Origin of the sequence: Neoroseomonas terrae (assembly GCF_018129025.1) — a bacterium.
Lineage (GTDB): Bacteria > Pseudomonadota > Alphaproteobacteria > Acetobacterales > Acetobacteraceae > Neoroseomonas > Neoroseomonas terrae.
This window is the reverse complement of record NZ_JAAEDI010000006.1, coordinates 53,819-108,496: the sequence shown is the minus strand read 5'-3', so window position 1 is coordinate 108,496 and position 54,678 is coordinate 53,819. Positions and strand designations below refer to the sequence as shown.

Here is a 54,678-nt window from a genome sequence, read left to right as displayed (position 1 = left end):
ATGTCTTCGACCGCTGGAACGGTCGCAGCCTGGGCGGGTTGACCTATCACGTCGCGCATCCCGGCGGGCGCAACTACGACCGCTATCCGGTCAATGCCAATGAGGCAGAGGCGCGCCGCCGCGCCCGCTTCTTTCCCTTCGGCCATACGCCGGGGCCGATGGTGCCGCCGGAGCCGGCGCCGGGCCTCGAACTGCCCTTCACCCTAGATTTGAGACGTTATGGCTGAATTCGACGCAGTCACGCCCATCGACGAGATGGTCGATGGGCGCGGCGGGGTGCGTGCCCATTGGCGGCCGCTGCTCGGCATCATGGGCGGCATGGGGGAAGGGGCACTGGCCGAGCGGGCCCGCCGGCTGGACCGCGCCTTCGAGGATGAGAGCATCGCCGGCTTGCTGCCTGGGTCGAAGCGCGGCGTCGCCTGGCGCTGTGACCCGCTGCCCGTGGTGCTGCCGGCGACGGAGTTCGCGGCCCTCGAAGCCGGCATTGTCCAGCGCGCGCGGTTGCTGGAGGCGATCCTCGCCGATCTATACGGACCGCAGGCGCTGCTGGCGGAACGGCTGGTCCCGCCCGCGCTGGTCTTCGCCAACCCGGGCTTCCTCCGCGCCTGCCACAGTCGCGGGGCGATGCCGCCACGACCGTTGCTGCATCTCTACGCGGTCGACCTGCTGCGCGGGCCGGACGGGCGGTGGCGTGTGCTGGCCGACCGCACCAGCGCACCGGCCGGGCCCGGCATGGCGCGGGAGAACCGCCGCCTGCTCGGCCGCGTGATGCCGGAGGCCTTCCGCGGCATACAGATCCGCTCGCTCCGGCCCTTCTTCGATCTCTGGCAGGATGCGTTGCAGCGCCTGGCGCCGCCGGAGCGCGGCGACCCGGCCGTGGCGCTGCTGACGCGGGGCACCCACGCACCGCGCTGGTTCGAGGACATGCTGCTGTCGCGCGAATTGTCCTGCGCGCTCGTCGAATGCGGTGATCTCACGGTACGGGGCGGCGCGCTTTACCTGAAGACCCTGCAAGGGCTGCAGCGTGTGGATGTGCTGCTGTCTCGGGTCGAGGGCGCCGGCCTCGATCCGCTGGAATCCTCCGAGGCCGGCACGGGCGGCGTGCCGGGGCTGCTGGACGCGGCGCGGAACGGCGCGGTGCGCATCCTGAACGCGCCGGGCGCGGCGCTAGCGGAAGCGCCGGCGCTGGCCGCCTTTCTCCCGGCACTGACGGAGCGCCTGCTGGGCGAGACGCTGGCGCTGCCGTCGGTCGATACGGTCTGGCTCGGCGACGATGGCGGTCTGGCGCGCATGGGCGGCGAGGCCGGCTGGCAGCTCCGCAACGTGGCGGGTGAGGCGCTGCCCGGACCTGACGCTGGTGCCGCTGCGGCGGCGACGCGGCCGCCGCCGCCTTCCCTCGTTCCCTGCGTCACGCCTGCCGGGCTCGAACCCCGCTCGCTCGTGCTGCGCATGTTCGCCATCTTCGACGGCGCCGGATGGCGCGTGATGCCCGGTGGGCTGGCACGGATCGCGGAGTCCGGCGCGCTCGGCGGCGCCCTGCCGGCCCAGGGGCTTTCGAAGGACGTCTGGGTCCTGGCGGATGAGGGGGCCGACATCATCGGCCCCGCGCCGGCCCTGCTGCCGCCGCTGCCGATCCGCCGCACCCACGGGGCGCTGCCGTCCCGCGTCGCCGACAACCTGTTCTGGCTCGGCCGCTACACGGAACGGCTGGAACGCGCCGCGCGGCTGGTACGGGCGACGCAGGCGCGGATCACCCGCGGGGTGGTGCTGCCGCGCGAGGCGGCCGAGGTCGCGGCGCTCGCCCGCTGCCTGGCCCATGCCGGCTTTGCGGGTGCCGAGGAGGTCACGGGCTCCTCCGCCGCACAGGGGCTGCCGAGCGTCATCGCCGCCGCGCTGCGCGAGGACGGCGCGATGACGCATGTCGCCGACCGCATCGCCGCGCTGACCGCGATGGTGCGCGACCGGCTGACCGCGGACATGTACGCGACCTTCACGCTGACGCTGCGCACCGCGCGGGCGGAAATGCAGCAGGCCGGAAACAACCTGGAAGCGATCGGCCGCGCCATGATCGCAGTGCTGCGCTTCGCCACCGCGGTCGCCGGCGTCGCCGCCGAGAGCATGGTGCGCGGCGGCGCCTGGCTGTTCCTCGATCTCGGCCGCCGCGTGGAACGCGCCCAGGCGATCGCGTCAGAAGTTGGCTTCGCGCTGGACGAACCGCCGACACGCATCGAAGGAGGGCTGCGCCTCATCCTGGAGCTGTGCGACAGCGTGATCACCTATCGCAGCCGCTATCTGACCGTGTTGCAGCCGGCGCCGGCGCTTGACCTGGTACTGGCGGACGCTTCCAACCCGCGGGCGCTCGCCTTCCAGCTCGAGGCGATCAGCCGCAACCTCTCGGAAGTCGCGGCGGCCGAGGACAGTGCCCTGCCGGATGAAGCCGCGTCGTTGCTGGCTGAAGCGGAGGCGATGGTCGCCGAACTCGTCGCCGCGCCGGACCAGGCGATGGCGGCGGCGAACCTGCCGCCCCGGCTGGAGGCCATGGCGGCCCGCATCGCCGCGCTGTCCGATGCCGTCACCCGCCGCTACTTCGCCCTGCTGCCGGTGACGCAGACAGTCGGCCGGGAAGGCGGGACGCCGGCGTTGCGGGGGGCCGCGTGATCTACCGCCTTCGTCATGTGACGACCTATGTCTATGCGCATGCGGTGGACCTCGCGGCGCATCTGCTGCTGCTGGCGCCGCGGGGCCTGCCGCATCAACGGCTGGTGCGCAATACGCTGACCATCACGCCGACGCCGTCCTACGCGACGGAAGCGGCTGACCATTTCGGCAACCAGGCGATGCGCGTCTTCATCGACATGCCGCATGAACGTTTCGAGGTCGTCGCCGAGGCTCTGGTCGAGGTCCGCTTCCCGGACCTGCCGCCTGCCGCCCGCACGCCGCCCTGGGAACAGGTCGCCGCGACGGCGCTGCAGGGGGAGGCCGCCGAGTTCGTCTTCCCCAGCCGGCTCGCGCCCGTCGTCGCCGCTGCGACAGGCTATGCCGCGGCTTCCTTTCGCACCGGCCGACCGGTGCTGGCCGGGCTGCTCGAACTGATGGGCCGCATCCGCAGCGACTTCACCTATCGCGCCGGCGTCACCGGCAACAACACGCAGGTTTCCGAGGTGCTGGCCACCCGCACCGGCGTCTGCCAGGACTTCGCGCATGTGATGATCTCGGCGCTGCGCGGGCTCGGCCTGCCGGCGCGCTATGTCTCGGGCTATGTGCGCACGCGCCCACCGCCGGGCGGCACGGCTCGGCGCGGCGCCGACCAGTCGCATGCCTGGGTCGAGGCATGGCTCGGCGACGAGTTGGGCTGGGTCGGCCTGGACCCAACCAACGATACCGCCGTGCGGGACGAGCATGTGATCCTGGCCTGGGGCCGCGACTTCGGCGACGTAAGCCCATTGAGCGGCGTGATTCTCGGCGGCGGTGACCACGGCCTATGGGTGGCCGTGGATCTCGAGGAAGCCGAGCGGCCGGTCCTGGCCTGAAACCGTGCCCTGAAGGGCAGCAGCGCTGCCCGGTCCGGGCGCAGTTGCGTCGCAGCAAGGCCGATCGGGGCCGGAGGGCCGGTTGACGTGCTGGCCGGGCAAGATGACGATCCGGCAATCCGCTCCGGAGGCCAGCCAATGAACGTTGTCAGCCCGCCTGCCGCCCTGCGCGGCGTCACCGAGGAAGAGTGGCGGATCCGCTGCGACCTTGCTGCGCTGTACCGGCTGGTGGCGCATTTCCGGATGACGGACTTCATCTACACCCACATCAGCGCGCGGGTGCCCGGGCCGGAACACCACTTCCTCATCAACAGGTACGGCGTGCTGTTTCATGAGATGCGCGCCTCCGATCTCGTGAAGATCGACCTCGACGGCAATGTCGTGGAGGAAGGCGCTGAATCGAAGCCGGTCAACGCCGCGGGTTTCACGATCCACTCGGCGATCCACATGGCGCGCGAGGATGCGCAGGTGGTGGTCCATACTCACACTGAGGCCGGCATCGCCGTGTCAGCGCAGCGCAAGGGCCTGCTGCCGATCAGCCAGCACGCGCTGAAGTTCTACGGCCACGTTGCCTATCACGATTACGAGGGCATCGCGCTCGAACTCGATGAGCGGGAGCGGCTGGTGAAGGATCTCGGCACGCACAACGCGATGATCCTGCGCAACCACGGCCTGCTGGTCTACGGCCAGCACACGGCGGAGGCCTTCCTCAACATCTATTACCTGGAACGCGCCTGCCAGGCGCAGATCTCCGCCATGGCCGGCGGCGCGGAGCTTGTCCTGCCGCCCGAAAGCGTCCGCCAGCATACCGCGGCGCAGTTCAACCGGCCGAACAGGGGACAGGACGGCTTCGCCATGGCCTGGGGCGCCGCGCTGCGGCTGATCGAGGATGGCAAGCCGGACTACCGCTCGTGAGCGCCGACCTGTTGATCGCGGGCGGCCGCGTGTTTCGCGGCCTCGCCGGCGGCTTCACCGAAGCGGTGGCGGTGAAGGACGGGCGCGTCATGGCGCTGGGGGACGATGCGCTGGCGGCGGCCGGGGCGGGGACGACGCGCATCGACCTCGGCGGGCGCGTTGCGATGCCGGCGCTGAACGAAGCGCATGTGCACCTGCTGCCTTATGGGCTCGGCCTCGACCGCGTGAATTTGCGCGCCGAGGAAGTGCGCACGATGGATGAGCTGTTGCGCCGCATCCGCACGGCTGCGCAGGACACGCCGAGGGGCGGCTGGGTGCTCGGCCGCGGCTATGACCATGGCGAACTCGACGTGCAGCGGCAACCGACCGCGTCGGAACTCGATGCCGCCGCGCCGGACCACCCGGTGTTCATCGTGCGCACTTGCGGCCATGTCGCCATCGCGAACACCGCGGCGATGAAGCTGGCGGGCGTGGGCCACAACACGCCGAACCCGGAGGGCGGCGTCATCGTGCGCAAGAACGGGCAGCTGACCGGCGAGTTCCAGGAACGCGCCATGCGGCTGGTGCGCGATGTCATGCCGAAGCCTGACCAGGCGCAGATGGTCCGCGCGATCGGCGCGGCCTGCGACCACCTCGCCTCGCTCGGCTTCGCCTCGGCTTCCGACATGAATATCGGCATGTCGGCCGGGATGGAGGAGGTCGCCGCCTATGACGCAGCGCGCGCCGCCGGGCGGCTGCCGCTGCGCATGTGGCAGGTGCTGGCCGGCAACCCGGAAGGCATTGCGCAGCAGGCCTGGGAAGCCGGGATGCGCCCCATGCAGGGTGATGACGGGCTGCGCTGGGGGGCGGTGAAGGTCTTCGCCGATGGTTCGGCCGGTGGCCTGACCGCGGCCTTCTTCGACCCGTATCTCGACAGCGTCGGCGGCGGCACAGGCGTCTTCACCTTCCCCGACGACAAGATCCACGCGCTGCTGAAGCTGTATCATGAGCAGGGCTGGCAGCTCGATATCCACGCGATCGGCGATGCGGCGATCGAGCAGGTGCTGCTCGGCATGGAAGCCGCGGACAGCGAGGCGCATCCCTTCAGCGGCCGGCGCCACCGCATCGAGCATTGCGGCTTCGTCACGCGCGACCAGCGGCGGCGGATGAAGGCTCGCGGCATCCTGCCCGTGCCCCAGCCGACCTTCATGTACGAGTTCGGCGATCTCTACGTGAAGAACCTCGGCCACGAACGGTCCGACCACGCCTATCCGATGAAGACCTGGCTGGATGAGGGAGCGCATCCCGCCGCGTCCTCCGACTGTCCGGTCTGCACGGTCGATCCCTTCATCAACCTCTACACCATGATCACGCGTGCCACGAACAAGGGCACCGTGCTGGGACCGGAGGAGAAGCTCACGCCGGAAGAGGCCGTGCATTGCTATTCCTGGTGCGGCGCCTTCACCCAATTCGCCGAGGACCGCAAGGGCACGCTGGAGGTCGGGATGCTGGCCGACATCGCCGTGCTTTCGAGGGACATCTTCAGCATCGACCCGGCCGAGATCCTGACGACGCAGGCGGACCTGACCTTCCGCGACGGCGCAGCGATCTTCGATCGCCATGGCGAGGCGGCAGGCGCGGCGGCGGCGCAATAACGTGCTTCGTCATGCCATTCATCGGCTGATCCTGGCCATCCCGGTCATGTTCGGCGTCGTGCTGATCGGCTTCCTGCTGATGCAGGTGGTACCAACCGACCCGGCGACAGTGCGCGCCGGGCCTACCGCGACGCCGGACGTGATCGAGGCGATCCGTTCCGACCTCGGGCTCGATCAGCCGCTCTACGTGCAGTTCGGCCTGTATGTCTGGCGGCTGCTGCATGGTGATCTCGGCAGTTCGATCATCAACAACGTGCCGGTGGTGCAGGAACTCGGCGCGACGATTCCCGCGACCGTCGAACTGATGGTGGCCAGCCTGTTCTGGTCGATCCCGCTTGGCATCCTGCTCGGCACGCTGGCGGCGTATTGGCGCGGATCGCTGCTCGACCGCGCCATCATGGCGATCTCGGTGGCCGGCGTGTCGGTGCCGGTGTTCTTCCTGGGCCTGGTGCTGATCTGGTTCGTCGGGTTCCAGTGGCAGCTGCTGCCCTTCACCGGCCGCGCCGGGCCATTCTACACGCCGGAAGGCGCGATGTCGCTGATCCTCCCGGCGATCACGCTCGGCGGCGTGTTCATCGGGCCCGTCGCGCGCATGACGCGCACCGCGGTGCTGGATGTGCTGACTGCGGACCATGTGCGGACGGCGCGTGCGAAGGGCCTGCCGGAACGCCTGGTCGTGTTGCGCCACGCGCTGCGCAACGCGCTGGTGCCGGTGGTGACCCTCGTCGGGCTGCAGATCGGCTTCCTGCTCGGCGGCGCGGTGGTGACGGAGACGGTGTTCTCCTGGCCCGGCGTCGGCCGCCTTGCGGTCGGTGCCATCCTGTCTTCCGATTTCCCCATGGCGCAGGGATGCATCATCGTGCTGTCGCTCGGCTTCATCCTGGTCAACCTCGCCGTCGACGTTCTCTACGCGGCGCTTGACCCGCGGGTGCGCGCAGCATGAGCGCGGCCGTGGAAACCGAGGACACCCCGGTCGCCCCGCCACGCCCCGGCGTGCTGTCGCGCCTGCTGCGGGATCCGGGCGCGGCGATCAGCCTGATGCTGGTCATCCTGCTGATCGGTGCCGCGGTCTTCGCGCCGCTGCTGGCGCCGACCGATCCGTATGACAACGACCTGACCAAGGCGATGCAGCCGCCGGGCAGCGAAGGATTGCCGCTCGGCGCGGATGCGCAGGGGCGCGACCTCATCACGCGGCTGCTGTTCGGCCTGCGCGTCTCGCTGCTGATGGGGTTCGCGTCGGTGCTGGCGGGTGGCAGCATCGGTGCGCTGCTCGGTTTCCTCGCGGCGTTCTACCAGCGCTGGCTGGACGGGCCGATCATGCGGGTGATGGACATGCTGCTGTCCTTCCCCGCGATCCTCGTCGGCCTCGCGATCGCGGCGATCTTCGGGCCGGGCATCCTGTCGGTGGTGATCGCGTTGTCGGTCGCGACAGTGCCGCTGATGGCGCGCATCGTGCGTGGCTCGGCGCTGGTGGTGATGCGGCTGGACTACATCGAGGCGGCGCGGGCGACGGGCATGACTGATGCGCGGCTGATCTTCCGCCATCTCGCACCGAACTGCCTGTCTGCGATCTTCGTCTTCGTCACGCTGCGTTTCGGGCAGGTGATCCTGCTGGGCTCCGCGCTGTCCTTCCTCGGGCTGGGAGCACAGCCGCCGATCCCGGAACTGGGCGCGATGGCCTCCGAGGGGCGCAACTTCCTGTTCTTCGCGCCGCATATCGCGGTGATCCCCTGTGTGGTGATCTTCACGATCGTGCTGGCCTTCAACGTGCTGGGGGACGCGCTCCGGGACGCGCTCGACCCGCGGCTTCGCTTCTGACGCAACGACAATGAATGGGGGACTCACGATGATCAGGAAGACGATGGGCGCGGCGGCGCTGGCGCTCGCCGCCCTGCTGCCGGCGCAGCAGGCATCGGCGCAGGCCAATCCGCGCAACACGCTGCAGATCCTGCGGGCGCTCGATTCCGACAATTACGACCCGCCGCGCTCGACCGCGCGCGCCGCCAGCGAAGTGCTCTACATGATGAGCGACACGCTGGTTTCGCTCGACTTCGACATGGCGACGATCCGCCCGGGCCTCGCGGAGCGCTGGTCGGTCAGCGAGGACGGCAAGACCTACACCTTCCACCTGCGCCGCGACGTGACCTTCTGCGACGGCAAGCCGTTCACCGCGCGCGACGTCGTCTACACGATCAACCGCTGGCTGGACCCCGCGACGCGGTCCCCGGTGCGCTGGCGCGCCGGCCCGGTGAGGGAAGTCCGCGCCGTCGACGACCACACCGTCGAGTACGAGCTGACCGCGCCCTATGGCGAGTTGCTGTACCAGCTGACGCTGTCTTTCGCCTCCATCGTCGATCAGGCGACCGTGGAACGGCTCGGCCAGAATTTCGGCGTGCAGGGCTTCAACGGCACCGGCCCCTATTGCTGGGTGTCCTGGACGCCGCGGCAGGACATGGTGCTGCAGCGCCACCCCCGGTACAATTGGGGGCCGCCCATCTACCAGAACACGGCGCCGCAGGTGGACCGCATCGTGTGGCGGCTGATCCCGGAGAGCCAGACGCGGCTTGCCGCGCTGCAGACGGGGCAGGGGGACATCACCCAGTACATTCCCCATATCGCCGTGCAGCAGCTCCGCCGCATGCCGAACATCCGCATGTCGACGCCGGAAAGCTACTTCTGGGATTATTTCATCGGCTTCAAGGTCGACAAGCCGGTGGTGAGCGACCCGGTGATCCGCCGCGCCATCAATCTCGGCGTGAACCGGCCGGCGCTGGTCCAGGCGACCTTCTTCGGCGCGGCGACGCCGATGCGCGGCTACCTCAACCCGAATGTCTCGGGTTTCGATGCGACGGCCGCCGGGCTGGTGCCGCAGTTCAACGCGGATGAGGCACGGCGCGTGCTCGATGCCGGCGGCTGGGCGATGGGGCCGGACGGCGTCCGGGTGAAGGACGGCCAGCGCGCGACCTTCGTCGTCTATGGCAGCCAGGGCGAGGCCAATCGCCAGATGCTGGAATCGATGCAGGCGGATCTGCGCCGCATCGGCATCGACATGCGCATCCAGCTCTGGGATGGCACCGTCGTCTGGGGTCGGCTGGCGACGCAGGAATTCGACGCCTTCATCATGTCCTACCCCTATGTGACCGCGTCGGATGCCTTCTCGCTGTACTTCGCTTCGGCCAACCGTCCGACGCCGAACCGCATGAATTGGGTGGATGCGACGACGGACGAGGCGCTGGTGCAGTCCCGCCAGGCGGTGGACCCGCAGGTGCGTGCCAACGCCATCGCGCAGGCGCAGCGCATCATCGCCGAGAACAATGTCTGGCTGCCGCTGGCGCATGAGCAGCTCTGGGTCGCCTCGGCCCAGCGCGTCGAGGGCGTTCGCGCCCACGGCATCTATGGCGCGGCGCTCTACAAGGGCCTCGACATCCGGCTGACGCGCTGACGCACCGGCGGGGCCCGTCGCCGGGCCCCGCCATCCACGATCGAGGAAGGCACGCCATGACCACCACGTTGATCAAAGCCGCTGATCTCATCGTCGCCTGGGACGCTTCGGCGAAGGCGCACACCTATCTGCCCGATGCCGACATGGCCTTCACCGACGGGACGCTTTCCTTCGTCGGCCGCGGCTATGAAGGCGCCGCCGATACGGTGATCGATGGCAAGGGCCTGATGGTCATGCCGGGCCTCGTGAACATCCATTCCCATCCGTCCAGCGAGCCGCTGAACAAGGGCTTCCTCGACGAGATCGGCTCGCCCGGCCTCTACAATTCGTCGCTCTACGAATACATGCCGATCTTCCGCGCCGATGCGGAAGCGGTGCCGAGCTGCGTGCGCGTCGCGCTGTCGGAACTGCTGCTGTCGGGCGTCACGACCCTCGCCGATCTGTCCATGGCGCATCCGGGTTGGCTCGACCTGCTGGCCGAGGCCGGCATGCGCGTCTGCATCGCGCCGATGTTCCGCTCCGCCCGCTGGTTCACGAAGAACGGCCATGTCGTCGAATACGAATGGGACGAGAAGGCCGGCGAGAAGGCGATGGAGGAGGCGCTGCGCCTCGTCGAACGTGCCGAGCAGCATGAATCCGGCCGCCTTTTCGGCATGGTGGTGCCGGCGCAGATCGACACCTGCTCGGCGGGCCTGCTGAAGGAGAGCAACCAGGAAGCCAAGGCGCGCGGCCTGTCCTGGCAGATCCACGCGGCCCAATCCGTGGTGGAGTTCCACGAGATCACGCGCCGCCACGGCGTGACGCCGATCGCCTGGCTGGATTCCATGGGGCTGCTTGGCGAGCGCTCCATCATCGGGCATGGCATCTTCCTCGACGACCACCCCTCGACGCCCTGGCACACCAAGACCGATCTTGCGCGCCTCGCCGAGACCGGCACCACGGTCGCGCATTGCCCGACTGTCTTCGCTCGGCGGGGCATCGCAATGAAGGATGTCGGCCGCTACATCCGCCGTGGCGTGAATATCGGCATCGGCACCGATACCTATCCGCACAATATGCTGGATGAGATGCGGCTGGCCGCCCACATCGCCCGTACCCAGGCCGGCGACCCGCGCACCATGACGACGACCGACCTGTTCAACGCCGCGACGATCGGCGGCGCGCAGGCGCTCGGCCGCGACGACATCGGCCGGCTGGCCGCAGGATGCCGCGCGGATTTCTCCCTGGTGGATGTGACGCATCCGATGATCCGCCCGGCCTACGATCCGGTCCGCAGCCTGATCTATGCGGCCGGCGACCGCGCCCTGAAGGCGGTGTTCGTGGATGGCAACAAGGTGGTGGAGAACGGCGAGGTCCTGACCATGGACTATCGCGCGGCCGCCGAGCACCTGAACGAATCGCAGAAGCGTGTCGCGGCCGGCGTGCCGCAGCGCGACTGGGCGCATCGCAGTGCGGAGAAGATCGCACCGCCGACCTTCTACTGGTCGTGATGCGCATCGCATGACGGACGACCTTCTTCGCATCGACGGCCTTCGCACCGTCTTCCGTACCCATGGCGGCGAGATCGCTGCCGTGGATGGCGTCGATCTTTCCGTCCCGCGCGGCCGCACGCTTGGCATCGTCGGTGAATCCGGCTGCGGCAAATCCGTGCTGTCGCTCTCGGTGATGCGCCTCGTCGCGCATCCCGGGCGCGTCGCGGCCGGGCATGTCGCGCTCGATGGGCGCGACCTGCTGTCGCTGTCGAACGCCGAGATGCGCGATGTGCGCGGCAGCCAGGTCGCGATGATCTTTCAGGAGCCGATGACCAGCCTGAACCCGGTCCATACCGTCGGCTTCCAGATCACCGAGGCGATGCGCGCGCACGATGCCCGCGCCTCCAAGGCCGATCTGCGCGACCGCGCCATCGACGCCCTGAAGCGCGTCCGCATTCCCGCGCCGGAACGCCGCTTCGACGAGTACCCGCACCAGCTTTCGGGTGGCATGCGCCAGCGCGTGATGATTGCCATGGCACTCGCCTGCAAGCCGAAGCTGCTGATCGCGGATGAGCCGACGACCGCACTCGACGTGACAGTGCAGGCCCAGATCCTCGACCTGCTGCGCGACCTGCAGCAGGAGACGGGGATGTCCATCATCCTGATCACGCATGATCTCGGCGTGGTCGCGGAGATGGCCGATGAGGTCGCGGTCATGTATGCCGGCCGCGTGGTCGAACGCGCGCCCGCCGGCGCGCTGTTCGGCGACCCGATGCATCCCTACACGCTCGGCCTGCTGGGGTCGGTGCCACGGCTGGACGAGGAGCGTGAGAACCTGCTCGCCATCGAGGGCAGCGTGCCGCCGCCCTTCGCCCTGCCGAAGGGCTGCCGCTTCCACCCGCGCTGCCCCTTCGCGGTGCCGGAATGCCGATCCGAGCAGCCGCCGCTGCGCCCGATCGCGGAGGGCCATCAGGCCGCCTGCCTGCGCGCGCCTGTCGAGGCCTTCGCAGCATGAGCGAGCCCCTTCTGGACGTCACTGGCCTTGCCAAGCACTACCCGGTACGGGAAGGGCTGATCCTGGCGAAGCAGGTTGGAACGGTGCGCGCCGTGGATGGCGTCTCCTTCAGCGTGAAGCGTGGCGAGACGCTTGCGCTCGTCGGTGAATCCGGCTGCGGCAAGTCCACCACGGCACGTCTGGTGCTGCGGCTGATCGAACCCTCGGCCGGCACCATCCGCTTTGAGGGCGCCGACGTCACCCGCATCACGGGCGCCGCGCAGCGGGCGATGCGCCGGCGCATGCAGATCGTCTTCCAGGACCCCTATGCCAGCCTCAACCCGCGGCTGACCGTCGCCGACACCATCGCGGAGCCGATGGCGGTGCACGGCATCGGCGACGCGGCCTCGCGCCGCAAGCGGGTCGAGGAGCTGCTCTCCCTGGTCGGGCTGCGCAGCTTCCATGCGCAGCGCTACCCGCATGAATTCTCGGGCGGCCAGCGGCAGCGCATCGGCATCGCGCGCGCGCTGTCCGTGCAGCCGGACCTCGTCGTCTGTGACGAGCCGGTCAGCGCGCTCGACGTCTCGATCCAGGCGCAGGTGGTGAACCTGCTGAAGGACCTGCAGCGGCGCTTCGGCCTCGCCTATCTGTTCATCGCCCACGACCTCGCCGTGGTGAAGCACGTCGCGGACCGGGTCGCGGTCATGTATCTCGGCCAGATCGTCGAGATCGGGAACAAGGCCGACCTTTTCGCCAATCCGCGCCACCCCTACACGCGCGCCCTGCTCGCCGCGATCCCGCATCCGGACCCGCAGCGGCGCGGCCAGGTGAAGCCGCTGGGCGGCGATGTGCCGAGCCCGATGAACCCGCCCCCCGGCTGCCGCTTCCACACCCGCTGCCCCTTCGCCCAGGACCGCTGCCGGTCCGAGGCCCCGGCGCTGCGCCCGATGGCGGACGGGCATGAGGCCGCTTGCCACTTCGCGGAAACGCTGCCGCCCGCCGGGCTCGATTTCGCCGGCGGGCTGTCGGAGGCTGCGGCGAGGCGCCTCGCTCTCTACGCCAGGGCCCGCGCGGCGTGATGGACTGACGCGGTGCGTGCGGGCACAGTCCGCACCGCAGCAGGGAAGTCGCGCATGTCGGATGTCCTCGTCGTCGGAGCCGGCCCGGTCGGGCTGACCATGGCCTGCGAACTGGCGCGCCACGGCATCGTCTGCCGCATCGTCGACAAGGCGGCGGAGCCCTTGCGCTTCTGTCGCGCCATCGGCGTCACCCCCCGCACCCTTGAAGTGTGGGAGGATATGGGCATCGCGCAGGAGATGATCGACGCCGGCCTCTGGATCACGGGCCAGCGCCTCATCATCCCGGGCCGCCCGCCAGTGGATACGACACGCGACCTCAGCGACCTGCCCTTCGCCACCCTCGGCCTGCCGCAGTATGAGACGGAACGGCTGCTGACCCGGCATCTCGCCCGGCACGGCATCGCCATCGAGCGGGGCGTCGCGCTCGAGACCCTGGAGCAGGACCCCGATGGCGTGACCGTCCGCCTGTCCGGTGCCGCCGCGCCCGAACGCTTCCGATATGTCATCGGATGCGATGGCGCGCATAGCGCGGTGCGCCGCGCCCTCGGCATCGCGTTCGAGGGGGAGGCGATGCCGATGACCTTCATGCTCGGCGACATCCATATGGCGACCGATCTGCCCTATGGCATGGCGCTCATGGCGATCCGGCCGCATGAGGATGCGGCGCCTGACCTTTTCGTCGCCATCCCCTTGCCGGAACCCGGACGTTTCCGGGTCTCGATGCTCGCGCCGGACGGGATCGGCGAGGGCACCGGCCACGGTCTCCAATCCGAGATGGCGGGGCCGGACCTTGCCGCATTGCAAGCGGTGGCGGACGACCTGCTGCCCGATCGGCCGGTGCTGTCGGAGCTGCGCTGGTCCTCGATGTTCCGCATCAGCATGCGCCTTGCCGCGAAGTATCGCGAAGGCCGCGTCTTCATCGCCGGCGATGCCGCGCATATCCATCCGCCGACCGGCGGGCAGGGGATGAACACCGGCATCCAGGATGCCTACAACCTCGCCTGGAAGCTCGCCGCGGTCACGGCCGGGCGCGCGCCGCCGGCGCTGCTCGACAGCTACGAGGCCGAGCGGCGACCGGTTGGCGAGGACGTCGTGGCGCGCACCCTGGCGGCCTCGATGAACCTTGGCCGTGGCGGCCCGAAGCCTGACCGGCTCGAGGACACGCAGCTTCTCGTCAATTATCGCGGCAGCGCCTGGGTGCGCGACGATGGCGGTGCGGATGGTCCGCCGGCCGGCGATCGCGCGCCCGACGCCGGCGGGCTGCGGCGCCATGGCGTGGGCTTTCCGCTGCGCGTCTTCGAGATGCTCCGCGGTACGGAACCGGTGCTGCTCCTGCATCGCCCCGCCGATTCCGATGCCCTGCCGCGCGTCGCCGGGCTGCGCGTCGTCGCCGTCACGGAGGCGCCCGAGGCGGACCGGTACGGCGTCACGCTGCTGCAGGATGCGACGGGCGACTTCGCCGCGGTGTACGGCGCGGCGGCGGGTGCCTGGCTGGTGCGGCCGGATGGCTATGTCGCCTGGCGCGGGCCTTCGGCGGATCATGCCGGGCTGCACGATGTGCTCGCCCGCGTCTTCGGCATCGGTGGTTTGACAAGCGGGCAAGGCGCTACCGACACTAGGGACAACTGATCCCCGGGAGGGACCCTTGTCCGACGCATCCACCGTTGCCCTTCGCCGTCGCGCGTTGCTTAGCGCCGCAACCGCGCTTCTCGCCGCACCTGCGCTTGCGCAGGCGTCCTGGCCGAACCGGCCGATCCGGCTGATGGTCGGCTTTCCGGCGGGCGGCACGACCGACATCCTTGGCCGCATCGCCGCGCAGATACTCCAGGAATCGCTGGGCCAGCCGGTGGTCGTGGAGAACCGGCCAGGTGCCGGGTCCAACATCGCCGCCCAGGCGGTGCTCCGCAGCCCGGCCGATGGCTATACGCTGCTGCTCGGCTCGCCGGGCACCAATGCGATCAACCCGCATCTCTACAGCAATGCCGGGTACGATCCGCTGAAGGACTTCCTGCCGATCAGCCAGATCGCGGAGGTGCCGAACCTGATCGCCGCGCATCCGGGCCTCGGCGTGCGCGATGCCGGCGCGCTGATCGCGATGGCGAAGAGCCGCACCATGTCCTACGGCGAGACGAGCATCGGCGGATCAACCCATCTTGCCGCCGAGCTGTTCCGCCTGATGGGCGGGTTCGAGGCGACGCACGTCTCCTATCGCGGCAGTTCCCCGATGATGGTCGACCTGCTGCCGGGCCGCATCGATTTCGGCACGGACAACCTGCCCTCCATCCTGCCGCATATCCGCTCCAACGCCCTGGTCGCGATCGGCGTGACATCCGCCGAGCGCTGGCCGGCGAACCCCGACATTCCCGCGATTGCGGAGACGCTGCCGGGCTACGAGGTCACGGCGTGGTTCGGCCTGGTCGCGCCGCGGGGCACGCCGCCGGAGATCATCGAGCGTCTCAATACAGCGCTGCGCGCCGGCCTCGAAAAGCCGGAGACCGCCGCACGCATGGCCGAGCTCGGCGCCCGGCCGCTGCCGGGCACGCCGGAGGTCTACCAGGCACGCAACGAACGCGAATTCGTCCGCCTCGGCGACCTGATCCGCCGCGTCGGCATTCGCGCGGAGTAGGGGAGGGCAGCATGGCGCGCATCGGCTTCGTCGGGCTCGGCAGGATGGGGGCGCCGATGGCGCGCAACCTGCTCAGGGCCGGGCATCAGGTGGTGGTGTTCGACATCGTGCAACCCGCGGTGGATGCGGTGGTCGAGGCGGGTGCTACGGCCGGTTTCTCGGCAGCGGCGGCGGCGGCGGAGGCGGATTTCGTCATCACCATGCTGCCGGCGGGCGAGCATGTGCGCGATGCCTGGCTGGGGCAGGGAGGCCTCGCCAAGGCCGCACGACAGGGCGCGCTGCTGATGGATTGTTCGACCATCGACGTGGCGACGGCGCGTGATGTCGCGGCCAAGGCGGGGCAGCCCTTCATCGATGCGCCGGTCTCGGGCGGCGTGATGGGGGCGGAGGCCGGGACGCTCACCTTCATGGTCGGCGGGTCGGACGACGCGGTCGCGCGCGCGAGGCCCATCCTGGAGGCGATGGGCAAGACCATCGTCCATTGCGGAGAAGCCGGCGCCGGCCAGGTCGCCAAGCTGTGCAACAACATGATGCTTGCCGCGACGATGGCGGTGACGTCGGAAGCCTTCGTGATGGCGGAGAAGCTCGGGCTGTCGGCCCAGGCGCTGTACGATGTCTGCTCGAAATCGACCGCGCAGTCCTGGGCGCTGAACACCTACTGCCCGGTACCCGGTCCCGCGCCGGGCAGCCCGGCGAACAGGGACTACGCGCCGGGCTTCACGGCGGCGCTGATGCGCAAGGATCTCGGTCTCGCGCAGCAGGCCGCCAAGGATGCGGGGGTGGAGACACCGGTTGGCGCGCTCGCGCTGGCGCTGTTCGACCGCTTCGTCGATGGCGGCGGCGGGGGGAAGGATTTCTCCGGGATCATCGCGATGATCCGCGAAGGGAAGGGATGATGACGACGAGTTTCGTATCGCCGCGCCTGCTGATGATCGGCGGCGGCGCCTGCGCGAAGGTTGCCGAGGTGCTCGGCCAGTTCGGCCTGTCGAAGCCGCTGGTGGTGACGGATCCGTGGATGGTGTCCTCCGGCACGGTCGAGAAGGTGCTGGCGCCGCTGCGCGCCGCCGGCCTCGCGCCCGGCGTGTTCAGCGACACGGTGCCCGACCCGACCGACACGGTGATTGAGGCCGGCGTCGTCGCGATGAAGGCCGGTGACTATGACTGCCTGGTCGGATTCGGTGGCGGCTCGCCGATGGATACGGCGAAGGCGATGGCAATCCTCGGCGCGGCCGCGCCGGGTGCGAAGATGCGCGACTTCAAGGTGCCGGCGCAGGCGAACCGCGCGGCGCTACCCGTGGTGTGCGTGCCGACCACGGCCGGCACGGGGAGCGAGGCGACGCGCTTCACCGTCATCACCGACAGCGAGCGCGACGAGAAGATGCTGATCGCGGGGCTCGGCGCGCTGCCGCTGGCCGCGGTGGTGGACTACGAACTGACCTTCTCCGTGCCGCCACGCACGACGGCCGATACCGGCATCGACAGCCTGACGCATGCGCTGGAGGCCTTCGTCTCGAAGCGAGCGAATGACGAAGCGGATGAGTATGCGCTGCGGGCCATGCGGCTGATCGCACCCAATCTGCGCACCGTGTATCGCGAACCGTCCAATGCCGAAGCGCGCGCCGCGATGATGAAGGGCGCGACGCTGGCGGGTATCGCCTTCAGCAATTCGTCGGTGGCGCTGGTGCATGGGATGTCGCGGCCGATCGGGGCGCATTTCCACGTGCCGCATGGCCTGTCGAACGCGATGCTGCTGCCCGCCGTGACCGAGTACGGCCTGAACGCCGCGCTGCCGCGCTATGCCGAGGCTGCACGGGCCATGGGCGTCGCGACGGCCGCTGAAGGGGATCAATCAGCCGCGGCGAAGCTGCTCGAGGAATTGCGGGCGCTCAACCGCGACCTGGCCGTGCCGACGCCCGCGGCCTTCGGCATCGATGCCGCGGCCTGGGAAGGCCTGCTGCCGACCATGGCGGAACAGGCGCTCGCCTCCGGCAGCCCGGCGAACAACCCCGCCGTGCCCGATGCCGGGATGATCGTTGCCTTGTACAAACGGGCGTGGGCCGACTGATTCGCCCGACAGCCAGGGAGGGAACGATAATGGAGGGAATCCATCGCCGCACTCCTCCTGGATCCCGACCATCGCCGAGGGCGGCGTGGCGGATTTCGATGTCAGCACCTGGTCGACGATCCTCGCCCCCGCCGCGACGCCGCGGGACATCGTGATGCGCGCCGCGACCGAGGCATCGAAGATCCTCCGCGATCCCGCCATGACGTCACGGCTTGCCGATATCGGACTGCTGGTGGATGGCCGCAGCCCCGGGGGCACCGCGACCTTCCTGCGCACTGAGGTGGAAGGCTGGGCGGGGTGATCCGGAAGGGCGACATCTGGGTCGAATGACATCGGCGGCACGGCCCCCAGCGGGGCCGCGCCTGAATGGCCGGGAAGCGCCGCGCTTATGCCTTGGCGGGCGTCGTGCCGGCCGGCGGCTCATCCCGCCGCAGCGTCCGCCGCCCGGTGAACAGCACGATCGGCGCGGCGATGAAGGTGGAGGACGAGGTCCCCACCACGATGCCGGCGACCATCAGCCAGCCGAAGCCGGACAGCGTATCCCCCCCGAACAGCGCGAGCGGCACGGCGGCGAGCAGCAGCGTCACCGAGGTGCCGAGGGTGCGGTTCATCGTCTCGTTGATCGAGAGGTCGACGAGGTTGTCGAGCGGCATCGTCTTGTACTTGCGCAGGTTCTCCCGCATGCGGTCGAAGACCACGACCTTGTCGTTCGCGTTGAAGCCGATGATCGTCAGAATCGCCGCCACGGTCGTCAGGTTGAACTCGATTCCGGTGACCACCATGATGCCGATAACCTTCGTGGTATCGAGCATCAGGGTGGTGACGCCGGCGATGGCGAACTGCCATTCGAAGCGGAACCAGATGTAGGCGAGCATCGCGGCGAAGGAGAGGGCCAGCGCGATCAGCCCGCCAAGGAACAGCTCGTCCGAGATGCGGTTGCCGACCGCCTCGACCCGCAGGATGCGCGTGCCGGGGGCGACCTGTTCGAGCGAACCCCGGACGGCGTTGACCGCGTTCTGCACGGCGTTCTCGTCGCCCTGGGCGGGCAGGCGGATGGCGAAGGTGGAGGCGTCCCCGAATTGCAGGATGGTGGCGTCGCCGAGGTTCAGGCCACCGACCGCACTGCGCAGTGCGCTGATATCCCCCGCTTCCGGCGTACGCACCTCCATCTCGATGCCGCCCTTGAAGTCGATGCCTTTTTCGAGGCCCGGGTAGAAGGCGAGGGCGACGGAGGCGGTCGACAGGACCGCCGAGGTCACCAGCCCGATCCGCGCCCCGCGCATGAAGCGAATGCGCGTCTCGTCGGGGAAGATGCGGAACAGCGGGCGCTTCAGGCGCTCGATGATCGAGAGGCCGGGCCGCTGGATCACCGGCAGCTCCTTCGGCCGGGTCCGGCGATACCACCAGGAGACCATGAGGCGCGTCAGCACCGTCGCGGTCCACATCTGCACCACGGTGCCGATGGCGACGGTGACCGCGAAGCCCTTCACCGGGCCTGATCCGAAGCCGTAGAGGCAGGCCATCGCGATCAGGTTAGTGAGGTTGGAGTCCAGGATGGTGCCGGAGGCTTTGGTATAGCCTGCCTGCAGGGCGTTGATCGGTGTTCGTCCTAGCTTCGTTTCCTCACGTATGCGCTCGTTGATCAGGATGTTCGCGTCGAGCGCTGTGCCGAGGGTCAGCACGATGCCGGCAATGCCCGGTAGCGTCAGTGTCGCGCCCAGCAGCGTGAGGCCCGTCATCATCAGAACGATGTTGAACAGCAGCGCGATGTTGGCGAACCAGCCGAACAACCCGTAGGCGAGCCCCATATAAAGGAAGACGAACAGCGTGCCGGCCGCGAGGGACAGAATGCCGGCGCGGATCGCATCGGCGCCGAGCTCTGGCCCGACGGTGCGTTCCTCGACCACGGTCAGCGGCGCGGGCAGGGCGCCGGCGCGCAGCAGCACGGCCAGGTCGTTGGCGCCGCGCGCGTTGAAGGACCCGCTGATCTGGCCCTGTCCACCGGTGATCGGCTCGCGGATGACGGGGGCGGTGATCACCTTGTCGTCCAGCACCACGGCGAAGGGCCGGCCGACGTTGTTGCGCGTGATCTCCGCGAAGCGGCGCGTGCCGACGGAATCGAACTGGAAATTCACGACCCATTCGCCGGTGCGGCTGTCCTGGCCGGCGCGGGCGTTGGTCAGGTTCGCACCATCCACCTCGACCCGGCGGCGCACCGCGTATCGTTCGCCCTCTCGCTCACCCTGGAGGAACATCACACCTGGGGGCGGGGTGGCCGCCATGCCGGCGTTCTCGTCCACCAGATGGAAGGTCATGCGGGCGGTACGGCCCAGCAGTTCCTTGATTCGGTTCGGGTCCTCGACACCCGGCAGCGTCACTAGGATGCGCGACTGGCCCTGGCGGGCGATCAGCGCCTCGGAAACGCCCGTCTCATCGATACGGCGGCGGACGATTTCGATGGATTGCTCGACCGCGCCGCTGGCCTTGGCGCGAAGGCCGGCTTCGGTCAGCGTGGCCCAGACCTGGCCGTCGGGGCTGCTCGTGACGTCGATGTCCGGTACTTCCTGCCCGGTCGCCAGGCGGACGGGATTGGCCAGTTCGCGCAGCGCCGTGACGGCCGTCGGGATCTGCGCGGCATCGAGCACGCGCAATCCCATGCGCCGGTTCGCCGGCTCGGCGTTGAGGTTGGTGTAGCGCACATTGGCGGTGCGCAGCCGCGTGCGCGCGCCGTCCACCATGCCGTCCAGCCGCTCTCGGACCACCGTGTTGAGGTCGACCTCGAGCAGCAGGTACGAGCCGCCCCGAAGGTCGAGGCCGAGGCTTACCCGCTGGTCGGGGAACCAGCTCGGCAGGGCCGAGCGCGGCACCAGGTTGATCGCGGCGACGAGCGTGCCGACCAGGCAGACCAACAGGATCGCGATGGTCTTCCAGCGCGCGAAATGCAGCATGGGCAGCAGAAATCCCAGTATGAAGCCGGGCGGACAATGGCGAGGGGGTGCAGCGGATGCAACCCCGTCCGGGCGAGGCACCCTGTCGCGCCCCGGCCATGATTCCGCAAGGCATTTTCCGCGATCTGTCCCCCGTCGGCGGCGGGGCTGCTGCGCCCGGCGGCCTGCACTCTATGCATTCTAGGACACCGGGCCTATCACGGCGCCGGTCGCTCGCCCCTGGCGCCGCCGGGCCGGCACACCACCTCAGCTTCGCGATCCATGCCGCTCCAGAACCGAGGAGGCGTCACCAATGACCATCCTGTCCCGCCGAAGCACCCTGGGGCTTGGCCTGCTTGTCCTGTCCGGGCTTCCTGCCCGGGGACAAGGAGCCGGCCCGGTTCGCATCCGCGGTACGATCGTGCGGCTGGAGGGCGCCGAACTCGCCGTGACGACCCGCGCGGATGAAAGCGTGATCGTCAATCTGGCGGAGAACACGACCGTCAGTGCCCTGCGCCGGGTTGCGCTGGCCGACCTTACGCCCGGCACCTCCGTCGGGGTCGTTGCCGAGCCGGGAGCGGACGGCGAGTTGCGCGCGACGGCCATCACGGTCCTGCCGCCCGGCATCCGGATCACGGAACTGCAAAGCGCGTGGGACACCGCACCGAACGCCTCGATGAACAACGGGGCGGTCGAGGCGGCGGTGGACAGCAGCGCGGGCCGCGACCTGACGCTCAGCATCCTCGGGCGGCGCGTCCTGGTGCGGGTGCCGGCCGACACGCCGCTGCTGATGCCCATTCCGGCGGCGCGTACCGACCTGGTGGCCGGCGCGACCGTCTTCATCAACGCGACGCGCGGCGGGGATGGCCGGATCTCGGCCAACCGCGTAACAGTCAGCAAGGACGGCGTGGTACCGGTGATCTGATGGAACGGATTTTTCTTGCGCCCGATGGCCGGGCGCGCTGCCGCTGGTGCGCCGCGACGCCCGACTACATGGCCTATCACGACGGCGAATGGGGCTTCCCCGTCACCGATGACCGCCGCCTGTTCGAGAAGATCTGCCTGGAAGGCTTCCAGTCCGGGCTGAGCTGGCGAACCATCCTGGCGAAGCGGGAGAATTTCCGCGCCGCCTTCGCGGGCTTCGACTTCGACCGCATCGCGCGCTTCACGGAACAGGACGTCGCGCGCCTGTTGCAGGACGCCGGCATCGTGCGCCATCGCGGCAAGATCGAGGCCGTCATCAACAATGCGCAACGGGCTTGCGAACTGGTGGCGGAGACCGGGACACTCGCCGCCTATTTCTGGCGCTTCGAAGCGCAGTCGGTGCCCGGCATCCGCGCCACCGCCCCGGAATCCGTCGCGCTATCGAAGGATCTGAAGAAGCGCGGCTGGAAGTTCGTCGGCCCGACGACCGTCTATGCCTTCATGCAGGCGATGGGGCTGGTGAACGACCACGACCCGGGCTGCGTGACGCATGTCGAGGTGGCGCGCGCCCGGGCGGCGTTCCGGCCACCGGGCGGTGTAGCGGCGTGACCCGGTCGCATATGTTCACGGAACATGCCCTAGCCCGTTGTTTTAGCGCGTATCTTCGCACCGCCGGGTGATTCCACCCGATCGCGATCTGCTTTAAAGCGCCGGCATGAACGACAGCGACAGACGACTCGCCCTGGCCATCCTCGGCGTCGGTCATTTCGGCCGCTTCCACGCGCTGAAGGCCGCTGCCAACCCGCGGGTGCGGCTGGTCGGCCTAGCCGACGCCGACGCCGCCCGCGCCGCCACCGTGGCCGCCGAGGTCGGGACCGAGGTGCTTGCCGCCGAGGCCGCGATCGCTGCCGCGGATGCGGTGATCGTCGCGGCGCCGACCCGCTACCATCATGGGCTCGCCATGGCCGCACTCGACGCCGGCAAGCATGCCTTCGTCGAGAAGCCGATCGCCGCGACGCTCGATGAGGCCGATGCGCTGATCGACGCGGCCGCCGCCGGGAGGCGGGTACTGCAGGTCGGGCATATCGAGCGCTTCTCCGCGGCCTTCGGCGCCGTGGTCGGCGCCGAGACGGGCGGCCGCGCCTTGTCGTGGGATGCGATCCGCGTCGCGCCCTTCCGGCCGCGCAGCCTCGATGTCTCGGTGGTGCTGGACCTGATGATCCACGACATCGACCTGGTCCTGGAACTCGCGGGCAGTGAGCCGGAGGCGGTCGAGGCCGTCGGTTCGGCTGTCGCCTCGGACCGCCCCGACTTTGCCGTCGCGCGGCTGCGCTTCGCCGGCGGGCGCGCGGCGGTGATCACGGCATCCCGCGTCTCGCTCGCCATGGAGCGGCGCCTGCGCGTGCTCGGCACCGAGGGCGAGATGAGCGTCAACTTCCTCGACCGTTCGCTTGCCGTGCTGCGCCGTGGCGGGGCGGAAGCTGTCGCCACGATGCCGGGTTCCGGCATCGACCGCTTCACCTGGACCGACCACGACAGCCTGGAAGCCGAACAGGCATCCTTCGTCACCGCCTGTCTGGACGGCGCGCCGGTTGTGGTGGACGGTGCGGCAGGACGGCGGGCGCTGAAGGTGGCGCTCGCGGTAGAGGCCGCGATCGGCGGCGCGTAGAGCTTTGTTGATCGCGTGATTCAGACCTCCGGCGCCTGCGCGCCTGCGGTCATCACGCTCGGAGGGGAAACGTATCGAATGGACAAGCCACGCATCGCCATCGTCGGCGCCGGTGCGGTCGGGGCCTATGCGGGGTCGTACATGGCCCAGGCGGGCCACGACGTGACCTTCATCGACCCCTGGCCCGAGCATGTGGAGGCGATGCGCTCCAAGGGCCTGACTATCCAGCATTTGAAGGACGTGCCGGAATTCACCGTGCCGGTGAAGGCGCTGCATCTGACGGAGCTGCAGGGGCTGGCGAAGGAGAAGCCGGTCGACATCGCCTTCGTCTGCATGAAGTCCTACGACACCGCCTGGGCGACGACGATGATCGCGCAGTATCTCTCGCCCGGCGGCTACATCGTCTCGCTGCAGAACTGCATCAATGAGGAGACGATCGCGGGCATCGTCGGCTGGGGCCGCGTGCTCGGTGGCATCGCCTCGCTGATCACGGTGGAACTGTCCGCGCCGGGCCTCGTGAAGCGCGCGGCGGGCAAGTCGGGTTCCAAGCACACGGTCTATCGTGTCGGCGAGCCGCATGGCCGCATCTCGCCGCGCGCGGAATACATCACCTCGCTCGTCGCGCTGTCGGATTCTGCGCTGACCACCAATAATCTGTGGGGCGAGCGCTGGTCGAAGCTGGTGGCGAACGTGATGGGCAACGGCATCGCGGCCGCGACCGGCATGGTGGCCAAGGACGCGACCGCCGACGACGCCATCCGCGCCTTCGCCGCGCGCCTGGGCAGCGAGGCGATCCGCGTCGGCCAGGCGCTCGGCTACGACCTCGAGGAGATCCTGCATCTCGACGCCGAGATCATCGCCAAGGCGGGTGAGGGCGATGCCGAGGCGCGCAAGGCCTATGACGAGCAGCGCTTGGCCGACACGCAGGGTGCGAGCGGCGGCGCGCATCGCGCCTCGATGGGCCAGGATATGATGAAGGGCCGGCGCACCGAGATCGAGTTCCTGAACGGCTTCGTCGTGGACAAGGGCAAGGGCGTCGGCATCGAGGCGCCCGCCAACGCCGCGCTGACCGAGATCGTGAAGCGCGTCGAGCGTGGCGACGCGAAGCCCTCGCCGGACCTGATCCGCGGGCTACGGCTGAACTGACCACCATGCGGTGGGCGTCCGGTTGACGCCCACCATCCTTCCCAACAGAGTCGCCGCAAGCGACCACACCGGGAAGATACGCATCATGCCAGCGACTGCGCGCGACGCCTTGCGCAACATCGTTCGAGAAAAACTCGCGCGCGACGAGGTCGTCGCCTCCATGACCGTGCGCCTCGTGCGCGGCATCGAGGCCGCGCAGATCGCCGCCAGCGCCGGCTTCGACAGCCTCTATGTCGACATGGAGCACGGCCCGCTCACCCTCGACATGACGGGCCAGGTCTGCATGGCGGCACTCGCCGCGGGCATCACGCCGCTGGTGCGCGTGCCCGCGCTCGCGCCGGAATTCGTTGGCCGCGTGCTCGATGCCGGCGCGCTCGGCATCATCGCCCCGCATGTCCATTCGGCCGAGGAAGCGAAGCGCGTCGTGCAGATGGCGAAGTTCCCCCCGCTCGGCCATCGCTCCGCCGCCGGCCATCTGCCGCAATTTGGCTTCAAGCCCTATCCGGCGAAGGAGGCGAACCCGGTGCTGGATGCGGCGACCATGGTCATCCCCATGGTCGAATCCGTCGATGCGCTGGAGAAGGTCGAGGAGATCGCGGCGGTCGAGGGCGTGGATATGATCCTCGTCGGCACCAACGACCTCACCGCCGAGATGGGCATCCCCGGCGAGTTCGACCATCAGCGCGTGCGCGACGCCTACACGCGCATCATCGAGGCCTGCCGCGGCCGCGGGAAGCATGTCGGCATCGGCGGCCTCGCCTCGCGACCTGACCTCGTTGCCGAGATCGTTCGCATGGGCGCCCGCTACGTCTCGACCGGCACGGATCTCGGTTTCCTCGCCGAGGCCTGCGCGGCCAAGGCGAAGCAGGTCCATGCACTGAAGGTCACGCTGGCATGACGGCGCGCCGCAGCCTCCTCCTCGGCACCGGCGCGACCATGCTGGCGCGCGGCGCGCTGGCGCAGGGCGCCTGGCCCGACCGCCCCGTACGCATCATCGTGCCCTTCGCGCCGGCCGGCGCGACGGACCTGATGGGTCGCCTGCTCGCCGACCGCTACGGCGCGCTCACGGGCCAGTCCTTCGTGGTCGAGAACCGCGCAGGCGCAGCCGGGCTGATCGGCATCGAGGCGGCGATGCGCAGCCCCGCCGATGGTTACACGCTGCTGATCGGCACCATCAGCACGCACGCGATGAACGTGCCGCTCTATCGCAACCGCCTGCCCTATGACCCGCTGCGCGACTTCATCCCGGTCTCGCGGCTGTCGAGCGGTGTCAGCGCCATCCTCGTCCATCCGTCCCTGGCGGTGACGGATGTGAAGGGCCTGATCGAGTATGCGAAGGCGCGGCCGGGCGAACTGAACTACGGCTCGGGCGGCAACGGCACTACCACGCATCTCGGCGCGGAGATGTTCAAGCACATGGCCGGCGTCGACATCGTCCACGTGCCCTTCCGCGCGCCGACCCAGGCGACCGTCGCCCTGGCTGGCAATCAGGTGCAGATGATGGTGGACACGCTGGTCGCCACGCGGCCGCTTGTGCGGGAAGGGCGGCTGCGCATGCTCGCCGTGACGTCGCCGCAGCGGCTGCCGGAGTTCCCGGACCTGCCGACAGTGGCCGAGACATTGCCGGGTTTCGAACTGAATGGCTGGACCGGTCTGTTCCTGCCGGCCGGCACTCCGGCGCCGGTGCTCGATCGGCTCGGCCCGCTTACGCGCGACATTCTCGCCGAGCCTGCCATCATCGAACGCATGGCGGCGGCCGGCGCCGTCTCCGCCCCGCTTTCGCCGGACGACTTCACCGCCTTCATACGCGCCGAGATCGCCCGCTGGACCCGGGTGGTCCAGGCGGCGAATATCGTGCTCGACTGACCGATCGGTTGGGGCGGTGCTTGCCAGCGCCCCGATCCCGCGCGAGGCTTCCCCTCAACACCGAAGGGAAGGAAGCCAGCATGCACAACCCGATGAATCTCTCGGGCCGGACCATCGTCGTCACCGGGGCCGGGCAGGGGATCGGCAAGGCGATCTCGGAGCTCGTGCTGAATCTCGGCGGCAACCTCGTCATGGTCGAGCGCAACCCGCAGACGCTCAGCGAGACCGCCGCCACGCTAGCCGGCGACCGGACGCTGCCGGTGCAGGGCGACGTGTCCGATGAGGCGTTCTGCGTGAAGGTTGTCGACGACGCCGCCGGGAAATTCGGCGCCGTGCATGGGCTGGTGAACAATGCCGGCATCACCCGGCCGGCGATGATCGAGAAGATGACCCTGCCGCAATGGCAAGCGGTGATCGACGTGAACCTGACCGGCGTGCATCTGATGCAGCAGGCGGTCGGCCGTCACATGATCGCGCGCAGCAAGGCAGGCGAGGCAACGCCGGGCGCGATCGTCAACATCTCCTCGACCGCGGGCAAGCGTGGATCGATCGGGCAGGTGAACTACTCGGCGGCGAAGGCCGGTGTGCTCGGCATCACCATGACGGGCGCGCTCGAATGGGCGCGCTACGGCATCCGGGTGAACAGCGTCGGCTTCGGCACGGTGGAAACGCCGATGACCGAGACGATCCGCTCCGAGCGCTTCCGCGAGCGCACGCTCGCGCGCATTCCGCTTGGGCGCATCGCGACGCCGGCCGAGGTCGCGCCGCTGATCTGCTTCCTGCTGTCCGACGGCGCCTCCTTTGTCACCGGCCAGAACTGGCTGGAGGATGGCGGCGCAGTCACGCATGTCTGACCGCTAGGCGGGGCCGGCGTCAGCCGGCCTTCAGCATTCCGAGCACGGCCACGGCCGCGGCCTCCGAAGGGAGGCCTTCCGGTGCGCGCAGCATCGCCAAAGCCTCGGCGAAGCCGGCGCGCTGTGATGCTGCCACGGACAGGTCAAGCATCGGCGCGACCAGCGCGTCGGCGAGTGCCCGGGGCGTGCAGTTCTCCTGCAATCGCTCGGGCACGATCTCCCGTTCAGCGAGCAGGTTCACCAGCGAGGCATGCGGCACCTTGATCAGCTGCCGCGCGATCGCGGCGGTGATCGGATTCACGCGATAGCCCACGACATGCGGCACTCCCGCCACCGCCATCTCAAGCGAGGAGGTGCCGGACTTGATCAGCCCCGCCCCGCCGGACTGCGCGACGGCGGCGAAGGCATCATGCTTGGCGTCGGGACCATCCAGCAGGATCGGCGCCGCCGGCCAGTCGGCGGCAGCGCGGCGCACCGCGTCGGCGACGATGGGTGCGACCGGCAGCACGGGGCGCAGCCCGGGCAGGCGCTCGGCGGCCAGCCGCAGGGCGGCACCGAAGATCGGCAGCAGCCGCGACGCTTCCATCCGCCGGCTGCCGGGCATGACGATGACCGGCCGATCCGTCGCCGTCAGCCCGTGCGCCGTCCGAAAGCGCTCCGCATCGCCTCCGTCCGCCCCGCTTTCCAGCACGGGATGCCCGACGAACGTCACGGGGATGCCGGCATTCTCGAAGAACACCGGCTCGAAGGGGAGCAGGCAGAGGATACGGTCCACCTTCTGCTTCAGCTCCGCCACGCGCCCCGGCCGCCAGGCCCAGACCTGTGGCGCGACATAGTGCACGATGGGAATGCCGAGCGGTCTTACGCGTTCCGCCAGCCGCAGGGTGAAGCCGGGGCTGTCGATCGTCACCAGGACATCCGGCCGGCGTGCCGCGACATCGGCCCCGGCTTCGGCGAGCAGTCGCTTCAGCCGGAAGATCTTGGGCAGCACTTCCAGCAGGCCCATCAGCGCGAGCTCGCGATAGTCGAACAGGCTCGACACGCCCTGTTCGGCCATACGCGGTCCGCCGATGCCGGAGATCTCCAGATCCGGCCGGCGCGCGCGCAGCGCCGCGACCAGCCGCGCGCCGAGCACGTCGCCGGAAGCCTCGCCTGCAACGATGTGAATGCGCGTCATGAGAAGCTCGCTGAGATCGGGGCTGCGAAGGGCCCTGCGGGCCAGTCCCGATGGTTGCGTACCTGCCCGTCCTCCCGCACCGCAGCCAACCGGGCCGGATCCAGCGTGCAGAACACCCATTCGTCCTGGTCGAGCGCACCACGCGCCAGGACGCCATCCTCGGGGAAGCCACGATCGACCGGGCCGAACACAGCCGCATGACCGCGATTCACGTCCAGCGCCGCCGACCACGGCGCGACACCCACCGTCGGCGTGATGGCGACGTAGCACTGGTTCTCCATCGCCCGCGCGGCGGCGGCGATGCGCACGCGGTGGAAGCCGTGCATGGTGTCGGTGCAGGAGGGCGCGAGGATCAGCCAGGCGCCCGCCTCCACCTGCGTCCGCACATGCTTCGGGAACTCCACGTCGTAGCAGACGGAGATGCCGATCCGCCCCCAAGGCGTGTCGAATACGCCGGGATCGGCGCCCTGTGTCACGCCCCAGCGCTCGGCCTCGAAGCGCGTCATGGCGCGCTTGTCCTGCATGGCGAGGCGTCCGTCCGGCGCGATCAGCGGCGCGCGGTTGATGACGCAGCCATCCGTGCGGCGCATCGGCAGCGTGCCGGGCAGCAGCCACACGCCAAGCCGTCGTGCCGCGGCGCGCATCGTGGCCAGGATCTCCGGTGAGGCTGCGACCATGGCGGCAAGCTCGGCGGCTTCATCCACGGCCCCGCCGCCTGCGAGCGCCGCTCCCAGCTCCACGCAGGCATATTCGGGCAGCACCAACAGGTCGGCCCGCGTGCGCCCTTCCTCCAGCCGCGCTTCCAGCGCGCGGCCGAACGCCGCAACCGAGGCCGGCCGGCCGACGCCGTACTGCAGCAGGCCCAGGCGCAACGCCGCCCTCACAGCCGTTCCTTTGCCCAGAAGCCGAGGGTGTGCGGCGTCTTGCGATCGCTGCCCACTTCCCGCCAGTCGAAGACCAGGGAGATGTCGGCCCGGGGCACATAGCCGCGGTTCCGCCAGAAGCTGTCGAGCCGGACGTAGTCGTGTGGTCGCCGCGGATCGTCGTCATCGCGCGCTACCGCACAGAAGGCCGTGGCTGTCAGGCCCAGCGTCCGCGCATGGGATTCCCGCAGGTCAAAGAAGCGCACGCCCGCGCCACGACCGCGATACTCCGGCAGGAGCACGCTCTCCCCGAAATAGCACCAGCGTGCGAGGTCCTCCCCGTGCTTCAGGAAGGCCTCCCGCACCGGGGTCTCGGCTTCCGGCATCGGTTGGCAGGTCGCGCAGCCAACCGTGCGCTCGCCGTCCAGCGCCGCGATCACCGCCGCGCCGGGGCTGTCGGCGTAGCTGGCGAGATAGCGCTCCTCATAGGCCGCATCTCCATCGTACAGATACGGCCAGTCGCGGAACACCGCGATGCGCAGCCCGGCGAGCCGCGGCAGCCAGGCGCGCAGCGCATCCCCGCACAGGGTCTCGAAGCGAAGGGGGGCGGGCTCCATCCCCGATCCATAGGGGCGCCGGCGGCAGCGGGGAAGAGGCTGGCGCTACCGGTCCCGCACGACGCGGATGCCGGCGAAGTTGAAGCGGTCCGCCGCCGTGCCGCGGACGCGGTTGCCGGCGCGCACGTACCAGGGCAGGTGGCTCCAGGACCCGCCGCGCATCGCCCGGGCCGCGCAGTCGCCATACAGCCGCGGCGATCCGTCGGCCGGCTGGCCTTCAAGGTTCGGATTCAGGCAGTCCAGCGTCCACTGCCAGACATTGCCGAGCATGTCGTAGAGGCCGAAGGCATTGGGACGGAAGCTCCGCACGGCCGCCGTGTAAACGTGCCGATCGTTGCAGCGGAAGCTGAATTGCGGCCGGCGGTCGAGGTTGAGGGCTTCGGCCAGCGACAAATCCGCGACATTGGCGAATTCGCAGGCAGGAGCCTGGGAATCGCCCCAGAAGCGCGCGGTCGTCGTGCCGGCGCGGGCGGCGAATTCCCATTCCGCCTCGCTCGGCAGGCGATACGGCTTGCCGGTCGTGGTGGCGAGCCAGCGCGCATAGGCCTCGGCGTCCTGCCAGTTCACGCAGACGACCGGGTGGTCCTCCTTCTGCGCGAAGCCAGGGTTGCGCCAGTTCAGCGATGGTGTCTCCTGGTATTCGTAGGTCGCACCGTTGTTCACGAACGCCCAGCAGCTGCTCTCCGGCGCATGGCCGGTCGCCTCCACGAAGGCGGTGAACTGGCCGAGCGTGACCGGCGTGCGCGACATGGCGAGACCCGGCGCGATGGTGACGCGGCGGAGCGGTTCCGACCGCCCGCGCAAATCCGCGGGGACGCCCTCGCGTTCTTCCTCGCCCCGCGGCACGCCCATGGTGAAGGTGCCGCCCGGCAGCGCCACCATCTCGGGGCACTGAGCGCAGTCGCTGAAGGTCGCCTGCGGCACCTGCGCGCGCGCAGCGCCGATGGTGCCGAGCACGACGAAAACGGCTGCAAGGATCCGGACGTTCAGCATGCATTGCTCCGACTGCGCGGCGGAAGCCTATCGCACGGATCGTGCACGCCAATACATTTTGCGACGATCAGCCTGTGCGGATCGTCATTGTATCCTGTGCAGCCCGGATGAAGGCGACGAGACCTTCCTCGACCACCGCGCGCGGCAGGTTGCGCAGAACCAGCGTGAGCCGCGACTTCCGGTCGTGATCACCGGGCCAGGCTGCAAGTTTCAGTGGTGGATGAAAGACATGCTGCACGCCGTGCACGACCACCGGGCGCTCCTCGCCCGCGATATTGAGCAGGCCCTTCACGCGCAGCACGGAATCCCCGCGCGTCAGCGCCAGCATCTCAAGCCAGGTCGCGACACCGTCCCAGGGCAACGGCGCATCGAAGACGAAGCTGACCGCCTCAATGCCGGCATCATGCCGGTTGCGGTCGTGATGATGATCGTGGTGGTGGTGATGCCCGGCTTCCGCCGCGAGCCAGTCCGCCACCGCGGGCAGCCGCCCGGCGGGATCGAAGCCGCCGGCGTCGAGCAGCGCGGCCGGTGCGATCGCGCCATGTTCGGCCCGCAGCAACGGTGCGACCGGATTCAGCGCGGACAGCCGCGCCGCCAGCGCCGCCGCCGATTCGGGCGATGCGAGATCGAGCTTGGTCAGCACGAGCCGGTCGGCCATCGCCGCCTGCTTCACTGCTTCGATCTGCGTGTCGAGCGTCGCCATGCCGCTGGCCGCATCGACCAGCGTCACGATGCCGTCGAGCCGGAAAGCCGACAGCACGACCGGATCGGTCATCAGCGTCTGGAGGATCGGCGCGGGGTCGGCGAGGCCGGTTGTCTCCACCACGACGCGCCGGATGGCCTGGCCGCCCTCGGCACGCAGCGCGAGGTCGCGCAGCACGCGCACCAGATCGCCGCGCACCGTGCAGCACAGGCATCCCGCATTGAGCAACACGACATCATCGTCGAGCCGCTCGACCAGCAGGTGGTCGAGGCCGATCTCGCCGAATTCGTTGATCAGCACGGCGCAATCGGCCATCTCCGGTGCCTTCAGCAGCCGGTTCAGCAGCGTCGTCTTGCCGGCGCCGAGGAAGCCGGTCAGCACCGTGACCGGGATCTTCTCGCGCTTCATGCGCCGTACAGTGCCTTGGGGTCCACGAGCGGATCGGCGATCGTCGTCACCGCCCCGTCGCGAATGGCGCGGAAGAAGCAGTTGCGCCGGCCCGTGTGACAGGCGACGCCGTCCTGGTCCACCAGCGCGAGCAGCGTATCCCCATCACAGTCGAGCCGCAGATCAACCAACCGCTGCTGCTGGCCCGAGGTCTCGCCCTTGCGCCACAGCGCCTGCCGCGAGCGGGACCAATAGCAGACGCGCCCTGTCGACAGTGTCTCGGCGACGGATTCCGCGTTCATCCAGGCCATCATCAGCACCTCGCCCGTGTCGTGCTGCTGGGCGATGCAGGGGACGAGGCCGTTGCCGTCGAAACGGATCTCGGCGATCAGGCGGGCGGCGGCGGATGGGGCACTGGTCATCGGCCGATGATATATTATCTCACGATGCAGGAAGCGAGAGACCGGGACATGGCCGAGGCTGCGATGCGCGAGACTGCCCTGCGGGAGGCCGAGGCCGCCTGCCAGCGCCGCGGCGCGACGCTGACGCCCCTGCGTCGCCAGGTGCTGGGACTGGTGCTTGAGGCGGAGGCACCCGTCGGCGCCTATGCTCTGCTCGACCGGCTGAAGATGTCACGCCCCGGCGCGGCACCGCCCACGGTCTACCGCGCGCTGGACTTCCTCCTTGAGCAGGGGCTGATCCACAAGCTCGAGCGGCTGAACGCCTATGTCGGCTGCACCGATGCCGGCCATGCGGAGGGGCACGGCCACCATCACCCTCATCAGTTCCTGATCTGCCGCCGTTGCGGCACCACGGTCGAGATCACCGACCATGGCGTCGCGCATGCGATCGAGGCCGCCGCCCGCCGCGCCGGCTTCGCGGTGGCGAGCGCGACCGTCGAGATCGAAGGGGAGTGCGCCCGCTGCGCTTCGGCGTAGCGTTGCCTTGGCCGCGCGTCCCGCTGGCCGCCCCACCGTCCCGCGACCTTGCGCTGCATCATTGCGCCCGTCCCGCTTGATCGTAACTCTTCCTGCCACGACCCTGATTGGACCGGTGCGATTCCTACGCCCGGCAAGGAGGAAGTAGCCATGCGTTCCCTCGACACAACGCGGATCCTGCGGCGGGGCGGCCTTGCCCTGGCGCTGGCCGGAGCGCTGGCCGCGTCGCCCGCCGTCGCCCAGGGGCAGGCCGCAGGCGGTGCCCCGGCCGCTTTCACAACGGCGGATCTGGCGCGGCTTTGCGGCCCGGCTGCGGACAACGCCAACGCCATGGCGTTGCGCCCGGCTTGCTTTGCGGCGTTGGTGACGATCGGCCAGACCCATTCCCTGTACACGACGGGGCCGCGCGCCCAGCGGCCGATCTTCTGCCTGCCGGACCCGACCCCGGCGCTCGACCGCGTCGCCGCCGACTTCGTCTCCTGGGCCGCGGCCAACCAGCAGCATTCCGGCGCGCGCGCCGCCGAAGGCGTGCTGCGCTTCGCTGCCGCCACCTATCCCTGCCCGGCGGCCCCCGCCGCGCGGCGCCGCTGAGCGGAAGGAGAACGCCATGATGACGAAGAAGCCCGCCCGCATTGCCGCCGTGCTGGCGCTCGGCGTCGGCCTCGCCGGCTGCGCAGGCATGACGGAGAACCAGCGCTCGACGGCTACCGGCGCCGGCATCGGCGCGCTCGGCGGCGCGGCGCTCGGCTCGCTGTCGGGCAATGCCGGCTGGGGCGCGCTGATCGGCGCCGGCGTCGGCGGCGTGAGCGGCTACGCGATCAGCAATAGCCGGCAGCGTTGAGTGGGGTGCCGGGGAGGGGCCTGCCCCTCCCCGGATATCCCAAGCCCGAAGGCCATTTTGATTGGCTTGTCGTACCGGAGAACTAAAGGGGCGATGCCCCTCTAACCTCACCCCGCCAGGACGCGGCCGCAGCCGCCACGTAGGCGTCGGAAACTCAGCCGGCGAGGCCATCCAGCACAAGGCAAGGGTGGCGCCCGGTTGATGGCACGCCGGTTTGAAGTCTCGGCTCTTTAGTCGCCTGTACAGTCCTGCGCCGCTGTGAGCGGCGCGCGGACAGGAGGCGATCTCACGCGCCTAGCAACGCGATGACGTCGTCGGTCGTCAATACGTCCGCGAAGGTGAGCATCATGTTGTTTAGCGTATTGTTGTGCTCAAAATCTGTGTGTGTTGCCGTTCCGTCTGAAACGAACAGCACCTTGTAGTTGAGCATCATGGCATCGCGCGCGGTCGATTCGCAGCAGATGTTTGTAGCGCAACCGGTGATGATGACGGTATCGACACCCCGGGAGCGCAGTCGCTCATGGAGGTCTGAGGATCCTTCGACAAAGGTGCCAAACCTGAATTTGTTGATGCGCATATCGGACGCCTCAACCAAAATGTCCGGGTGCAGCGCATGGCCGGGCTGACCGACCATGAACGTCGAATACATCCCTTCGCGCTTGTCGGTAGTCCAGAATGAGCCGAACCAGTTAGACCAGCTCTGCTTGCTTTCCTCGCTGATCGAGTTCTGGACGAATACGTTCAAAGCGCCCGCCTGACGGCATGCGGCGCTGATCCGGTTGATGTTGGGGATAATCTCGACGGCAGGGGCGATCTCCGCAGGCGCTCCAGGCGTCATGAAGCCTGCTTGCATATCGATCACCAAGTGTGCCGCCCGTTTCGGATCAATGGCTTCGAACAAGCGGAGCCGACCGCGCCTCTGGAGGGCAATCTGAACAATATCGTCTTCCAGCTTTACCTTGTGCACGTCGTGCTCCTGCGGCGCGGTGCCGGAGGTCCATTCTCCGCGACCGGACGTCTTCCTATCGCATTCCATATCATTTTCTTGCTACGAGATTATCAAGTTGCATTCGGCCCCATCGACGGCGAAGGCGCGCCGGTCCTGCGGCTCTCCCCCGGCCTCGATCCCCAACCACCCGCAAGTGAATGCCGCAGCAGGAAGGTAGGCGCGGCCGGCAGCGGCGCGCATCGCCTCCGCGGCATGGAAGGGAGCACAGGTCATTGCAGCGTGCCGGTTTCCGGCGATCACACGCCCGCCTCGGCGATCGCCGCCTTGATTGCTGCCAGCGGTTCCGGACGCCCGACGCGCGCTTTGCAGTCCTGCCAAGACCCTAACTGAAGGTCACCGGCGATCTGATGGGGTGGGGGCGGCGCCGCTCTCTCGAGTACCGTTCCGCCGCTTGCCGACCGCGCCCGCCCCGTCCGACACTCCCGCCGCGGCTGCGATTCGCCCCGCTGCGGCGCGCCGCCAATCGCGCGACGGAAGGACAAGACCGACATGCGCCTCAAGACCATCCTCACGGCGGCGGCCTTGCTGGCCGCTGCTCCGGCCGTGGCGCAGGCGCCGCCGGCCGCGCGCGGGTCGCATACGGCGACCGTGGGCGAACTCGCAGCGCTGTGCGGCACGCCCTCGACCGCGGCGAACTTTGCCGAGGCGAACGGGCTCTGCCGTGGCTTCCTCGGTGGCTTCGCGCAGTATCATGCGGCGATGACCCAGCCCGGCACGCGCCACCGCCCGCTGTTCTGCGTGCCCGACCCGGCGCCGACCGGCGCGCAGGCCGCGGCCGCCTTCGCCGCCTGGGCGCAGGCCAACACACAGTATGCGAACGATCTTGCCGTGGATGGCGTCGCCCGCTGGTTCGTCACTACCTATCCCTGCCCGCAGCCGCCCGCGCGCCGCGGCGCGCGCTGAGACGGAGAGCCACGATGCGCAAGATGGTCCTGCTTCCCGCGGCCCTGGCCCTTGGGCTTGCCGGCTGCTCGAATGATTCGATGACGCCCGGCGGGCGCGACGTCCTGATCGGTGGCGCCGGCGGCGCGCTGGCTGGTGCGGCCATCGGTTCCTTCACGGCGAATGCCGGCGTGGGCGCGCTGATCGGTGCCGGCGTCGGCGTGGTCGGCGGGTATCTGTGGAACCAGCATCAGGTCGCCGAGCGCCAGGCTGCCGAGCGGCGCCAGCAGCAGCTCGATGCCGCCTATCAGCGTGGCGTGCAGACGGGTGAGCGGCAGCGGAACACGGCACCGACCACCACCACCACGCCACGCTGAGTGCGCACCGGGAGGGGCGAAGGCCTTCCTCCCGGGCAAGGATCGGAGGAGGGGCCACGCCCCTCGCTCCAGGTTACGCCGGCAGGGTGGCGAGGCCCTGTTCGAGATCGGCGATCAGGTCGCCCACATCCTCCAGCCCGATATGGAGGCGCACGGCGAAGCCGCCGAGATCCTCGCTGGTCGCGGTGCGGGTGACGAAGCCGGTGGTCGGCAGAGCGAGGCTTTCATACCCGCCCCAGGACGCGCCGATCCCGAACAGCGCCAGGCTGTCGATGAAGGCGTAGATCTCGGCCTCGGTGTAGCGCCGCTGGAACACCACGCCGAACAGCGAGCAGGACCCGGTGAAGTCGCGCTTGAACAGCGCGTGCTGCGGGTGGGACGGCAGGCCCGGATGCAGGATGCGCTGCACCTCGGGGCGTGCCTCCAGCCAGCGCGCGACGGTCAGGCCGCTCTGCTCCTGGTGCTTCAGCCGAACCGCCATGGTGCGCGCGCCGCGCAGCGCCAGCCAGCAATCGTCCGGCGCGGCGAAATGGCCCATCTGGGACGCCGCGGTACGGACGGTCAGGTAGTCTTCCTCGGTGTTCGTGGTGATCGAACCGAGCAGCACGTCCGAATGCCCGCCGACATACTTGGTCAGCGCCTGGATCGAGACATCCACGCCGTGCTTGAAGGGCATGAAGTTGTGGATGCCCCAGGTGTTGTCCATCAGCACCTTGGCCCCGCGGGCATGGGCGGCGCGCGCGATCGCCGGCACGTCCTGCACCTCAAAGGTATGGCTGCCGGGGCTCTCGGTGTAGACGACCTTGGTGTTCGGCCGCATCAGCGCGGCGATGCCCGCCTCGTCGATCGTCGGGTCGTAGAAGGTCGTCTCGATGCCGAAGGCCGTCATCAGCCCGGTCGCGATGTTGCGCCCGGGGCCGTACACGCTGTCCGGCATCAGGCAGTGCTCGCCGGCCTTGAGATACGCCATCAGCGGCACCGTCACCGCGGCAAGCCCTGTACCGACGAGGACGCAGCGCGTCCCGCCCTCGATCTCGCAGATCACGTCTTCCAGCGCATAGTGCGTCGGCCCGCCAGCGGTGCCGTAGCTCATCACGCGGTTGAAGCGGTCCTTCGCGGTGCTGCGGCGGCTTTCGCAATTCGGCTGCAGCACGGTCGACCCGCGGTGCACGGCCGGATTGACGAAGCCGTGCACATGGGTGCCGGCGCGGCCGGCATGCGACATGCGCGTGGCGAAGCCCAGGCTGTCGTGCTTCTTGGCGATATCGTCGGGCATGATCAGGCCGTCTTTTCCTTGGTTGTTTCCGGGCGCGACGCCCATTCGGTCCAGGAGCCGTCATAGACGGCCGGTTCAGGCAGGCCGGCGCGCACCATGCCGAAGGCGATGACGCAGGCCGTGACGCCCGACCCGCAGGACGTGACAACGGGCTTTCCGCCGGTCGCGCCCGCCGCAGCGAAGATCCCGCGCAGCGTCGCCGGGTCCTTCATCAGCCCGTCCGGCCCGGCCATCTCGCCGACCGGCACATTGGCCGCGCCCAGCATGTGACCTGACGGCAGTCCTGCACGGGGTTCCGGCGCCGTCCCGTCGAAGCGGCCCTTGGCGCGGGCATCGAGGATCAGCGCGGAGCCATCCGCCACGATCTGCTTGATGTCGCCGATACCCTTCAGCTTCGATGCGCGGAAATCCGGCACGAAGGTCGCGGGCGCCGGGGCAGGGGCATCGCCGGTCTCGAGCGCCCGGCCTTCCTTCTTCCAGGCCGGCAACCCGCCGTCCAGCACGGCGACCTTGTCGTGCCCGAATAGCTTCATCATCCACCAGCCGCGCGGGGAAGACCGCAGCCCGTGCTGGTCGTAGAACACCACGCGCGTGTCGTTCGAGACGCCGAGCGCGCCGACCAGCTTCGCGAACTTCGCCGGCGTCGGCACCATGTGAGGCAGGTCCGTCTCGTCATCGGCGATCTTGTCGATGTCGAACATCCGCGCGCCCGGGATGTGCGCGGCGCGGAAGCCGTCATGCTTGTTGCCCGGCTCGCCCGGCAGGTAGGTCGAGCAATCGAACACCACGAGGTCCGGCTTGCCGAGCTCGGCGGCCAGCCATTCCGTGGACACCAGCGATTCCATCGGCGTCACTCCCCGGCGAGGACCAGCGTCACGCGCCGGTTCGCCTTGCCCTTGTTCTCGATCTTCGCAACTTCGACGCGGCCGATCTCCCCGGTCGCGCGCACATGGGTGCCGCCGCAGGGCTGCAGGTCGACCGGGGCGCCATCCCCGCCGATGCGCACCAGTCGCACGCGCCCCGACCCGCGGGGCGGCTTCACCGACAGGGTGCGGACCATGCCGGGGTTGGCATCCAGCTCGGCATCCGTGATCCAGGAATCGGTGACCGCGTGGTTCGCCGCAACCAGTTCGTTCAGCCGCTCGGTCAGGCTTTCCTTGGTCGGCGGTTCCGGCACGTCGAAGTCGAGCCGCGACTTGTCGGTCCCGATCTGCCCGCCGGTCACGCCGGCGCCTGGGATCAGGCTGCACAGTAGATGCAGCGAGGTATGCATGCGCATCAGCCGATGCCGCCGGTCCCAGTCGAGCGCAGCGGTCACCTCGGCACCCTCGGGCGGCAGCGTCGACCCCGCGGCCGGCGCGTGCAGCACGGTGTCGTCAGGGCCTTTCAGCGCCTCGGCCACGGCCATCTCGCCGCCGGCCCAGCGCAGCACGCCGGCATCGCCGGGCTGCCCGCCGGCACGCGCATAGAAGACGGTCCGGTCGAGCACGACACCCTCGGCCCCGACGGAGACGACGCGCGCCGTGATGTCCCGCGCATAGGCATCGTCGCGATAGGCCAGTTCGGTCGCCATCAGTCTTTCCACTCCGTCAGCAGCGCCGGGCGCCGGCGGGCGAACTGCGCGAGGCACAGCGCACCGGTCGCATTGGCGATACGGTTATTGTCCAGCATGGCTATCGCCTCATCGGCGTCGAGCACCAGTAGCCGGATGTCCTCGTGCTCGCTCTGCAGACCGTGATGGCCGGCATGGCCTGCTTCGGGCAGCCGCACGCGGGCGAGGAACAGCGCGATCGTCTCGTCGCAGCCGCCCTGGTTCAGGATGAAGCGCCCCATGGGCAGCATGCGATCGGCGGTGAGCCCGGTCTCCTCCGCCAATTCGCGCCGGGCGGCCTCGACCGGGTCCTCGCCATCCTCGAGCAGCCCGGCCGGGCATTCCGTCATCACCGGCGCCAGCCCGGCGGCGAGCGCCGGCAGGCGGAACTGTTCGATCAGCGCGACGCGGCCGCTCCACGGGTCCCAGGGCAGCACCGCCACCGCGCCGCCGCGCCGCCACAACTCCCAGGTCTGCAAGCCGCCCTCGGCGCCATCGAAGCGGCGGCGGCGGAAGCGCACGCGCTGCAGCGGAAATCGCCCGTCCCAGACCACCTCGTCCGAGAGAACCGTCAGGCCGGGATGGTCAGGGATCGGCTTCGCCTTGGGAGGTCTGGCGCTCATGGATGCGCGACCCTACCCTTGGCCGTGTGGCCCGTCCATGCACCGGGGGCCGCCGGGGGAGAGGATGCCGCGCGTGACGAAGCAGGGCCCCGGCGGCGGCGCGGGCGCGCGCATGACTGCGCCGCCGGATAACCCCCAGGCCAGCATCCGCGCACGGCGGCGGGGCATCCTGCTGCTGATCAGCGCGACGGCCGCCTTCGCGGTGACGGCCGCCTTCGTGAAGGCGCTGGGCGGCGCGATCCCGCTCGCCGAGGTGATCTTCTTCCGCAACTTGTTCGCCCTGCCGGCCCTGCTGCCGGTGGTGCTGGCGAGCGGCGGCCTGGCCGCGCTCGCCACGCGCAACCCGCTGAGCCACGCGGCACGGACGCTGTTCGGCATGATGGGCATGATCGGCGCCTTCTACGGCTACGTTCACCTGCCGATCGCGACCGTCACCGCGCTGGGCTTCACCATGCCGCTGTTCCTGACGGTCCTGTCCGTGCCGCTGCTGGGGGAGCAGGTCGGCTGGCGGCGCGGCCTTGCCGTGCTGGTCGGCTTCCTGGGCGTCGTGCTGATGGTCTGGCCGGGGGCGGACGGGATCGGGGATTCGGGCCTCGCCGTGCTGCTCTGCCTGCTCGGGTCGGTCGGCTGGGCGCTGGCCATGATCACCATCCGCCAGATGGGCGAGGCAGGGGAAAGCTCGGTGGCGATCGTCGTCTGGTTCGCCGTGGGATCGGCGGCGCTGGCGGGCATCGCCGCCGTGCCGGTCTGGGTGTGGCCGACGCCTTTGGAATGGGCGCTGCTGGCCGGGATCGGCCTGATCTCGGCGCTGGCGCAGGTGCTGATGACCAGCGCGTACCGCACCGGGGAGACGACGCTGCTCGCCCCCTTCGAGTACACCGGGATCGTCTGGACGACCACGGTCGGCGCGGTGGTGTGGGCGGAACTGCCGGATGGCTGGGACTTCCTCGGCATCGCCGTGCTGGTCGGCGCCGGGATCTATATCTGGCATCGGGAGGTCGTGCTGGGCGTGAAGCGTTGATGCGCCGCCGCGGCGTGCCACATTGACTTACGGCGCCGGCTCGGTCAGCGCTGTCGGTGCCGAGAGATGGAGTATCCGACCATGACGCCGCACGAGATTCGCGTCCCCTTTCCGTTGGACATGCTGGGCGACCTCGATACGACACTGCGGCATGTCGAGGACCGGCACCTGTCGGGTCTCGACACGCCGGAGAAGCGGGAGGGCTTCCACCCGCTGATCAGCGCCGTCCGCGCCATCAAGGCGGCGATCCAGGCTCACCGGGCCAAGGCAGCGGAGGACGCGCTGCATGTCCCCCTCGAGCGCAGCCACCTTTCGGCACTGCTGGACTTCGCCCAAGGCGCGCCGGGCGGCGGACCGGATGAGCGCCGGGCCACCACCAACGTCGCCGAGTGGCTCGACCAGGACATCTGACCTGGCAGCCTGCCGCGTGCCGATCAGGTGAAGCCCCCCGCTAAACCGGGGGGCAGGCGGGTTATCGCAAGCAGACGGGAGTTGGCGTCCTACCTTGTCATGAGCTGTGGCGAGGTTCCGAGGCGGTCGGCGAACCAATCCCGCAGCATGGCGTCCTCATAGCGGAGCGGATCGCTGGACCGCGCCACCATGGGTCGCCGCAGGTAGGTCATGTCGGTGATCGTTGCTTCCCCGCCCGACACCACATGCCCGTCCCGCGTCACCGTGTAGCGCAGGTTGATGCGCGGCCAGGTGGTCGGCTCCATCACGCGGAACGCCGGGTTCGCGGGGCCCCAGGGCGGGAAGTATCCGGCGAGGTCGATGTCACTGACTTCGATCTGAAGGTCCTGGCCCGGGGGCAGGCGCTGGCCCAGCCGTTCGAAGATCCGCCGCAGCCCGACCAGGGCGGGCGCGTCCTCGCCGACCGACCCCGTCCGGTACAGGCCCGCATCGGTATAGCCTTGCGGGTTGACGAAGGTTACCCGGACCTCGGCCTGCGCCGTGCCGGCCGTTGTGGCGACTGTCAACGCTGCGGCGATGCCCGTGAAATAAGCGCGCATGCTTGCCGTCCTTCCTTGGCACGGCGCCTTGGCGCCGTTACCGCATCTTAGGGCGGCAGGCATTCCGGTGCATGGCAAACCGGCGCGACCGGACCGGCACCGGTTCAGTCGGCTTCGGTCTCCGCCGTGCTGACATGCAGCAGCACGATGCCGCAGAAGGCCAGGAAGATCGCGGCACTGGCCTGGCCGTTCCATTCCCGCGACTGCCACATGGCGAACCATTCCCCGGCAATCACCAGGAAGCCCAGCCCATAGAGCATTGCCCCGGCCGTCAGCCCGAGGATCGCTGTGCCCCGCGCGGCGTTCCACGCCGCCGCGCCGGACCGTCGCACCCGCCACAACCGTAGCACGCCCGCCCAAAGCAGTAGCGCCGTCATGACCTCCCAGCTGATGATCAGCCCATAGGCCAGGTGATGCAGCGTCGGGTCCGTGATCGCGCGCCACATCAGTGCGGGCGAGCGGAATGTCGTGTCCATCGACAGTACATGCTGCACGAAGGCGAAGTTGGACCCGTAGTCGGTCAGGTTGCCGAAGGCGATCAGGCTGAACAGCAGGGCCACGGCGGCCGTCAGCGCCAGGCGCGACAGCCGCAGCGCGGTCACCCCGTCAGGGCCTTCTTGAACCACACCCGCGCATGGCCCGCCGGCATCCCGTCCAGGCGGCCGAACTCGGCATAGCCGTTGGTCTCCCAGAAATGCGGCGCCTGAAAGGAGAAGGTGTCGGTATAGGCGTTGGTGCAGCCGCGATCGCGCGCGATCGCCTCGGCACGCTTCAGCAACTCGCCGCCGAAGCCTTCCTTGCGGATCTCCGGTGCGAGCCACAGCCAGTCGATGAACAGCCACCCCCAGAAGGTGAGGCCGAGCAGCCCGCCGAGCGTCTTGCCCTCGGCATCCTGCACCAGCAGCGTCACCGGCTCGCGGTCATAGGAGCCGCCCATCGACTGGTTGAATTCATGCAGGCCGCGCTGGATGGCGCCCACCGCCTCGAATTCCGGGACGGCGTCCTCGACGATCTCGATGCCTTCGCGCAGCGCTATGCTCATCCGCTGAAACGTCCCCAGGTGGCAACGGCCACCGTGCCCAGTCCGATCACCATGTTCACCAGAACACCCTTCCGTATCGTCTCCAGCGCCGCCGCTGCTGCGGGCCGGTCGCCGGTTTCCATCGCGGCACGCATCCGCCGCCACGGTACGAACGCGACGAAGCCGAAAATGGCTGCCATCACAAGCCCGGCGGCATGCATCAGGTGCACGTGCCAGATGCTGGCGCCGAAGCCGCGGTACCAACCGAACAACATGGCCCAGCCGGTCAGGATGAGAATCGGCACGACATGGTACAGAACGCGGAAGAAGCGGGCGAAGACGCCCTGCATCAGCGCGAGCCGCTGTGGGCCTTCCAGTGCCGCATGGGCGGCCGGGCGCAGCACCGCCATGGCGAAGACCATGCCGCCCACCCAGATCACGGCGCCCAGCACATGGACGACGTAGAGCGCGGTGATCATCTCACTGCTCCTTCAGCGCGGCGATGGCGGCGGCAAGCGCACGCGCCTCGGCCGCCGCGCTGCCCTTCGGCGCCGCCTCCACCGCGCCGAGCCCGGCCATGAAGGCCTGGGCAAAGGCGGTCCGGTTGCCGAGCACGGGTTCGAGCAGCGGCAATCCGCGCTCGTGGATCGCCGCCGTCACCTGTTCCCGCAGCTTGCCGGCCGAAGGCACGCGGTTCAGCACGAGCGCGACCTGCCGTCCTTCCTTTCGCGCCAGATCGAGCGTCGCATCCATGGACCAGAGGTCGGCGGCGGAGGGCTGCAACGGCACCAGCACCAGGTCGGCCGCGCGCACCGCCACCCGGGCATCCGTGTCGTCATGCGGCGCGGTGTCGAGCAGCACCACGTCCTGATCGCGCAGCCGGTCGATCACGCCGGGCACGCGCCAGCCCGACGGCGCCTCGAAATGCAGGGGGCGGGCCTTGGGCGAGTTGCCGCGCACCGCATCCCATCGTTGCAGGGAATGCTGCGGGTCGATGTCGAGCAGCGCGACGCGACGGCCTTCCTCGGCGAAGGCCGTGGCGAGGTTGGCGGCGATCGTCGACTTGCCGGCACCGCCCTTGCGCTGCGCCACGGCGATCACGAAGGCCATGCGCGACTCCTGAAATGCACGCCGAGCATAGCAGACGGCGCCGCCGCGCCATGCGCCGGATGCCTTGTTCCCCGCCGCCGGGCCGCGGATGCTGGCGCGATGGAACCCGACGCCGGCCCGCTGGCCCTACTGACCCTCGAGGAGACGGGCCGTGCCGACGCTGCCGCGATCGCGGGCGGCATCCCCGGTGCGCGATTGATGGAGGCGGCAGGCCGGGCCGTCGCCCGCGCCGCGATACGCCGCTTCCGGCCCTGCCGAACACTGGTGCTCGCCGGGCCGGGCAATAATGGGGGCGACGGCTACGTCGCTGCGCGGCTGCTGGAACAGGCCGGCTGGCCCGTCGCGGTGGCGGCCTTGGCGCCGCCACGGCCCGGCAGCGATGCCGCCGGCGCCGCCGCGCGCTGGACCGGCCCCATGGTGCCGTTCGCACCGGATGAAGTCGCCCGCGCGGGGCTTGTGATCGATGCCGTCTTCGGCGCCGGCCTGACGCGCCCGGTGGAGGGGCTGGTGGCGGAGACGCTCGCCGCGGCCGACGGTCCGATCCTGGCGGTGGACGTGCCATCGGGCCTTGATGGCGCGACCGGGCAGGCGAGGGGTTTCGCGCCTGCCGCCACGCTGACGGTCACCTTCTTTCGGGCCAAGCCCGGGCATCTGCTGATGCCGGGCCGGTCGCTGTGCGGGGAGTTGCTGGTGGCTGACATCGGCCTGCCGGCGAAGGTGCTGGAGACGGTCGCGCCGCGCTGCTGGGAGGCTGCGCCGGGCCTCTGGCGCCTGCCGCCGCCGGATACCGCCGCGCACAAGTACAGCCGCGGCCATGTCACGATCCTCGCCGGCGCGGGGATGACGGGTGCGGCCCGTCTGGCCGCCGCGGGGGCGCGGCGGGCAGGGGCGGGGCTGGCCACGCTGCTCGCCCCCGACCGGGGGACGGCAGACGTGCTGCGCGGGGGCGACCCTGGAGTGATCGTCAGCGAAGCGCCCCTCACCGAACTGCTCGGGGATAGCCGGCGCGTCGCCTGGGTGGTTGGTCCGGGCCTACCGGCCACGCTGGACACGCTTGAGCAACTCGCGGCGATCATCGGCGGCGGGCATCGGCAGGTCGTGGTCGATGCCGGTGCGCTCGCGGCGGCGGCGGGACAGCCGGAGCGGCTGCGCGGTGCCGCCGTGCTTACCCCCCATACGGGCGAGTTCACGCGCCTGTTCGGCAGTCCGGGTGGCGACCGGCTTGCCTCGGCACGGCACGCGGCAGCGCGCACGGGGGCGATCGTGCTCCTCAAGGGTCCCGATACGGTCATCGCCGCGCCTGATGGGCGCGCTGCCATCAACCGCCATGCTCCTGCATGGCTCGCCACCGGCGGCACGGGCGATGTGCTGTCCGGGGTCATCGCCGCGCTGCTGGGCAGCGGCATGCCGGCCTTCGACGCCGCCGCCGCCGCCGCATGGCTGCACGGCGAGGCCGGTTTTCGTTGTGGTTACGGGCTCTTGGCCGAGGATCTTGCGACACAACTTCCGCAAGCCATGGCCGCTGCTCGCCACGCAGGTCCGGGTGGTGGTCGGGGTCCCCGCGACTGACGCGAACCTTAGCCCTGCCGACAAGATATTGGTGGTTGTGACGGCGCTTCACCACCACATGCTGCGTCGGCCAGCCTTACGCATTGTTTGGTTATAAAATGTTGAATTTGCTGATTCTTTGGAAGTAACCTCCCGAAATCGTGAGGGGATCTCGGGGGTACCATGAGCAGCATCCTTGTTTCCATGCTCCACCAGGAGGAACGGACGATCGTCGCGGAGCTTCGCGCGTCGCGGCCCTTCCAGCGGCTGGAAGCCATTCGCCGGTTGCTCGCGCTGTATGACGAGCAGCCCTCGGTTGCCACCGGGCTCGATGCGCCCGTCGGCGCTGAACCCGACCGCGGCGGCGGCGAGGTGATCAGCTTCGCCGCCCCGCCGCAGCCAGCCGCCGTGGCGCCATCGCCCGCAGCCGCGTCGCCTGTCACGGTTGCCAGCGCCATTCCGCTGCCGGGTCCGGGCACGGCCGCTGCGGCGGCGCCGGCTGCCCGCGTTGAGGCCATGGCCGAGGCCGCGGTCGCCGACGTGGCCATGCGCAGCCCGGCGCCGGTCGCGGCCGCCGAGCCAGAGGCATCCAGCGTGGTGTCCAGCGTGCGCGCCGCGCTGCTCGGCATCGGCAAGAACTGACGGGCAAAAGGGCGCCGCTGCTCACTGGGCGGCGCGCTCCACCGGCGCGGTCACGCCTGCGCCAGGGCGCTCCGATCTGCTGGATTTTCAACTTCTGTTTCCGTAGATTTCAATCTCCGGAAGCGGGGTGAGGCATGTCGGAAGTCGCCGTCCAGGCTGGATTGCTCGATCGGGCGCTGCGGCGCGTCTCGTCGCTGTGGCGTGACATGGCGTCGGTCGTCGGTGCCGGGGAGGCACCTGGCGACATCGCGGAACGGCTGCAGGACGCGTTGAACGGCCGTGGGGGCGAAGTTTCCGCCCGTAACCGCGCTGCGCGCCTCGCCCAGGATTATCGCACGCTGGACCACGCGGGTCGCGGTGATTTTCTCCGTGCGCTGGCTTCCTTCGATTCCGATCCCGGTGCCGTCGCGCAGGTGATGGACGCCGTCGCCGCCGCCGGCGATGTGGGGGAACGCGCCATCGCCACCGCCCGGCTGCGCCGCGCGCTGGAGCCGCCGCGCATCCGCCTGCTGACCGCCTTCGCCGCCATTCCGGACGGGGTGAAGTTCCTGGTCGACATGCGCGCGGAACTGATGGCGCACCGGGAGGGGGACAAGCTGCTCCAGGCGCTGGAGACCGACCTGAAGGCGCTGCTCGCCGCCTGGTTCGATGTCGGCTTTCTGGAACTGCGCCGGATCGACTGGCGGTCCCCCGCCCTCCAGCTCGAACGGTTGGTGGAGTATGAGGCGGTGCACCGCATCCGCGGTTGGCGGGACCTCAAGAACCGGCTGCGGGCCGACCGCCGCTGCTACGCCTTCTTCCATCCCCGCATGCCGGATGAGCCCCTGATCTTCGTCGAGGTCGCCCTCGTGCAGGGCATGTCGGCAAGCGTGCAGCGGCTGCTCGACCAGAAGGCGCCGACGCTCGCGCCGGCGGAGGCAGATACCGCGGTCTTCTATTCGATCAACAATTGCCAGCGCGGGCTGGACGGCATTTCCTTCGGCAACTTCCTGATCAAGCGGGTGGTGGGGCTGCTGTCGGACGAATTCCGCAACCTCAAGACCTTCTGCACCCTGTCGCCCATCCCGGGCTTCCGGCGCTGGCTGGACGCCGTGCTGGCGGGGGACGACAGCCCGCTGAACGAGGAGGAGCGCAAGGCGCTGCGCGGCATCGCCGAGCTGCTGCCCGAGACGGTGCCCGCCGACGCCACCGAGGAGACGATCCTGCGCGCCCTGATCGCCCGCCGTGGCGTGCTGCGCGTCGAGGAAGCGCAGCGCGCGCTGGAGCCGATCCTCTCCCGCCTCTGCGCCCGCTACCTGGCGAAGGAGGACGCACCGGCCCGCCCGGGCCGCGCCCGCGACCCCGTCGCCCACTTCCACCTGTCCAACGGGGCGCGGACCGAACGGCTGAACTGGCGCGCCGATACGTCGGAGAATGGCCACCGCCAGTCGGTCGGGATGATGGTGAACTACCTGTACGATCCCGACCGGATCGAGGAGAATCACGAGCTGTACATCGGCGAGGGGCGGCGCGCCGTCTCGACGGGGCTGCGCAAGCTCGCGCGGGGGTGACGGGCTGGCGGTAGCCACGCGCACGAAGTCCTCAGCGTAACCTGCGGCACAGCAACCAACGCTGGCCGCGCGCATTGTTGGGGCTGATGTGATGCGAGGACTGCCCCCATGCTCGAACTGTTTCTCCTGGTGGCAGCCCTGCTGATGCTGTTGTTGCGCGCGACGGCGCGGCCGGCGCCGGCGCGCAAGCCTAGGGTGCTTGCCGCTGCGCGCCGCTGAAGGCGGATCGGTGCCGGCGCAGGCAGCCGGCCCGGCACCTCCCAAGCCGGCCCGGCCTTCTCCCGGCCGGCCCGAAGCCCCATAGTCCGACGCGAATACGAGGGAGCGTCCGGACATGACCATGCAGGGAACGGTGAGGCGGCTGGATACGCCGGATGCGGCGCGCCAGGTCGAGATCCTGCACGCGCTCGAACGCAAGCTGCTCTGGCTCAGCGCCTGGATGATCCACCACGCAAACCACATTCGCCCGAACCGGGATGGGCTGAAGGTGGGCGGGCACCAGGCATCCTGCGCGTCCTCGGTCTCGATCCTCGCGGCGCTGTATTTCTCGATCCTGCGACCGGCCGACCGCGTTGCCGTGAAGCCCCATGCGGGGCCGGTCTTCCACGCCATCAACTACCTGTTCGGGCGGCAGCAGCGGGAGAAGCTGGAGACGCTGCGCCAGTTCGGCGGCATCCAGCCCTATCCGTCCCGCGTGAAGGACGGGCCGGAGGTCGATTTCTCCACGGGCTCCGTCGGCCTCGGCGTCGCGCTCGCCTCCTTCGGATCGCTGGTGCAGGACTATGTCCACCTGCACAACCTGGCACCCGAAGGCATCCCGTCGGGCCGGCATGTCGCCGTGGTGGGCGACGCGGAGCTCGATGAGGGCAACATCTACGAAGCCCTGCTGGAAGGCTGGAAGCACGACATCCGCAATGTCTGGTGGGTGGTCGACTACAACCGCCAGAGCCTCGATTCCGTGGTGCCGGACCGTCTGTTCGGCCGCATCGAGGGACTGTTCCGCGACATGGGCTGGAACGTCGTCACCATCAAGTACGGCCGCAAGCTGGAAGCCGCCTTCGCGCGACCGGATGGCGAGCATCTGCGCCGCTGGATCGACGATTGCCCGAACAGCCTTTACGCCGCGTTGACCTTCCAGGGCGGCGCGGCGTGGCGCTCCGCGATCCTCGCCGAGCTCGGCCGCGTCGACGGCATCCGCGCCATCGTCGATCCGCTGACGGATGACGAACTTGCCGCCCTGATGACGAACCTCGGCGGCCACGACATCGAGACGCTGACCGAGGCCTTCCGCACCCAGGATGCCGAGGGCGACCAGCCGACCTGCTTCATCGCCTATACGGTGAAGGGGATGGGCCTCCCCTTCGCGGGCCACAAGGACAACCATTCCGGGCTGATGACCAAGGAGCAGATGGAAGGCTTCCGCGCCGCCATGGCCATCCGCCCCGGGCACGAATGGGACCTGTTCGAGGGGCTGAACATACCCGAGGCCGAGCTGCGGGACTTCCTCGGCGCCGTCCCCTTCGCCGAGAAGCTTACGCCCGCCGGCCGCAGCCTGGTGTCGCCCACGATCCATGTGCCCGGGATCATCCCCGCGCCGCGCGTGGGGGAGGGGCGCAAGCAGTCCACCCAGGCGGCCTTCGGCGACATCCTCGCCGAGATCGGCCGCGGGCAGGGAGAGTTCGCCGACCTCGCGAAGCGCATCGTCACCACCAGCCCGGACGTGACGGTCTCGACCAATCTCGGCCCGTGGGTGAACCGGCGCGGCATCTTCGACCGGCACAAGAAGAACGACGTCTTCCGCGATGCGAAGCTCGCCTCGGCGCAGCGATGGGGCATGTCGCCCGATGGCCAGCATGTCGAACTCGGCATCGCCGAGCAGAACCTGTTCCTCGTGCTCGCGGGGCTGGGGCTTGCCGACCGTCTATACGGCGCGCGGCTGCTGCCGATCGGCACGGTCTATGATCCCTTCGTCAATCGCGGCCTCGATGCGCTGATCTACGCCTGCTACCAGGATGCGCGGTTCCTGCTGGTCTCCACGCCGTCCGGGCTGACGCTGGCGCCGGAAGGCGGCCAGCATCAGAGTGTCAACACGCCGCTGATCGGCATGGCCGCCGACCGGCTGACGAGCTTCGAGCCGGCGCATTCGGATGAGCTGGCGATCCTGCTCCGCCACGCCTTCGACCACATGCAGAAGCCGGACGGTTCGGCCGTGTGGCTGCGCCTGTCGACGCGCGGTCTGCAGCAGCCGTCACGGACGCTGGATGCGGCGGATGTCATCGCGGGCGCGCATTGGATCGTGCCGCCTGCGGAGGGCGCACGCATCGCAATCGGCTACCAGGGTTCGCTGGCGCCCGAGGCGCTCGCCGCCTTCGATGAGCTCCGCAGCGAGGAACCAGGCGCCGGCCTGCTTGCCATCACCAGCCCCGACAGGCTGCATGCGGCATGGCTCGGCGCACGGCGAGCAGCCCGCCGTGGCGAACGGCAGGTGTCGCATATCGAGCGCATCCTCGCGCCATTGGCGCGCGATGCGGCGCTCGTCACGGTGCTTGATGGTCATCCGGCCGCCCATGCGTGGATGGGCGCAGTGCGGGGTCAGCGCGTCGTCCCGCTCGGCGTCGACCGCTTTGGCCAAGCCGGCGACATTCCTGACCTGTATCGGGAATACGGCCTCGACAGCGACGCCATTCTTGATGCCTGCGCCGAGGCGTTGTTGGGCTGATTCAGCCGGTTCGGGGCGCAGCCTGGCGGCTGCGCCCCGGGGCGGTCAGTGGGTGCTCGTGCCCGTCGCCGCGCGCTTGGCGCGATCCGCCGGGCAGTTCAGCCGCACCTTGTCACCGGCCACTGATTCCACGGCGTTCACCGACAGGAAGTGGTGATGCTGGCCGCTCCCGTCGGGATCGTCCTGCCTCGTCAGCTTGATGCGATCACCTTCCAACCTGTCCACAGTGCCGACATGCACGCCGTCATTCCCGACGACTTCCATGTGTTCGCGGATCTGGGTCATCTGTGCGCTCATGCATTCTCTCCTTGTCTGGGGTCAGTTTCCGGACCCGTGGACAGAACGCCCTGGACGTGCGCGGGATGCCGACGCTGGCGGAACGGATGGCTCACATCGCAGTGCCTTGCAGCGGCTGTCTCAGTCCTTGCTGGCTGCTGCCCGGCGCGGGAGCTTCTTGCGGCTGACGCTTGCCATGCGCTCGAGCTCCGTTTCGCTCATTGAGTCCGCCATGCTCTTCGACGCGCCCTTCAGCGAGGATTTCGGTGCGTCCCCCCGCTTCGCCGCTAGCGCGGCACCGGCGGCCTTCTGCTGCTGCTTGGATTTGGCTGGCATCTGTCGGATCCCTCCTGTTGCGGAGCCACGACGGTAACGCGCGGGCGGCCAGCGCGGTTCCGCCGATGGCGTCAGCGGCGCATCGGATCACCCGGCCACCACCATCAGCGCACTTCCCGCGCCCAGCGCCCATAGGGGGTTGCGCCGGCTGAACACCACGAAGGCTGCCGTCGCCAGGCCGATCGCGATCGTCAGCGGCCCCCGGTCGGCGGTGCGCATCATGGCGACGCCGCTCGCCAGGATCAGGCCGAGCGCCACCGGCACCAGCCCGGCCTTGATCAGCGACACCGCCGGATGGTCGGCCCAGCGGGACAGCGTGCGCGACACAATGAAGGCCAAGGTGCAGGACGGCACCATGATGGCCAGCGTTGCCACCAGCAGCCCCGCCAGCCCTGCCACCTGCCACCCGATCAGGCTGACCATGATGATGTTGGGACCCGGTGCGGCGTGAGAGATCGCGAAGGCATCCGCGAAGCCCGCATCGCTCATCCAGCCATGCACGTCGACGACTTGGCGCTGGATCTCGGGCAGCGTCGCATTGGCGCCGCCGATCGACACGAGCGAGAGGATGGAGAAGACCTGGGCGATCTCGATCAGCGGGGCGTCGCTCATGCGCGGCGCTCCAGCGTCGCGGCGCCGATGCCGAGCGGGACGAGCACGGCCACCACCGGCACCAGCGGCCAGCCGAGCAGCCCGACCGCCACGAACCCCCCGGCTGTGATGAGCAGCGAGAGCGGCCGCGGCCGGATGTTGCGCGCCATCTTCAGCGCCGTGCCCGCGACGAGCCCCGCGGCACCCGCCGCGGCGCCGACCACCGCCGCCTGCACGGCCGGCACGTCGGCGAAATGCAGGTAGGCGGCGCCAAGCGCGGTGACGATCACGAGCGGCACCAGCATCTGCCCGAGCAGGCAAAGCAGCACGCCGGGCACACCCTGGAAGCGGTCGCCGATGATGACCGCGGCGTTCATCGTATTCGGCCCCGGCAGCACCTGGCCGATGCCGAGGATGGCGGCGAACTCCTTCTCGGTCAGCCAGCGCCGTTCCTCAATGATGACGTGCCGTGCCCACGGCGCGATCCCGCCGAAGCCGAGCATCCCGATCTTGAGAAAGCCGAGAAAAAGCTCAGCCTTGCCCACCGTGTCCCGACCCTCGTGCCCCGCGGCCATGACATCCCCTCCTGTCCGATCCGCGGCAGTATCGGGCGGCATCGCATGGCCCGCTTTCCGGCCTGGGCCAGAATGCTATGAGTCCGGGCCATGGCGAGGCACAGGCGGGCGGTCGAGATCGAGGCGGTGGCGCGGCCCGTGGTCGCGGTCGGCAACGAGTACCCGGCGGGGCACGAGCACCCCGCCCACAGCCACCGCCGGTCGCAGCTTTTGTTCGCCGAGCGCGGCACGATGCTGGTCCGCACGGCACACGGGGCGTGGATGGTGCCGCCCAGCCAGGGTGTCTGGATCCCGGGCGGAACCGTGCACGGGATCAGCATGCTGGGGCAGGTCGCGACGCGGAGCGTCTATCTGGAACCCGATGCGCGGCCGGGGCTCGCCACGGAATGCCGCGTGGTGGGCATCCCGCCGCTGCTGCGTGAGCTGCTGATCGCCGCCGTGGACGTGCCGGCGGAATACGACCCGGACGGGCGCGACGGCCGGGTGATGTCGCTGCTGATGGACGAGATCCTGGCGGCCCCGGTGCTGCCGCTGAGCCTGCCGTTGCCGCGCGGGGACCGGCTGCTGCGTCGCTGCCGCCGCTTCCTCGAACGCCCGAGCATGCACGACACGATCGAGGCCTGGAGCCGCACCCTCGCACTCAGCCGCCGCAGCTTCACCCGCCGCTTCCGGGAGGAGACCGGGCTGAGCTTCGCAGAATGGCAGCGCCGCGCCTGCCTGCTGGCCGCCCTGCCGCGGCTGCTGAACGGGGAGCGTGTGACGGCCATTGCGCTCGACCTCGGCTATGCCGGTCCGACAGCCTTCAGCACCATGTTCCGCCGGACGCTCGGCGTCGCGCCCAGCGCCTATGGTCGATGACGTCTCATAAATTGATCGTCATGTAACAATCACCGTTACGACAGTGCGACGCAACATCACCGGTCTCTTTTCCCGCTGCAGCCATGTGAGGGGAAGGCGCCGATGGATAGTGCTCGTCATCAGGCCGGCGGAGCGACGCGTCGGTCGATGCTGGCAGGTGCCGCATTGCTGCTCGGCACCGGCCGCGCCGCCGCGCAGGAACGTGGGCAGGCGCTGACGGGCGCTGGTTCGACCTTCGTCCAGCCCGTCCTGAACCGTTGGGCGCGGGCCTTCGCCACGATGGAAGGCGAGGGCGGCGCGACCGTGTCGTCCTACGGCACGCTGAATTATGAGCCGGTGGGCTCGGCCGGCGGTGTGATCCGCATGCTCCAGGGCAGCGTCGACTTCGCCGCGACCGACGTGCCGATGGCGCCCGAGGAACTGGCGCGGCACGAACTCGCGCAGTTTCCGCTGGTCAGCGGCGGCATCGCAGTCGCGGCCAATCTCGACCTGCCGGCCGGAATCGCGCTGCGGCTCAGCGGGGACGTGCTGGCGCGCATCTATCTCGGCCAGATCACGCGCTGGTCGGACCCGGCGATCCGCGCACTCCAGCCCGACCTCGCTTTGCCGGGTGCGCCAATCGTGGTGCTGCACCGCTCGGACGGGTCCGGCACCACCTGGAACGTGGCGAGCTTCCTCGCGCGCCGCAGCGCCGCCTGGCAATCGGGCCTCGGCACGGGCTGGACGCTGCCCTGGCCGGTCGGCACCGGCGCGCGCGGCACCCGTGGCATCGCCGAGGCGCTGCGCGCCACGCCGAACGCCATCGCCTATCTGGAAGTCAGCGAGGCACGGCACCCGGGTATCACGGTGGCGCAGATCGACAATGCCGCCGGCCGGTTCGTGGCGCCGGACGCCGCTGCCATCGCCGCGGGTGTCGCGGGCCTGCCCTGGGATGCGTCGCGCAGCTTCCACCAGCCGGCGGCCGAACCGGCGAGCGACGCGGCCTATCCGATCCTCGCGACCGTCTACGTGCTGATGCGCCGCAACCCGGCCTCCATGGCCGGCACGCGCGCGGCACTCGCCTTCTTCCGCATGGCGCTGACCGAACGGCCCGCGGAGGCCGAGGCCCTCGGCTTCGTGCCGCTGGCGCCCGCCGTCGCGGCGCAGGTCACGTCCTACTGGCCCACCGCGATCCGCGGCGCCCGCTGAATCCAGGCTTCGATCCCCAAGGAGGGGGACAGCAATGCAGGTGGATATCTTCACCCAGGTCATCGTGCCTGTGGTCGGCGGCCTCGGCATCTTCATGCTGGGGCTGGAGTTCATGTCGAACGGCATCCAGGCGCTCGCCGTCGCGCGCATGCGGGACCTGCTGGCGAAGTTCGCCGGCACGCCGATCAAGGGCGTGATCGCCGGCACCTTCATCACCGGCATCATCCAATCCTCGACCGCGATGACGGTGATGACGGTCGGCCTGGTGAACGCCGGCGTGGTCGGGTTGCGACCCGCCATCAGCGTCATCATGGGCGCCAACATCGGCACGACGCTGGGCAACGGACTGATCGCGCTGCCGCTCGGGCCGCTCGGCCTGCTGCTCGGCGGCTGCTTCGCGCTGCTCTACATCTTCGCCAAGTCGGACAAGGTGAAGAACATCGCGCTGGCCTGCATGGGCTTCGCGCTGATCTTCTACGGCCTGAACCTGATGACCGGCGGCCTGCGCCCGCTGCGCAACATGCCGGAGGTGATGTCCGTCATCTCGACGCTGCGCGCCGATGATTTCGGCGGGCTGATCGCCTGCGTCGTCACCGCCGCCCTCGTCACCGCGCTGATCCATTCCTCCTCGGCCACGATCGGCATCGTCATGGGCCTGGGCTCGGCCGGCGTGCTCGACTGGCAGACGGCGGTCGCCTTCTCCCTGGGTGCCGACCTCGGCACGACCATCACCTCCTGGATGGCGTCGCTGAACCTGTCGCGCAACGCGAAGCGCGCGGCCTACGCCCACATCACCTTCAACCTGATCGGCGT

General features: G+C 69.5%; 59 protein-coding genes (2 of these 59 only partly in view). 38 read left to right on the top strand and 21 right to left on the bottom strand.

Annotated elements, in window-relative coordinates; translation table 11 throughout:
• From GXW78_RS06995 to GXW78_RS28600, 16 genes are all read left to right on the top strand, one after another.
• Positions 1-227, top strand: the 3' end of a protein-coding gene (locus tag GXW78_RS06995; RefSeq protein WP_211867345.1) for a transglutaminase family protein. 3,151 nt of this gene lie to the left of the window's left edge; the window shows 227 of its 3,378 coding nt (coding positions 3,152-3,378); its start codon lies beyond the left edge, outside the window; the stop codon is at positions 225-227.
• Positions 220-2,658: a circularly permuted type 2 ATP-grasp protein gene (locus GXW78_RS06990; RefSeq protein ID WP_211867343.1), complete on the top strand. Its 2,439-nt coding sequence runs from the start codon at positions 220-222 to the stop codon at positions 2,656-2,658. The genes GXW78_RS06995 and GXW78_RS06990 overlap by 8 nt, the downstream gene beginning before the upstream one ends.
• A complete protein-coding gene (locus tag GXW78_RS06985) occupies positions 2,655-3,530 on the top strand; it encodes a transglutaminase family protein (RefSeq protein WP_211867341.1) in 876 nt (291 codons plus the stop codon). The genes GXW78_RS06990 and GXW78_RS06985 overlap by 4 nt, the downstream gene beginning before the upstream one ends.
• 138 nt (positions 3,531-3,668) lie before the next feature.
• On the top strand, positions 3,669-4,445 hold the full coding sequence (locus tag GXW78_RS06980; RefSeq protein ID WP_211867339.1) for a class II aldolase/adducin family protein: 777 nt from the start codon (positions 3,669-3,671) through the stop codon (positions 4,443-4,445).
• A complete protein-coding gene (locus GXW78_RS06975) occupies positions 4,442-6,079 on the top strand; it encodes an amidohydrolase (RefSeq protein WP_211867337.1) in 1,638 nt (545 codons plus the stop codon). Before GXW78_RS06980 ends, GXW78_RS06975 begins: the two co-directional genes overlap by 4 nt.
• A 1-nt stretch (position 6,080) precedes the next feature.
• Positions 6,081-7,022, top strand: a complete 942-nt coding sequence (locus GXW78_RS06970; protein WP_211867335.1) for an ABC transporter permease — start codon at positions 6,081-6,083, stop codon at positions 7,020-7,022.
• Positions 7,019-7,897, top strand: coding sequence for an ABC transporter permease (locus GXW78_RS06965; RefSeq protein WP_211867333.1), 879 nt, complete (start codon positions 7,019-7,021; stop codon positions 7,895-7,897). Before GXW78_RS06970 ends, GXW78_RS06965 begins: the two co-directional genes overlap by 4 nt.
• A 28-nt stretch (positions 7,898-7,925) precedes the next feature.
• Positions 7,926-9,521: an ABC transporter substrate-binding protein gene (locus tag GXW78_RS06960; protein WP_211867331.1), complete on the top strand. Its 1,596-nt coding sequence runs from the start codon at positions 7,926-7,928 to the stop codon at positions 9,519-9,521.
• Between the two features lie 56 nt (positions 9,522-9,577).
• Positions 9,578-11,011 carry an amidohydrolase family protein gene (locus GXW78_RS06955; RefSeq protein ID WP_211867329.1) on the top strand — a complete coding sequence of 478 codons (1,434 nt, stop codon included), beginning with the start codon at positions 9,578-9,580 and terminating at the stop codon, positions 11,009-11,011.
• A gap of 10 nt (positions 11,012-11,021) precedes the next feature.
• Positions 11,022-12,008, top strand: a complete 987-nt coding sequence (locus GXW78_RS06950) for an ABC transporter ATP-binding protein (protein WP_211867327.1) — start codon at positions 11,022-11,024, stop codon at positions 12,006-12,008.
• Positions 12,005-13,066 carry an ABC transporter ATP-binding protein gene (locus tag GXW78_RS06945; protein WP_211867325.1) on the top strand — a complete coding sequence of 354 codons (1,062 nt, stop codon included), beginning with the start codon at positions 12,005-12,007 and terminating at the stop codon, positions 13,064-13,066. The genes GXW78_RS06950 and GXW78_RS06945 overlap by 4 nt, the downstream gene beginning before the upstream one ends.
• A gap of 54 nt (positions 13,067-13,120) precedes the next feature.
• Entirely contained in the window at positions 13,121-14,695 is a 1,575-nt protein-coding gene (locus GXW78_RS06940; protein ID WP_211867323.1) for an FAD-dependent monooxygenase, read from the top strand.
• Positions 14,696-14,711: 16 nt separating this feature from the next.
• Entirely contained in the window at positions 14,712-15,692 is a 981-nt protein-coding gene (locus tag GXW78_RS06935) for a Bug family tripartite tricarboxylate transporter substrate binding protein (protein ID WP_211867321.1), read from the top strand.
• A gap of 11 nt (positions 15,693-15,703) precedes the next feature.
• Complete coding sequence (mmsB, locus tag GXW78_RS06930; RefSeq protein WP_211867319.1) at positions 15,704-16,588, top strand: 3-hydroxyisobutyrate dehydrogenase; 885 nt, start codon at positions 15,704-15,706, stop codon at positions 16,586-16,588.
• A complete protein-coding gene (locus tag GXW78_RS06925) occupies positions 16,588-17,757 on the top strand; it encodes an iron-containing alcohol dehydrogenase (protein WP_211867317.1) in 1,170 nt (389 codons plus the stop codon). Before mmsB ends, GXW78_RS06925 begins: the two co-directional genes overlap by 1 nt.
• Before the next feature lie 85 nt (positions 17,758-17,842).
• On the top strand, positions 17,843-18,058 hold the full coding sequence (locus GXW78_RS28600; protein ID WP_211867315.1) for a type 2 periplasmic-binding domain-containing protein: 216 nt from the start codon (positions 17,843-17,845) through the stop codon (positions 18,056-18,058).
• A gap of 85 nt (positions 18,059-18,143) precedes the next feature.
• On the opposite strand, the gene secD is transcribed toward GXW78_RS28600, so the two are convergent.
• Positions 18,144-20,705, bottom strand: a complete 2,562-nt coding sequence (gene secD / locus GXW78_RS06915; protein WP_211867313.1) for a protein translocase subunit SecD — start codon at positions 20,703-20,705, stop codon at positions 18,144-18,146.
• Between the two features lie 292 nt (positions 20,706-20,997).
• On the opposite strand from secD, the gene GXW78_RS06910 reads away from it, so the two are divergent.
• From GXW78_RS06910 to GXW78_RS06880, 7 genes are all read left to right on the top strand, one after another.
• Positions 20,998-21,609 (top strand): hypothetical protein, encoded by a 612-nt coding sequence (locus GXW78_RS06910; RefSeq protein WP_211867311.1) that lies wholly within the window; start codon positions 20,998-21,000, stop codon positions 21,607-21,609.
• Entirely contained in the window at positions 21,609-22,217 is a 609-nt protein-coding gene (locus GXW78_RS06905; RefSeq protein ID WP_211867309.1) for a DNA-3-methyladenine glycosylase I, read from the top strand. Before GXW78_RS06910 ends, GXW78_RS06905 begins: the two co-directional genes overlap by 1 nt.
• A 106-nt stretch (positions 22,218-22,323) precedes the next feature.
• Positions 22,324-23,277, top strand: a complete 954-nt coding sequence (locus GXW78_RS06900) for a Gfo/Idh/MocA family oxidoreductase (protein ID WP_211867307.1) — start codon at positions 22,324-22,326, stop codon at positions 23,275-23,277.
• A 78-nt stretch (positions 23,278-23,355) separates the two neighbouring features.
• Positions 23,356-24,423: a ketopantoate reductase family protein gene (locus GXW78_RS06895; protein WP_211867305.1), complete on the top strand. Its 1,068-nt coding sequence runs from the start codon at positions 23,356-23,358 to the stop codon at positions 24,421-24,423.
• Positions 24,424-24,508: 85 nt separating this feature from the next.
• Positions 24,509-25,321: an HpcH/HpaI aldolase family protein gene (locus GXW78_RS06890; RefSeq protein ID WP_211867303.1), complete on the top strand. Its 813-nt coding sequence runs from the start codon at positions 24,509-24,511 to the stop codon at positions 25,319-25,321.
• Positions 25,318-26,289 (top strand): Bug family tripartite tricarboxylate transporter substrate binding protein, encoded by a 972-nt coding sequence (locus GXW78_RS06885; protein WP_211867301.1) that lies wholly within the window; start codon positions 25,318-25,320, stop codon positions 26,287-26,289. Before GXW78_RS06890 ends, GXW78_RS06885 begins: the two co-directional genes overlap by 4 nt.
• Positions 26,290-26,369: 80 nt before the next feature.
• Complete coding sequence (locus GXW78_RS06880; RefSeq protein ID WP_211867299.1) at positions 26,370-27,143, top strand: SDR family NAD(P)-dependent oxidoreductase; 774 nt, start codon at positions 26,370-26,372, stop codon at positions 27,141-27,143.
• A 19-nt stretch (positions 27,144-27,162) separates the two neighbouring features.
• On the opposite strand, the gene lpxB is transcribed toward GXW78_RS06880, so the two are convergent.
• The 6 genes from lpxB to hisI form a co-directional block, all read right to left on the bottom strand.
• Complete coding sequence (gene lpxB, locus GXW78_RS06875) at positions 27,163-28,320, bottom strand: lipid-A-disaccharide synthase (RefSeq protein ID WP_211867297.1); 1,158 nt, start codon at positions 28,318-28,320, stop codon at positions 27,163-27,165.
• The gene (locus tag GXW78_RS06870; RefSeq protein ID WP_211867295.1) at positions 28,317-29,204 is read right to left on the bottom strand and encodes a carbon-nitrogen hydrolase family protein; all 888 of its coding nucleotides are present in this window, start codon (positions 29,202-29,204) and stop codon (positions 28,317-28,319) included. Before GXW78_RS06870 ends, lpxB begins: the two co-directional genes overlap by 4 nt.
• A complete protein-coding gene (locus GXW78_RS06865; RefSeq protein WP_211867293.1) occupies positions 29,201-29,800 on the bottom strand; it encodes a GNAT family N-acetyltransferase in 600 nt (199 codons plus the stop codon). The genes GXW78_RS06870 and GXW78_RS06865 overlap by 4 nt, the downstream gene beginning before the upstream one ends.
• A gap of 45 nt (positions 29,801-29,845) precedes the next feature.
• Positions 29,846-30,793, bottom strand: coding sequence for a formylglycine-generating enzyme family protein (locus GXW78_RS06860; RefSeq protein WP_211867291.1), 948 nt, complete (start codon positions 30,791-30,793; stop codon positions 29,846-29,848).
• A 67-nt stretch (positions 30,794-30,860) separates the two neighbouring features.
• Complete coding sequence (locus GXW78_RS06855; RefSeq protein ID WP_211867289.1) at positions 30,861-31,904, bottom strand: CobW family GTP-binding protein; 1,044 nt, start codon at positions 31,902-31,904, stop codon at positions 30,861-30,863.
• Positions 31,901-32,305 (bottom strand): phosphoribosyl-AMP cyclohydrolase, encoded by a 405-nt coding sequence (gene hisI, locus GXW78_RS06850; protein ID WP_211867287.1) that lies wholly within the window; start codon positions 32,303-32,305, stop codon positions 31,901-31,903. Before hisI ends, GXW78_RS06855 begins: the two co-directional genes overlap by 4 nt.
• Before the next feature lie 24 nt (positions 32,306-32,329).
• On the opposite strand from hisI, the gene GXW78_RS06845 reads away from it, so the two are divergent.
• The 3 genes from GXW78_RS06845 (at position 32,330) to GXW78_RS06835 (ending at position 33,662) form a co-directional block, all read left to right on the top strand.
• Positions 32,330-32,821 carry a Fur family transcriptional regulator gene (locus GXW78_RS06845; RefSeq protein ID WP_246521934.1) on the top strand — a complete coding sequence of 164 codons (492 nt, stop codon included), beginning with the start codon at positions 32,330-32,332 and terminating at the stop codon, positions 32,819-32,821.
• Positions 32,822-32,971: 150 nt separating this feature from the next.
• A complete protein-coding gene (locus GXW78_RS06840; protein ID WP_211867285.1) occupies positions 32,972-33,412 on the top strand; it encodes a Rap1a/Tai family immunity protein in 441 nt (146 codons plus the stop codon).
• A 16-nt stretch (positions 33,413-33,428) separates the two neighbouring features.
• Positions 33,429-33,662 (top strand): YMGG-like glycine zipper-containing protein, encoded by a 234-nt coding sequence (locus tag GXW78_RS06835; protein WP_211867283.1) that lies wholly within the window; start codon positions 33,429-33,431, stop codon positions 33,660-33,662.
• A gap of 286 nt (positions 33,663-33,948) precedes the next feature.
• Here the strand turns inward: GXW78_RS06835 and GXW78_RS06830 are convergent, their stop codons facing one another.
• Positions 33,949-34,524 carry an isochorismatase family cysteine hydrolase gene (locus tag GXW78_RS06830; protein WP_338147704.1) on the bottom strand — a complete coding sequence of 192 codons (576 nt, stop codon included), beginning with the start codon at positions 34,522-34,524 and terminating at the stop codon, positions 33,949-33,951.
• On the opposite strand from GXW78_RS06830, the gene GXW78_RS06825 reads away from it, so the two are divergent.
• From GXW78_RS06825 to GXW78_RS06815, 3 genes are all read left to right on the top strand, one after another.
• Positions 34,510-35,001, top strand: a complete 492-nt coding sequence (locus GXW78_RS06825) for a hypothetical protein (protein ID WP_211867279.1) — start codon at positions 34,510-34,512, stop codon at positions 34,999-35,001. The two genes, GXW78_RS06830 and GXW78_RS06825, sit on opposite strands and share 15 nt — an antisense overlap.
• 159 nt (positions 35,002-35,160) lie before the next feature.
• On the top strand, positions 35,161-35,574 hold the full coding sequence (locus tag GXW78_RS06820; protein WP_211867277.1) for a Rap1a/Tai family immunity protein: 414 nt from the start codon (positions 35,161-35,163) through the stop codon (positions 35,572-35,574).
• A gap of 14 nt (positions 35,575-35,588) precedes the next feature.
• Positions 35,589-35,930 carry a glycine zipper domain-containing protein gene (locus tag GXW78_RS06815; protein ID WP_211867275.1) on the top strand — a complete coding sequence of 114 codons (342 nt, stop codon included), beginning with the start codon at positions 35,589-35,591 and terminating at the stop codon, positions 35,928-35,930.
• A gap of 73 nt (positions 35,931-36,003) precedes the next feature.
• Here the strand turns inward: GXW78_RS06815 and metC are convergent, their stop codons facing one another.
• Genes metC through GXW78_RS06795 form a run of 4 tightly spaced genes read right to left on the bottom strand, consistent with a single transcriptional unit; the run spans position 36,004 to position 39,420 of the window.
• Entirely contained in the window at positions 36,004-37,206 is a 1,203-nt protein-coding gene (gene metC, locus GXW78_RS06810; protein ID WP_211867273.1) for a cystathionine beta-lyase, read from the bottom strand.
• Between the two features lie 2 nt (positions 37,207-37,208).
• Positions 37,209-38,051: a sulfurtransferase gene (locus tag GXW78_RS06805; RefSeq protein ID WP_211867271.1), complete on the bottom strand. Its 843-nt coding sequence runs from the start codon at positions 38,049-38,051 to the stop codon at positions 37,209-37,211.
• A gap of 5 nt (positions 38,052-38,056) precedes the next feature.
• Positions 38,057-38,779: an alanyl-tRNA editing protein gene (locus GXW78_RS06800; RefSeq protein WP_211867269.1), complete on the bottom strand. Its 723-nt coding sequence runs from the start codon at positions 38,777-38,779 to the stop codon at positions 38,057-38,059.
• On the bottom strand, positions 38,779-39,420 hold the full coding sequence (locus GXW78_RS06795) for an NUDIX domain-containing protein (protein WP_211867267.1): 642 nt from the start codon (positions 39,418-39,420) through the stop codon (positions 38,779-38,781). The genes GXW78_RS06800 and GXW78_RS06795 overlap by 1 nt, the downstream gene beginning before the upstream one ends.
• 73 nt (positions 39,421-39,493) lie before the next feature.
• Here GXW78_RS06795 and GXW78_RS06790 point away from each other — a divergent pair, with 73 nt between their 5' ends.
• Together GXW78_RS06790 and GXW78_RS06785 are read left to right on the top strand one after the other, a co-directional pair.
• Positions 39,494-40,441, top strand: coding sequence for a DMT family transporter (locus GXW78_RS06790; RefSeq protein ID WP_338147699.1), 948 nt, complete (start codon positions 39,494-39,496; stop codon positions 40,439-40,441).
• A gap of 81 nt (positions 40,442-40,522) precedes the next feature.
• The gene (locus GXW78_RS06785; RefSeq protein ID WP_211867265.1) at positions 40,523-40,852 is read left to right on the top strand and encodes a hypothetical protein; all 330 of its coding nucleotides are present in this window, start codon (positions 40,523-40,525) and stop codon (positions 40,850-40,852) included.
• Between the two features lie 89 nt (positions 40,853-40,941).
• On the opposite strand, the gene GXW78_RS06780 is transcribed toward GXW78_RS06785, so the two are convergent.
• The 5 genes from GXW78_RS06780 to parA all read right to left on the bottom strand — a co-directional run bounded on the left by GXW78_RS06780 (position 40,942) and on the right by parA (position 43,582).
• Entirely contained in the window at positions 40,942-41,451 is a 510-nt protein-coding gene (locus tag GXW78_RS06780) for a DUF3016 domain-containing protein (protein ID WP_211867263.1), read from the bottom strand.
• Between the two features lie 104 nt (positions 41,452-41,555).
• Entirely contained in the window at positions 41,556-42,053 is a 498-nt protein-coding gene (locus tag GXW78_RS06775) for a DUF2165 family protein (RefSeq protein ID WP_211867262.1), read from the bottom strand.
• Positions 42,050-42,493 carry a GNAT family N-acetyltransferase gene (locus GXW78_RS06770; RefSeq protein WP_211867260.1) on the bottom strand — a complete coding sequence of 148 codons (444 nt, stop codon included), beginning with the start codon at positions 42,491-42,493 and terminating at the stop codon, positions 42,050-42,052. Before GXW78_RS06770 ends, GXW78_RS06775 begins: the two co-directional genes overlap by 4 nt.
• Complete coding sequence (locus GXW78_RS06765) at positions 42,490-42,951, bottom strand: CopD family protein (protein WP_211867258.1); 462 nt, start codon at positions 42,949-42,951, stop codon at positions 42,490-42,492. The genes GXW78_RS06770 and GXW78_RS06765 overlap by 4 nt, the downstream gene beginning before the upstream one ends.
• A 1-nt stretch (position 42,952) precedes the next feature.
• Entirely contained in the window at positions 42,953-43,582 is a 630-nt protein-coding gene (parA, locus tag GXW78_RS06760) for a ParA family partition ATPase (protein WP_211867256.1), read from the bottom strand.
• A 99-nt stretch (positions 43,583-43,681) separates the two neighbouring features.
• Here parA and GXW78_RS06755 point away from each other — a divergent pair, with 99 nt between their 5' ends.
• From GXW78_RS06755 to GXW78_RS06740, 4 genes are all read left to right on the top strand, one after another.
• A complete protein-coding gene (locus GXW78_RS06755; protein ID WP_211867254.1) occupies positions 43,682-45,151 on the top strand; it encodes an NAD(P)H-hydrate dehydratase in 1,470 nt (489 codons plus the stop codon).
• Between the two features lie 162 nt (positions 45,152-45,313).
• Positions 45,314-45,772 carry a hypothetical protein gene (locus tag GXW78_RS06750; RefSeq protein ID WP_211867252.1) on the top strand — a complete coding sequence of 153 codons (459 nt, stop codon included), beginning with the start codon at positions 45,314-45,316 and terminating at the stop codon, positions 45,770-45,772.
• Between the two features lie 134 nt (positions 45,773-45,906).
• Entirely contained in the window at positions 45,907-47,322 is a 1,416-nt protein-coding gene (locus tag GXW78_RS06745; protein WP_211867250.1) for a malonyl-CoA decarboxylase, read from the top strand.
• A 334-nt stretch (positions 47,323-47,656) separates the two neighbouring features.
• The gene (locus GXW78_RS06740) at positions 47,657-50,041 is read left to right on the top strand and encodes a 1-deoxy-D-xylulose-5-phosphate synthase N-terminal domain-containing protein (protein ID WP_246521933.1); all 2,385 of its coding nucleotides are present in this window, start codon (positions 47,657-47,659) and stop codon (positions 50,039-50,041) included.
• A 45-nt stretch (positions 50,042-50,086) separates the two neighbouring features.
• Here the strand turns inward: GXW78_RS06740 and GXW78_RS06735 are convergent, their stop codons facing one another.
• The 4 genes from GXW78_RS06735 to GXW78_RS06720 all read right to left on the bottom strand — a co-directional run bounded on the left by GXW78_RS06735 (position 50,087) and on the right by GXW78_RS06720 (position 51,819).
• Positions 50,087-50,338, bottom strand: a complete 252-nt coding sequence (locus GXW78_RS06735; RefSeq protein ID WP_211867248.1) for a DUF2171 domain-containing protein — start codon at positions 50,336-50,338, stop codon at positions 50,087-50,089.
• Between the two features lie 120 nt (positions 50,339-50,458).
• Positions 50,459-50,653 (bottom strand): DUF3008 family protein, encoded by a 195-nt coding sequence (locus GXW78_RS06730; RefSeq protein ID WP_211867246.1) that lies wholly within the window; start codon positions 50,651-50,653, stop codon positions 50,459-50,461.
• An 87-nt stretch (positions 50,654-50,740) separates the two neighbouring features.
• A complete protein-coding gene (locus tag GXW78_RS06725) occupies positions 50,741-51,265 on the bottom strand; it encodes a chromate transporter (protein WP_211867244.1) in 525 nt (174 codons plus the stop codon).
• The gene (locus tag GXW78_RS06720; protein ID WP_211867242.1) at positions 51,262-51,819 is read right to left on the bottom strand and encodes a chromate transporter; all 558 of its coding nucleotides are present in this window, start codon (positions 51,817-51,819) and stop codon (positions 51,262-51,264) included. The genes GXW78_RS06725 and GXW78_RS06720 overlap by 4 nt, the downstream gene beginning before the upstream one ends.
• A 90-nt stretch (positions 51,820-51,909) precedes the next feature.
• Here GXW78_RS06720 and GXW78_RS06715 point away from each other — a divergent pair, with 90 nt between their 5' ends.
• The 3 genes from GXW78_RS06715 to GXW78_RS06705 form a co-directional block, all read left to right on the top strand.
• Entirely contained in the window at positions 51,910-52,677 is a 768-nt protein-coding gene (locus GXW78_RS06715) for an AraC family transcriptional regulator (protein ID WP_211867240.1), read from the top strand.
• A 102-nt stretch (positions 52,678-52,779) separates the two neighbouring features.
• Positions 52,780-53,865, top strand: a complete 1,086-nt coding sequence (pstS, locus tag GXW78_RS06710) for a phosphate ABC transporter substrate-binding protein PstS (protein ID WP_211867238.1) — start codon at positions 52,780-52,782, stop codon at positions 53,863-53,865.
• Between the two features lie 34 nt (positions 53,866-53,899).
• Positions 53,900-54,678, top strand: the beginning of a protein-coding gene (locus GXW78_RS06705; RefSeq protein WP_211867236.1) for a Na/Pi cotransporter family protein. 913 nt of this gene lie beyond the right edge of the window; only the first 779 of its 1,692 coding nucleotides appear in the window; its start codon is at positions 53,900-53,902; its stop codon lies beyond the right edge, outside the window.

What these genes read in the sequence shown, in the direction of transcription:
- GXW78_RS06735 (WP_211867248.1), bottom strand. Translation starts at nt 50,338, where the DNA reads ATGAGCGCACAGATGACCCAGATCCGCGAACACATGGAAGTCGTCGGG.
- GXW78_RS06795 (WP_211867267.1), bottom strand. Translation starts at nt 39,420, where the DNA reads ATGAGCGCCAGACCTCCCAAGGCGAAGCCGATCCCTGACCATCCCGGC.
- GXW78_RS06765 (WP_211867258.1), bottom strand. Translation starts at nt 42,951, where the DNA reads ATGATCACCGCGCTCTACGTCGTCCATGTGCTGGGCGCCGTGATCTGG.
- GXW78_RS06900 (WP_211867307.1), top strand. Translation starts at nt 22,324, where the DNA reads ATGAACGACAGCGACAGACGACTCGCCCTGGCCATCCTCGGCGTCGGT.
- GXW78_RS06965 (WP_211867333.1), top strand. Translation starts at nt 7,019, where the DNA reads ATGAGCGCGGCCGTGGAAACCGAGGACACCCCGGTCGCCCCGCCACGC.
- secD (WP_211867313.1), bottom strand. Translation starts at nt 20,705, where the DNA reads ATGCTGCATTTCGCGCGCTGGAAGACCATCGCGATCCTGTTGGTCTGC.
- GXW78_RS06780 (WP_211867263.1), bottom strand. Translation starts at nt 41,451, where the DNA reads ATGCGCGCTTATTTCACGGGCATCGCCGCAGCGTTGACAGTCGCCACA.
- GXW78_RS06805 (WP_211867271.1), bottom strand. Translation starts at nt 38,051, where the DNA reads ATGGAATCGCTGGTGTCCACGGAATGGCTGGCCGCCGAGCTCGGCAAG.
- GXW78_RS06890 (WP_211867303.1), top strand. Translation starts at nt 24,509, where the DNA reads ATGCCAGCGACTGCGCGCGACGCCTTGCGCAACATCGTTCGAGAAAAA.
- GXW78_RS06960 (WP_211867331.1), top strand. Translation starts at nt 7,926, where the DNA reads ATGATCAGGAAGACGATGGGCGCGGCGGCGCTGGCGCTCGCCGCCCTG.
- GXW78_RS06885 (WP_211867301.1), top strand. Translation starts at nt 25,318, where the DNA reads ATGACGGCGCGCCGCAGCCTCCTCCTCGGCACCGGCGCGACCATGCTG.
- GXW78_RS06990 (WP_211867343.1), top strand. Translation starts at nt 220, where the DNA reads ATGGCTGAATTCGACGCAGTCACGCCCATCGACGAGATGGTCGATGGG.
- mmsB (WP_211867319.1), top strand. Translation starts at nt 15,704, where the DNA reads ATGGCGCGCATCGGCTTCGTCGGGCTCGGCAGGATGGGGGCGCCGATG.
- GXW78_RS06725 (WP_211867244.1), bottom strand. Translation starts at nt 51,265, where the DNA reads ATGAGCGACGCCCCGCTGATCGAGATCGCCCAGGTCTTCTCCATCCTC.
- GXW78_RS06855 (WP_211867289.1), bottom strand. Translation starts at nt 31,904, where the DNA reads ATGAAGCGCGAGAAGATCCCGGTCACGGTGCTGACCGGCTTCCTCGGC.
- GXW78_RS06835 (WP_211867283.1), top strand. Translation starts at nt 33,429, where the DNA reads ATGATGACGAAGAAGCCCGCCCGCATTGCCGCCGTGCTGGCGCTCGGC.
- GXW78_RS06955 (WP_211867329.1), top strand. Translation starts at nt 9,578, where the DNA reads ATGACCACCACGTTGATCAAAGCCGCTGATCTCATCGTCGCCTGGGAC.
- GXW78_RS06715 (WP_211867240.1), top strand. Translation starts at nt 51,910, where the DNA reads ATGGCGAGGCACAGGCGGGCGGTCGAGATCGAGGCGGTGGCGCGGCCC.
- GXW78_RS06980 (WP_211867339.1), top strand. Translation starts at nt 3,669, where the DNA reads ATGAACGTTGTCAGCCCGCCTGCCGCCCTGCGCGGCGTCACCGAGGAA.
- GXW78_RS06910 (WP_211867311.1), top strand. Translation starts at nt 20,998, where the DNA reads ATGACCATCCTGTCCCGCCGAAGCACCCTGGGGCTTGGCCTGCTTGTC.
- GXW78_RS06755 (WP_211867254.1), top strand. Translation starts at nt 43,682, where the DNA reads ATGGAACCCGACGCCGGCCCGCTGGCCCTACTGACCCTCGAGGAGACG.
- GXW78_RS06740 (WP_246521933.1), top strand. Translation starts at nt 47,657, where the DNA reads ATGACCATGCAGGGAACGGTGAGGCGGCTGGATACGCCGGATGCGGCG.
- hisI (WP_211867287.1), bottom strand. Translation starts at nt 32,305, where the DNA reads ATGACCAGTGCCCCATCCGCCGCCGCCCGCCTGATCGCCGAGATCCGT.
- GXW78_RS06730 (WP_211867246.1), bottom strand. Translation starts at nt 50,653, where the DNA reads ATGCCAGCCAAATCCAAGCAGCAGCAGAAGGCCGCCGGTGCCGCGCTA.
- GXW78_RS06770 (WP_211867260.1), bottom strand. Translation starts at nt 42,493, where the DNA reads ATGAGCATAGCGCTGCGCGAAGGCATCGAGATCGTCGAGGACGCCGTC.
- GXW78_RS06880 (WP_211867299.1), top strand. Translation starts at nt 26,370, where the DNA reads ATGCACAACCCGATGAATCTCTCGGGCCGGACCATCGTCGTCACCGGG.
- GXW78_RS06845 (WP_246521934.1), top strand. Translation starts at nt 32,330, where the DNA reads ATGCAGGAAGCGAGAGACCGGGACATGGCCGAGGCTGCGATGCGCGAG.
- GXW78_RS06800 (WP_211867269.1), bottom strand. Translation starts at nt 38,779, where the DNA reads ATGGCGACCGAACTGGCCTATCGCGACGATGCCTATGCGCGGGACATC.
- GXW78_RS06895 (WP_211867305.1), top strand. Translation starts at nt 23,356, where the DNA reads ATGGACAAGCCACGCATCGCCATCGTCGGCGCCGGTGCGGTCGGGGCC.
- pstS (WP_211867238.1), top strand. Translation starts at nt 52,780, where the DNA reads ATGGATAGTGCTCGTCATCAGGCCGGCGGAGCGACGCGTCGGTCGATG.
- GXW78_RS06950 (WP_211867327.1), top strand. Translation starts at nt 11,022, where the DNA reads ATGACGGACGACCTTCTTCGCATCGACGGCCTTCGCACCGTCTTCCGT.
- GXW78_RS06745 (WP_211867250.1), top strand. Translation starts at nt 45,907, where the DNA reads ATGTCGGAAGTCGCCGTCCAGGCTGGATTGCTCGATCGGGCGCTGCGG.
- GXW78_RS06940 (WP_211867323.1), top strand. Translation starts at nt 13,121, where the DNA reads ATGTCGGATGTCCTCGTCGTCGGAGCCGGCCCGGTCGGGCTGACCATG.
- GXW78_RS06785 (WP_211867265.1), top strand. Translation starts at nt 40,523, where the DNA reads ATGACGCCGCACGAGATTCGCGTCCCCTTTCCGTTGGACATGCTGGGC.
- GXW78_RS06865 (WP_211867293.1), bottom strand. Translation starts at nt 29,800, where the DNA reads ATGGAGCCCGCCCCCCTTCGCTTCGAGACCCTGTGCGGGGATGCGCTG.
- parA (WP_211867256.1), bottom strand. Translation starts at nt 43,582, where the DNA reads ATGGCCTTCGTGATCGCCGTGGCGCAGCGCAAGGGCGGTGCCGGCAAG.
- GXW78_RS06720 (WP_211867242.1), bottom strand. Translation starts at nt 51,819, where the DNA reads ATGGCCGCGGGGCACGAGGGTCGGGACACGGTGGGCAAGGCTGAGCTT.
- GXW78_RS06750 (WP_211867252.1), top strand. Translation starts at nt 45,314, where the DNA reads ATGAGCAGCATCCTTGTTTCCATGCTCCACCAGGAGGAACGGACGATC.
- GXW78_RS06820 (WP_211867277.1), top strand. Translation starts at nt 35,161, where the DNA reads ATGCGCCTCAAGACCATCCTCACGGCGGCGGCCTTGCTGGCCGCTGCT.
- lpxB (WP_211867297.1), bottom strand. Translation starts at nt 28,320, where the DNA reads ATGACGCGCATTCACATCGTTGCAGGCGAGGCTTCCGGCGACGTGCTC.
- GXW78_RS06860 (WP_211867291.1), bottom strand. Translation starts at nt 30,793, where the DNA reads ATGCTGAACGTCCGGATCCTTGCAGCCGTTTTCGTCGTGCTCGGCACC.
- GXW78_RS06905 (WP_211867309.1), top strand. Translation starts at nt 21,609, where the DNA reads ATGGAACGGATTTTTCTTGCGCCCGATGGCCGGGCGCGCTGCCGCTGG.
- GXW78_RS06840 (WP_211867285.1), top strand. Translation starts at nt 32,972, where the DNA reads ATGCGTTCCCTCGACACAACGCGGATCCTGCGGCGGGGCGGCCTTGCC.
- GXW78_RS06945 (WP_211867325.1), top strand. Translation starts at nt 12,005, where the DNA reads ATGAGCGAGCCCCTTCTGGACGTCACTGGCCTTGCCAAGCACTACCCG.
- GXW78_RS06925 (WP_211867317.1), top strand. Translation starts at nt 16,588, where the DNA reads ATGACGACGAGTTTCGTATCGCCGCGCCTGCTGATGATCGGCGGCGGC.
- GXW78_RS06815 (WP_211867275.1), top strand. Translation starts at nt 35,589, where the DNA reads ATGCGCAAGATGGTCCTGCTTCCCGCGGCCCTGGCCCTTGGGCTTGCC.
- metC (WP_211867273.1), bottom strand. Translation starts at nt 37,206, where the DNA reads ATGCCCGACGATATCGCCAAGAAGCACGACAGCCTGGGCTTCGCCACG.